At 70.8% G+C, this 52,893-nt stretch carries 47 protein-coding genes; 23 read left to right on the top strand and 24 right to left on the bottom strand.

Annotated elements, in window-relative coordinates; translation table 11 throughout:
* Positions 1-1,801: beta-galactosidase (locus VFB40_RS01915; RefSeq protein WP_414642003.1), on the bottom strand; the 1,801-nt coding region annotated here is incomplete at its 3' end.
* Between the two features lie 268 nt (positions 1,802-2,069).
* On the opposite strand from VFB40_RS01915, the gene VFB40_RS01910 reads away from it, so the two are divergent.
* Positions 2,070-3,218 carry a hypothetical protein gene (locus VFB40_RS01910; RefSeq protein ID WP_324847493.1) on the top strand — a complete coding sequence of 383 codons (1,149 nt, stop codon included), beginning with the start codon at positions 2,070-2,072 and terminating at the stop codon, positions 3,216-3,218.
* On the opposite strand, the gene VFB40_RS01905 is transcribed toward VFB40_RS01910, so the two are convergent.
* From VFB40_RS01905 to VFB40_RS01895, 3 genes are all read right to left on the bottom strand, one after another.
* Positions 3,181-3,612: an ATP-binding protein gene (locus VFB40_RS01905; protein WP_324847492.1), complete on the bottom strand. Its 432-nt coding sequence runs from the start codon at positions 3,610-3,612 to the stop codon at positions 3,181-3,183. The two genes, VFB40_RS01910 and VFB40_RS01905, sit on opposite strands and share 38 nt — an antisense overlap.
* 89 nt (positions 3,613-3,701) lie before the next feature.
* On the bottom strand, positions 3,702-4,850 hold the full coding sequence (locus VFB40_RS01900; protein WP_324847491.1) for a cellulose binding domain-containing protein: 1,149 nt from the start codon (positions 4,848-4,850) through the stop codon (positions 3,702-3,704).
* A 182-nt stretch (positions 4,851-5,032) separates the two neighbouring features.
* A complete protein-coding gene (locus VFB40_RS01895) occupies positions 5,033-6,556 on the bottom strand; it encodes an alpha/beta hydrolase (RefSeq protein ID WP_324847490.1) in 1,524 nt (507 codons plus the stop codon).
* A gap of 92 nt (positions 6,557-6,648) precedes the next feature.
* Between VFB40_RS01895 and VFB40_RS01890 the strand changes: the two genes are divergently transcribed.
* Together VFB40_RS01890 and VFB40_RS01885 are read left to right on the top strand one after the other, a co-directional pair.
* The gene (locus VFB40_RS01890; RefSeq protein ID WP_324847489.1) at positions 6,649-7,140 is read left to right on the top strand and encodes a MarR family winged helix-turn-helix transcriptional regulator; all 492 of its coding nucleotides are present in this window, start codon (positions 6,649-6,651) and stop codon (positions 7,138-7,140) included.
* Between the two features lie 62 nt (positions 7,141-7,202).
* Positions 7,203-8,276, top strand: a complete 1,074-nt coding sequence (locus tag VFB40_RS01885) for a cation diffusion facilitator family transporter (protein WP_324847488.1) — start codon at positions 7,203-7,205, stop codon at positions 8,274-8,276.
* Positions 8,277-8,285: 9 nt separating this feature from the next.
* On the opposite strand, the gene VFB40_RS01880 is transcribed toward VFB40_RS01885, so the two are convergent.
* Positions 8,286-8,723, bottom strand: coding sequence for a hypothetical protein (locus tag VFB40_RS01880; RefSeq protein ID WP_324847487.1), 438 nt, complete (start codon positions 8,721-8,723; stop codon positions 8,286-8,288).
* A 6-nt stretch (positions 8,724-8,729) separates the two neighbouring features.
* Entirely contained in the window at positions 8,730-9,284 is a 555-nt protein-coding gene (locus tag VFB40_RS01875) for a DUF2231 domain-containing protein (RefSeq protein ID WP_324847486.1), read from the bottom strand.
* Between the two features lie 126 nt (positions 9,285-9,410).
* Between VFB40_RS01875 and VFB40_RS01870 the strand changes: the two genes are divergently transcribed.
* Positions 9,411-10,133 (top strand): helix-turn-helix transcriptional regulator, encoded by a 723-nt coding sequence (locus tag VFB40_RS01870; protein WP_324847485.1) that lies wholly within the window; start codon positions 9,411-9,413, stop codon positions 10,131-10,133.
* A gap of 16 nt (positions 10,134-10,149) precedes the next feature.
* Here VFB40_RS01870 and VFB40_RS01865 read toward each other — a convergent pair whose 3' ends face one another.
* Positions 10,150-10,860, bottom strand: a complete 711-nt coding sequence (locus VFB40_RS01865; protein WP_324847484.1) for a response regulator — start codon at positions 10,858-10,860, stop codon at positions 10,150-10,152.
* A complete protein-coding gene (locus VFB40_RS01860) occupies positions 10,857-12,131 on the bottom strand; it encodes a sensor histidine kinase (RefSeq protein ID WP_324847483.1) in 1,275 nt (424 codons plus the stop codon). Before VFB40_RS01860 ends, VFB40_RS01865 begins: the two co-directional genes overlap by 4 nt.
* 193 nt (positions 12,132-12,324) lie before the next feature.
* Between VFB40_RS01860 and VFB40_RS01855 the strand changes: the two genes are divergently transcribed.
* Genes VFB40_RS01855 through VFB40_RS01845 form a run of 3 tightly spaced genes read left to right on the top strand, consistent with a single transcriptional unit; the run spans position 12,325 to position 15,793 of the window.
* Positions 12,325-13,275 (top strand): ABC transporter ATP-binding protein, encoded by a 951-nt coding sequence (locus VFB40_RS01855; RefSeq protein WP_324847482.1) that lies wholly within the window; start codon positions 12,325-12,327, stop codon positions 13,273-13,275.
* Positions 13,272-14,891 (top strand): ABC transporter permease subunit, encoded by a 1,620-nt coding sequence (locus VFB40_RS01850; protein ID WP_324847481.1) that lies wholly within the window; start codon positions 13,272-13,274, stop codon positions 14,889-14,891. The genes VFB40_RS01855 and VFB40_RS01850 overlap by 4 nt, the downstream gene beginning before the upstream one ends.
* On the top strand, positions 14,888-15,793 hold the full coding sequence (locus VFB40_RS01845; RefSeq protein ID WP_324847480.1) for an ABC-2 transporter permease: 906 nt from the start codon (positions 14,888-14,890) through the stop codon (positions 15,791-15,793). The genes VFB40_RS01850 and VFB40_RS01845 overlap by 4 nt, the downstream gene beginning before the upstream one ends.
* Before the next feature lie 20 nt (positions 15,794-15,813).
* Here the strand turns inward: VFB40_RS01845 and VFB40_RS01840 are convergent, their stop codons facing one another.
* The 4 genes from VFB40_RS01840 to VFB40_RS01825 all read right to left on the bottom strand — a co-directional run bounded on the left by VFB40_RS01840 (position 15,814) and on the right by VFB40_RS01825 (position 21,498).
* Positions 15,814-17,001 (bottom strand): FAD-dependent monooxygenase, encoded by a 1,188-nt coding sequence (locus VFB40_RS01840; protein WP_324847479.1) that lies wholly within the window; start codon positions 16,999-17,001, stop codon positions 15,814-15,816.
* A 175-nt stretch (positions 17,002-17,176) separates the two neighbouring features.
* The gene (lipP1, locus tag VFB40_RS01835) at positions 17,177-18,109 is read right to left on the bottom strand and encodes a LipP1 family hormone-sensitive lipase (protein WP_324847478.1); all 933 of its coding nucleotides are present in this window, start codon (positions 18,107-18,109) and stop codon (positions 17,177-17,179) included.
* A gap of 39 nt (positions 18,110-18,148) precedes the next feature.
* Positions 18,149-18,364 carry a hypothetical protein gene (locus VFB40_RS01830; protein WP_324838692.1) on the bottom strand — a complete coding sequence of 72 codons (216 nt, stop codon included), beginning with the start codon at positions 18,362-18,364 and terminating at the stop codon, positions 18,149-18,151.
* A gap of 104 nt (positions 18,365-18,468) precedes the next feature.
* The gene (locus tag VFB40_RS01825; RefSeq protein ID WP_324847477.1) at positions 18,469-21,498 is read right to left on the bottom strand and encodes a S53 family peptidase; all 3,030 of its coding nucleotides are present in this window, start codon (positions 21,496-21,498) and stop codon (positions 18,469-18,471) included.
* Positions 21,499-21,653: 155 nt separating this feature from the next.
* Between VFB40_RS01825 and VFB40_RS01820 the strand changes: the two genes are divergently transcribed.
* Both VFB40_RS01820 and VFB40_RS01815 read left to right on the top strand, forming a co-directional pair.
* Positions 21,654-22,658, top strand: coding sequence for a hypothetical protein (locus tag VFB40_RS01820; RefSeq protein ID WP_324847476.1), 1,005 nt, complete (start codon positions 21,654-21,656; stop codon positions 22,656-22,658).
* Between the two features lie 115 nt (positions 22,659-22,773).
* A complete protein-coding gene (locus VFB40_RS01815) occupies positions 22,774-24,342 on the top strand; it encodes a N,N-dimethylformamidase beta subunit family domain-containing protein (protein ID WP_324847475.1) in 1,569 nt (522 codons plus the stop codon).
* A gap of 31 nt (positions 24,343-24,373) precedes the next feature.
* Here VFB40_RS01815 and VFB40_RS01810 read toward each other — a convergent pair whose 3' ends face one another.
* Positions 24,374-25,090, bottom strand: a complete 717-nt coding sequence (locus tag VFB40_RS01810) for a hypothetical protein (protein ID WP_324847474.1) — start codon at positions 25,088-25,090, stop codon at positions 24,374-24,376.
* Positions 25,091-25,197: 107 nt separating this feature from the next.
* Here VFB40_RS01810 and VFB40_RS01805 point away from each other — a divergent pair, with 107 nt between their 5' ends.
* From VFB40_RS01805 to VFB40_RS01795, 3 genes are read left to right on the top strand one after another with little or no spacing between them, the layout of a single operon-like run.
* Complete coding sequence (locus VFB40_RS01805) at positions 25,198-26,463, top strand: hypothetical protein (RefSeq protein ID WP_324847473.1); 1,266 nt, start codon at positions 25,198-25,200, stop codon at positions 26,461-26,463.
* A 16-nt stretch (positions 26,464-26,479) separates the two neighbouring features.
* The gene (locus VFB40_RS01800; RefSeq protein ID WP_324847472.1) at positions 26,480-27,664 is read left to right on the top strand and encodes a glycosyltransferase; all 1,185 of its coding nucleotides are present in this window, start codon (positions 26,480-26,482) and stop codon (positions 27,662-27,664) included.
* A gap of 35 nt (positions 27,665-27,699) precedes the next feature.
* Positions 27,700-29,217 (top strand): glycosyltransferase, encoded by a 1,518-nt coding sequence (locus tag VFB40_RS01795; RefSeq protein ID WP_324847497.1) that lies wholly within the window; start codon positions 27,700-27,702, stop codon positions 29,215-29,217.
* Here the strand turns inward: VFB40_RS01795 and wecB are convergent.
* A complete protein-coding gene (gene wecB, locus VFB40_RS01790; protein WP_324847471.1) occupies positions 29,189-30,262 on the bottom strand; it encodes a non-hydrolyzing UDP-N-acetylglucosamine 2-epimerase in 1,074 nt (357 codons plus the stop codon). The genes VFB40_RS01795 and wecB overlap by 29 nt on opposite strands.
* A gap of 212 nt (positions 30,263-30,474) precedes the next feature.
* Between wecB and VFB40_RS01785 the strand changes: the two genes are divergently transcribed.
* From VFB40_RS01785 to VFB40_RS01745, 9 genes are read left to right on the top strand one after another with little or no spacing between them, the layout of a single operon-like run.
* Positions 30,475-31,797, top strand: a complete 1,323-nt coding sequence (locus VFB40_RS01785; RefSeq protein ID WP_324847470.1) for a glycosyltransferase — start codon at positions 30,475-30,477, stop codon at positions 31,795-31,797.
* 2 nt (positions 31,798-31,799) lie between these two features.
* Positions 31,800-33,056 (top strand): glycosyltransferase, encoded by a 1,257-nt coding sequence (locus VFB40_RS01780; protein WP_324847469.1) that lies wholly within the window; start codon positions 31,800-31,802, stop codon positions 33,054-33,056.
* Positions 33,053-33,535, top strand: coding sequence for a hypothetical protein (locus VFB40_RS01775; RefSeq protein WP_324847468.1), 483 nt, complete (start codon positions 33,053-33,055; stop codon positions 33,533-33,535). Before VFB40_RS01780 ends, VFB40_RS01775 begins: the two co-directional genes overlap by 4 nt.
* Positions 33,528-34,409: an ABC transporter permease gene (locus VFB40_RS01770; protein WP_324847467.1), complete on the top strand. Its 882-nt coding sequence runs from the start codon at positions 33,528-33,530 to the stop codon at positions 34,407-34,409. The genes VFB40_RS01775 and VFB40_RS01770 overlap by 8 nt, the downstream gene beginning before the upstream one ends.
* A complete protein-coding gene (locus VFB40_RS01765) occupies positions 34,387-35,277 on the top strand; it encodes an ABC transporter ATP-binding protein (RefSeq protein ID WP_324847466.1) in 891 nt (296 codons plus the stop codon). Before VFB40_RS01770 ends, VFB40_RS01765 begins: the two co-directional genes overlap by 23 nt.
* A gap of 1 nt (position 35,278) precedes the next feature.
* Positions 35,279-36,433, top strand: a complete 1,155-nt coding sequence (locus VFB40_RS01760; RefSeq protein WP_324847465.1) for a glycosyltransferase — start codon at positions 35,279-35,281, stop codon at positions 36,431-36,433.
* Between the two features lie 17 nt (positions 36,434-36,450).
* Entirely contained in the window at positions 36,451-37,551 is a 1,101-nt protein-coding gene (locus VFB40_RS01755) for a DegT/DnrJ/EryC1/StrS family aminotransferase (protein ID WP_324847464.1), read from the top strand.
* Positions 37,552-37,561: 10 nt separating this feature from the next.
* The gene (locus VFB40_RS01750) at positions 37,562-38,566 is read left to right on the top strand and encodes a Gfo/Idh/MocA family protein (RefSeq protein ID WP_324847463.1); all 1,005 of its coding nucleotides are present in this window, start codon (positions 37,562-37,564) and stop codon (positions 38,564-38,566) included.
* A gap of 48 nt (positions 38,567-38,614) precedes the next feature.
* Positions 38,615-39,913 (top strand): nucleotide sugar dehydrogenase, encoded by a 1,299-nt coding sequence (locus VFB40_RS01745; RefSeq protein WP_324847462.1) that lies wholly within the window; start codon positions 38,615-38,617, stop codon positions 39,911-39,913.
* On the opposite strand, the gene VFB40_RS01740 is transcribed toward VFB40_RS01745, so the two are convergent.
* The 8 genes from VFB40_RS01740 to VFB40_RS01705 all read right to left on the bottom strand — a co-directional run bounded on the left by VFB40_RS01740 (position 39,910) and on the right by VFB40_RS01705 (position 49,483).
* Positions 39,910-41,109: a mannosyltransferase family protein gene (locus tag VFB40_RS01740; RefSeq protein ID WP_324847461.1), complete on the bottom strand. Its 1,200-nt coding sequence runs from the start codon at positions 41,107-41,109 to the stop codon at positions 39,910-39,912. The genes VFB40_RS01745 and VFB40_RS01740 overlap by 4 nt on opposite strands.
* 75 nt (positions 41,110-41,184) lie before the next feature.
* Entirely contained in the window at positions 41,185-41,598 is a 414-nt protein-coding gene (locus VFB40_RS01735; RefSeq protein ID WP_324847460.1) for a GvpU-like protein, read from the bottom strand.
* 149 nt (positions 41,599-41,747) lie between these two features.
* Positions 41,748-43,865 carry a beta-galactosidase gene (locus VFB40_RS01730; RefSeq protein ID WP_324847459.1) on the bottom strand — a complete coding sequence of 706 codons (2,118 nt, stop codon included), beginning with the start codon at positions 43,863-43,865 and terminating at the stop codon, positions 41,748-41,750.
* A 47-nt stretch (positions 43,866-43,912) separates the two neighbouring features.
* Positions 43,913-44,812 (bottom strand): carbohydrate ABC transporter permease, encoded by a 900-nt coding sequence (locus tag VFB40_RS01725; RefSeq protein WP_324847458.1) that lies wholly within the window; start codon positions 44,810-44,812, stop codon positions 43,913-43,915.
* A complete protein-coding gene (locus VFB40_RS01720) occupies positions 44,809-45,753 on the bottom strand; it encodes a carbohydrate ABC transporter permease (protein ID WP_324847456.1) in 945 nt (314 codons plus the stop codon). The genes VFB40_RS01725 and VFB40_RS01720 overlap by 4 nt, the downstream gene beginning before the upstream one ends.
* A gap of 18 nt (positions 45,754-45,771) precedes the next feature.
* Positions 45,772-47,169 carry an extracellular solute-binding protein gene (locus VFB40_RS01715; RefSeq protein ID WP_324847455.1) on the bottom strand — a complete coding sequence of 466 codons (1,398 nt, stop codon included), beginning with the start codon at positions 47,167-47,169 and terminating at the stop codon, positions 45,772-45,774.
* A 131-nt stretch (positions 47,170-47,300) separates the two neighbouring features.
* Positions 47,301-48,371 (bottom strand): LacI family DNA-binding transcriptional regulator, encoded by a 1,071-nt coding sequence (locus VFB40_RS01710; protein ID WP_324847454.1) that lies wholly within the window; start codon positions 48,369-48,371, stop codon positions 47,301-47,303.
* Positions 48,372-48,760: 389 nt separating this feature from the next.
* On the bottom strand, positions 48,761-49,483 hold the full coding sequence (locus tag VFB40_RS01705; protein ID WP_324847453.1) for a FadR/GntR family transcriptional regulator: 723 nt from the start codon (positions 49,481-49,483) through the stop codon (positions 48,761-48,763).
* A 140-nt stretch (positions 49,484-49,623) separates the two neighbouring features.
* Between VFB40_RS01705 and VFB40_RS01700 the strand changes: the two genes are divergently transcribed.
* A complete protein-coding gene (locus VFB40_RS01700; RefSeq protein WP_324847452.1) occupies positions 49,624-50,631 on the top strand; it encodes a LacI family DNA-binding transcriptional regulator in 1,008 nt (335 codons plus the stop codon).
* Positions 50,632-50,651: 20 nt separating this feature from the next.
* Here VFB40_RS01700 and arfA read toward each other — a convergent pair whose 3' ends face one another.
* Positions 50,652-52,181, bottom strand: a complete 1,530-nt coding sequence (gene arfA, locus VFB40_RS01695; protein WP_324847451.1) for an arabinosylfuranosidase ArfA — start codon at positions 52,179-52,181, stop codon at positions 50,652-50,654.
* 83 nt (positions 52,182-52,264) lie between these two features.
* Between arfA and VFB40_RS01690 the strand changes: the two genes are divergently transcribed.
* A complete protein-coding gene (locus tag VFB40_RS01690; RefSeq protein WP_349261300.1) occupies positions 52,265-52,627 on the top strand; it encodes a DUF1304 domain-containing protein in 363 nt (120 codons plus the stop codon).
* 121 nt (positions 52,628-52,748) lie between these two features.
* Here the strand turns inward: VFB40_RS01690 and VFB40_RS01685 are convergent.
* On the bottom strand, positions 52,749-52,893 hold a 145-nt coding region (locus VFB40_RS01685), incomplete at its 5' end, for an RICIN domain-containing protein (RefSeq protein WP_324847495.1).

Here is a 52,893-nt window from a genome sequence, read left to right as displayed (position 1 = left end):
GCTGCGAGGTGGAGTACTGCAGCTGCGAGTCGCCGAGCTTGGTGTCCGCCGGGAGCAGGAGAGATTCGCGGCCGTTCAGCGTGATCGAGGTGCCGGGCTCCTGCGGGACGCTCGGGTACGTCGGGCCGCCGGCGGCTCCGGCCGGGGGCAGGTCGATGGCGTCGATGGACACGAAGTTGTCGGTCGAGGCGGAGGAGTGGCTGCCGTCGACGACGATCTTGAGCGTGTGCGACCCGGCCGCCAGCCCGCTGGCCGAGTAGACCACGGCCTGGCTCTGGCTGCCCGAGTCGTCGACGGTGGCCTGCTTGACGCCGTCGAGGTAGACGTCGGCGTAGCCGTGGTTGTTGGTCTTGGAGCCGATCCAGCGGATCGCGGTCCCGGTGAACGGAACGGTCAGCGAGTCGCCGGCGGTGTTGGAGAAGGACTCGGTGTTCTTGTAGTCGCTGCCGGTGTAGCTCTGGTTGGCCACGTGCGACCAGGAGCCGGTGTACTGCAGCACCGGATCGGTGTCGTCATACGTGTACTGACCCGCTATCCGCGCGTTGAAGTCGACGCTGATGTGGGTGTTGTCCACCGCGGTCGAGGTCGAGTTCGCGTGCCGCAGGACCAGGAACTGCGAGCCGGTGTCGGGGTTGCGGCGGGCCGTTTCCGTGACCGCGGCGTCGGACGGCGCGGCGCTCTGGACGCGGTCGGTCTTGGTCAGGTCGGGCATCGCGGCCAGCGAGTAGCCGATCAGCTTGTCCTCGTAGTACTTCGGGTCGAGCTGCCGGGTCTCCCGGATCGCCGCGCCGTAGTCGTAGGAGGTGTAGTTCTCCGGCATGCCCAGCCAGCCCCAGTTGGTGCCGCCGTAGGTCATGTAGAAGCTCTGCGCCGTGGCGCCGACCGCGATGTTGTTCTTGTAGAACACGTCGGCGAACTGATCGTTGATCAGCTGCGCGCACTTGTCGTAGCCGGGCCCGCCCCAGGGGTCGAAGGCGCCGCCCTGGAATTCCGGGGCGTACAGCGGCTTTCCGGCCGGGTGGTCGTAGCTGATGTCCGGCACGCCGTTCCACACGGTCGGGTTCGAGCAGTCGAAGCCCTGCGGGTAGGAGTCCGGGCCGTCGACGTCAAGGGCGCCGGTTCCGCTGTTGAACGTGCCGTTGTTGTTTCCGGTCAGCGGCACGGTGATGCCGTCCGCGCGCGCCTTGTCCTCAAGGTGCTGCATGTAGGCGCGTCCGGCGGCGTCGCCGTTGTAGTACTCGTTCTCGACCTGATACGCGATCACGCTTCCGGTGCCGTTGGTCAGCTGGTGCCGGGCGAGGATCGTGTCGATCTGGGTGAGCCACTGGTCGGCGTAGGCCTCGAACGCCGGATCGTCGGTGCGGTTCTTCACGTTCTTGGTGCCGAGCCAGGCCGGCAGGCCGCCGCCGTCGACCTCGGCGTTGATGTACGGCGCGGGCCGCGCGATGACGTAGAGGCCGGCCTGCTGCGCCATGTCGAGCAGCTCGTCGACGTTGCGCACGCCGGTGAAGTCGTAAACGCCCGGCGCCGGCGAGTGGTATCCCCAGTCGAAGTACAGCGAGGTCGCGTTGAACCCGGCCGCCTTCATCTTCTGGAAGATGTCCAGCCACAGGCTGGGGCTGGGCAGCCGGAAGTAGTGGAACTCCCCCGACCACAGGTAGGTGCGCTTGCCGTCGACGAGGAACGAGTAGCCGTCATAGGTGACCGTGTGGGCGGTTGCGGCGGGCGCGGTCGTCGCCGTCGTCCGGCCCGGTGCCGGGCTCGCGTGCGCCCCGCCTACCGAACCGATCATCAGGGCCATGGCCGCGCCGGAGGCGGCCAGTATTCGGTGGCCGCGCCGAGAGCGCAGCGGTCTGTGCAAGCCGAGCACGCCGAGTCTCATCCTTGAGTTCCCGTCCGTGGAGGTGGGTATTGCCGAGAGCGGATCTGACGGGTAGTGGTGAATTGTGTTGTCGCGTGTTCCCTTATGTCGAGACAAGGGTGATGTATAGCCGAGCCTTCACTCCGTGTCCATAGTCCGGGCGGGCCGCGGCGTAGCATGCCGCCAAGCGGGGACAGGGAGGGGCGGCATGGGCGTCAGGGATCGCATCGAGCCGTTCACGCGCGTGACGGGCACGCAGGAGTCGAAGCGGTTTCGGCGGGTGGGGCGGGGGCGGCTGCGCCGCTGGCTCGTTCCGATCACGCTCATCGCGGGCGCGGTCGCAGTCGTCGCGAGCACGCAGTCCAGCGGGGGCGTCGGCCGGAACGTCGAGGTGGAGAACCTCTGGGCGTCGGTCGCCTTCCTGCTCTTCATCGCCGGGGCGACGGCGTGGGTGTGGCGCAAGGCGCGCGGCGAGGGCTTCGAGGCGCTGCGTTGGCGACGACTACACCGGCGGATCTTCTGGCGCGCCGCAGCGCTCTGTCTCATGGGCAGCATGGCCGCGCTGTGGTGGGTCGCGTTCTGGCAGTGGAACGCGGACCACGCGGCGGACGTCTCGAATCTGCCGATGTGGGCGGCCGACGACGGGCACGCGAGGTTCTTCCGCGGCTTGGCAGGCTGGTCGGCCTTCGCCGCACTCCCCCTCGTCGTGGCCGAGCCGTTCGCGTGGCGGTTGTGGCCACGACCGATACGGGCGGCGGTGCGGCGGGCGCGGGTCGCCAAGCTGCTCTCCGAACGCAGCCGGATCACTCCGCTGGACCTTGACCCCGCGCTCGGTGCCGTGGGGCGGCCGCGGGCGTTCGACACCGTGCAACCGCGCGAGCCGAGCCGCGAGGTCCATCGGGTGACGCCCCGCGGTACCCGCATGGCGGGCTGGAGCCGCTTCGCGGTCGACAACTGGCGGCACAACGCCGCGATCGCTTGGGACGGCAGCAGTCTCGTGCTCACCGACGCACGAGGCCGGACCTTCACGTTTCCCGTGGCCGAGGGGTCTGCCGTGGCGGAACTGGTGTGGTTCACCGAGCAGCGCTACTACCGCGCGGGCAGCACCACCCGCGGCGATGGCGTCAAGTCGCGGATCCTCCTGCTCGACGCGGAGGGCCGCAGGGTGGCCGAGATGCCTGCCGCGGGTCTGAGCGCCGGCCGCGTCGCCGACCTGGCCCGAGCCTGCGGTTTGCCGTTCTGCGCATACGACCTCGGCACGGTCGCGCAGGGCGAGCGGATGGCGAACCGGCTGCTCTTCCCCCGCACGCGCCGCACGGTCAGGATTCGGGCGCCGCGATCTCCAAAAGGGCGATGACGCGCTTGCCGCCGCCGGTGCGCTTGCGGATGAAGCAGGCGCGCGTCATCAGATCGACGATGGCGAGGGAGCGGCCGAAGGCCGAGGTGCGGTCCAGGGTGCCGGATCGGATCTCGGCGGTGTCACGGTCGGCGCAGGTGATCGTCAGGAGGTCGTCCTCGACGAGCAGGGTGAGCTCCGCCTCCCCGGGCGCTTCGCGAAGCACGCTGGTGAGCAGCTCGGAGACGATCAGCACGGCGTCGATCACGGCTTCCTCGGGCACGTGCTGGTAGGCGAGTTGTTCGCGCGCCCATTGCCGCGCGTCCCCGATGGTGTGCGGATGCACCGCAGGGGTCTGCCAGACCCACGCGTTCGCGCGCACGTACGTCGCCCAGCGCTCGGATTCCCCGCTCACGATCACAAGTGTGGCGCAAGGCGGTGCGGCCCGACCGCGCACGGGTCGCGCCGCACCGCCTGTTGGCCGGAAATCGACCTGTCAGACCGTCAGGACAGGAAGCCGGCGTACGGGCCGGTGAGTATCTCGTTCTTCTGCGTCTGGTTGAAGGTGCAGTTCGGATAGTCGTACAGCGAGGCGGACATGCAGGTGCCGTCGGTCGAGGTGGCGTCCGGCAGGCCGAAGGCGTGGCCGAGTTCGTGCACCATGCCGCCGTACCAGCGGTCCATCGGGCCGTTCTTGCCGGCCGCGCCGTCCGCGTCGTGCCCGCTGAGCAGCACCCAGCCCGGCGAGCCGCCGCCGCCGCCGGACTTGTTGACCTCCTCGGCGCTGACCTCGCCGACAATCAGCCACCTGCTGTCCGGGTCGTTCAGGCCGAAGCGCTGCTCCAGCTCGGACTGCATGTTGAGGACCACGCACCAGTAGTGGTCGCCGTTCGGGTCGCAGTTGCTGGTGATGTACCAGTTCGTGTCGTGCTGGCCGTCAACGGTTTCGACGACCGGGCTATTGAGCGTGAAGGTCTTGCCGAGCTGCTGCTTGTAAAAGCGCTGCGCCTCCTGCATCACACTCGCGATGCCGTTGGGGTAGGCCGGGTCGTAGGCGACGTCGGTGGGCTTGAGCCAGAAGACGCGCACCGTGTGTGACGGGGGCGGCCCGCTGGTCTGGCCGGACGGCGAAGCGGACGGCGAGGCGCTCGGAGACGCGCTGGCGCTGACACTCGCAACGGCACTGGCACTGGCACTGGCCGACGCGGACGGCGAGGCGCTGGCGGAGCCGGTGACGCTGCCGGTGCACGCGGTGCCGTTGAGGGTGAAGCTGCTCGGCACCGGGTTGCTGGTGCTCCAGGCCCCGTTGAAGCCGAACGAGGTGCTGCCTCCGGTGGCGAGGCTGCCGTTGTAGCCGAGGTTGACGGCGGTCACCGCGGTGCCGCTCTGGGTCACCGTGGCATTCCACGCCTGGGTCACCCTCTGCCCGGCGACGAAGCTCCAGCGCAGAGTCCAGCCGGTGACCGGGCTGCCGAGGTTGGTGACGGCGACGTTGGCGGAGAAGCCGCCGGTCCACTGCGAGCCGACGGTGTAGGCGACCTGGCAGCCGACGGCCGCCGCGTGGCCGGTGACCGCGGTCGCCATGGTGGCGCCGACGAGGCTGACCGCCACGGCTCCAGCGGCGAGGGCCGCGCGTGTTCGCGTTCTGTGCACCTGGTACCTCCATGGGGAGAGGTGGGTTGTGTGAGTGGTGGCTCGTCCAGGTGCCCTTGGAGTTCAACGATGCGGCGCCACCGGCCGCGCACGGGAGCATGCGCGTCGGCGGTCACCGTGTCAATAAACGACGATAGTCGGCCGCGTCACCGCCGCCAGGTGGCGGTGACGTGCGGAAAGTTTCAGCAGGAGGCCGTGGAGACCGGCATTGCGCCGTCGGAGAGATAGCGGTCGATGGCCGCGGCCGCGCAGGCGGAGTTGTCGAAGGCGCCGTGACCGTCGACGGCGGCGGTGAGCAGGCGGCTGCCGGCCAGCCTGCCGGCGATGTCCTGCGACCACTGATACGGGCTGATGGGGTCGCCGGTGGTCGCGGTGATCAGAACGGTGGACGCCGGGGCGATTCGGCCGGGCAGGTCGAGCGCGGGACGCGCGGACGGCCAGCCGACGCATCCGGCCATCGCTTCCCAGGCCATTGACACGCCGCCGGTGTGTGGCGCGGACCGGGACACTTGCCCGCTGAGCCGGCGCAACTGCGGGAAGCCGGCCGGGGCGGGCGAGTCAGCGCAGGTCTGGGCGCGGCTGGCGGCGTAGTCGGGGTCTGAGTAGGTCATCGCCGCGAACACGGTGAGGCCGTAACCGTCACCCGCGGCCGCATCGGCCAGCGCCGTGGCGAGACCGCCCCAGGCGAAGGGGTAGCCGACCATGAACTGGCCGACCGCGATACGGACCTCCGCGCCGGTCAGCGGATTCGGCGGCGTCGAACCGTCGGACACGCCTCCCGCGTCGGCCCTGGCGACGACCTGGTCCAGGACTTTGCGGGCATCCTGTCCGTGCAGTACGCACTCGTTCGGGGTGGCGGCGGCGCACCAGGCGGCGAAGTGGTCGAACGCGGCTTCCTCCGCCGCGGCGGCGTCGCGGGCGCGGTCGGCCGCCGAGCGGTACGGGTCGACGGTCGAGTCGAGCACGACGCGGCCGGTGCGGGCCGGGAAGGCGGCGGCGTATGCGACGCCGAGTTCGCTGCCCGCGACCTGACCCATCCAGTCGAGTCGCGCCTGGCCGAGCGCCGAGCGCAGCGCGTCGATATCCCGGACCTGGTCACGCAGGCCCATGTGCGCAACCAGACCTGGCTTGCCATGACAGCCTACGAATACGGACGCATTGTGCGCGAGCAGGCGGCCGTAGCCGAGCGGCGTCTCCGGGAAACTCGAGACCTGCGAGTCGTGTCCCGGGACCGCGCAGTCGAGCGCGCCGCTGTACCCCAGCCCGCGCGGGTCGAATACGACGATGTCCTTCGTCGCATGGGTGCGCGGCAGGCGGGAGAGGTAGTTCGCGCCGTGGCCGAGGAAGAACGAGATCTGCGATCCCCCGAAGCCGGCGAGGTCTTCGGAGTCGGCGACGACGGTGCCGGTGGACTCCCCCGTTGCGGGAATCCGCAGGAGCGCCAGGTCGATCGACGCGCCTGCCGGAGCCGCCCAGTCCACCGGCACGTTCAAGGTGCCGCACTGCGCCCGGTACGCAGCGGCCTCGGGCTGCGGGCACGCTCCCCAAGCGATCGTCCCGTGCGCGGCGGCGTGCGCTGGTACCGCCATCGCCGGTGCATCCGCCGCGACCAGCGCGGTGCTGCCTGCCGCGGCGACGGCGCAGGTGGCCGCGGCCCAGCGCAAGGTCCGGCCGACCGGCATACGCGGCCCGAAGTGTCCCAGCATCCCCGCTCCCCGTGAGTGTTTGATAGTCAAACAACTGGCAGGCTAGTAGCATCATGTTCGACAGTCAAACAAGGGGCGGGCGGGAGCTTCGGATGGCGCAGCGAGACCGGGCGGCGCTCACCGCCGCGATCGGAGCCGCGCTCGCCGACCTGCAGGCCGCGTACGACGACCGCGACCGGGCGATGGCCGAAGCGCTCGGGATCAACCGGACCGACCTGCGCTGCCTCGACCTGATCGTGCGCGGCGGCCCGCGCACCGCCACCGAGCTGGCCGCGCGGATGCACCTGACCCGCGGCTCGATGACGACGCTGATCGACCGGCTCGAAGCCGTGGGGTACGTTCAGCGGCAGGGCGATCCGCAGCACGGCCGCCGCAAGCTGATCGTCCCGACCGCGGCCCTCATGGCGGCGATCCACCCGCTGCTCAAGCCCGCCATCGAGAACGGCCAGGCCCGGCTGGCGAAGTACACCGACGCCGAACTGCGGCTCATCCTCGGGTTTCTGCGCGAAACCCACGATGGCCAGGGCGCTGTCATCGACGCCATCCGCGGCGCGCGCCGCGCCGATCGCGTCATCAACGGCTGATCGGTCAAAATGACAAGGACGGCGGTCCGCCGCCGCCGTCAGCAACCGGAAGGCCTCCCCCCTTGCCCGACCACCACGCGCATCCCGGCCACGAACACAGCCACGAACAGCACGATCACGCCCACGGCGGCGGTCACTTCTCGCGGCTGCGTCACCAGGTCGCGCACATCTTCACCCCGCACAGCCACGATGCCGCCGACAAGGTGGACACCGCGATGGAGGCTTCGCGGGAAGGTATGCGCACGCTCTGGTCGTCCCTGGCCGTTCTCGGCGCGACGGCCATCATCCAGGCGGTGATCGTCGCGATTTCGGGCTCGGTCGCGCTGCTCGGCGACGCGGTCCACAACGGCACCGACGCGCTGACGGCCGTGCCCCTCGGCGTCGCCTTTCTACTCGGGCGGCGCGCGGCCACGCGGCGCTACACGTATGGGTACGGTCGCGCCGAGGATCTGGCGGGGATCGCCATCGTGCTCATCATCGCCGCGTCCGCCGGTCTCGCGGCATACGAGGCGATCAGCCGGCTGATGCGTCCGCAGGCAGTGACCCATCTCTGGGCAGTCGCGCTCGCGGCCCTGGCCGGCTTCATCGGCAACGAATGGGTTGCCCGCTATCGCATCGCCACCGGGCGCAGGATCGGTTCGGCCGCGCTGGTCGCGGACGGGCTGCACGCGCGCACGGACGGGTTCACCTCGCTCGCGGTATTGCTGGGCGCGGGCGGCGTCGCGCTCGGCTGGAGGCAGGCTGACCCGGTGGTGGGCCTCGTGATCACGGCCGCGATCCTGCTCGTCCTGCGCGACGCCGCTCGGCAGGTGTACCGACGCCTGATGGACGCGGTCGATCCGGGGCTGATCGACCGCGCGGAGGAGACACTGCGGGACGTCGACGGAGTACGCGGCGTCGGCGCGGTGCGGATGCGCTGGATCGGGCACGCGCTGCGGGCCGAAGCCGAGATCGTGGTGGATCCGCAGCTGACGGTGGTTCAGGCGCACGCGCTCGCCGTGGCGGCCGAGCACGCCCTCATCCACGCGTTGCCGCGGTTGACCGCGGCGACGGTGCACACGGATCACACCACGGGCTCGGGCCTCGGCGATCCGCACGCGTCGTTGGCGCACCACGCGCACCGCGCCGCGATCTGACCGGCCGGCCTACTTCTGGACCGCGGAGATCAGCACCAGGATCACGGTGGCCACCGCGAACACGCCGTGAGCCAGCACCACCGGGATCGGGAAGTGGCGCTCCGGCGCCTCGACCGCGGGCGCGGCCGCTCCGGGCGCCCCGACCGGGGTCACCGCGTGGCGGCTGCGGACGGTGGGCAGCCAGCGGGCGAACATGGCGAGGCCGAGCAGCGCGACCGGCACCAGCAGGCCGAACGCCGTCCAGGCCAGGGCCTTGTTGTCCGCGGCCAGGTAGACGATCCAGACCACCAGTCCGGCCGCGGCCAGCAGGAAGTGGCCGAACAGCACCGGGGCGGGCAGCCGGGAGGAGCCGGGGGCGCGCAGCGCGCCCCGGGCGATCCAGGTGCCGAGCAGGTAGAACCCGCCAAGCGCGGTGACCAGCCAGGTGACCAGAGCGGCGATGTGCATGGTGCGCTACTTTCTCGTCGTCGGGAGCGGAATCGAGGGCGTCGCGGAGGTGGGTTCGAGCCCTTCGCGCTGGACGCTCTCCGCGGCCACCCGCACCCCGTAGCGGTAGGCGAGCTTTCCGCCGAGGAAGCCGGAGACCGCGAGCACCGCCAGGCTGACGGCCGACAGCGCCAGCTGCCCGGCGCCGACCGAAGCGCTGTGCCCGTAACCGCCGCGCCGCCAGGCGAAGCCGATCGCATACGCGACGGTCACCGTCAGGTTCAGCGACATGTGCACCAGGCCGGTGCGGAAGGCCCGCGTGCCGGTCGGGATGGCGAACAGGTCCAGGAACCCGACGCCGGCCGCGGCGAGCGCGCCCAGCACGCCGACCGCGATCAACCACAGCGAGCCGTCCGCGAGCACGCTGCCGCGCCCGGCCACGTGCGAGCCGATGTCGAACACCAGGCTGGCCACCCACGCGCCGATCGGGACGGTGACCAGCAACGGGTGCAGCGGATGGCCGTAGGGGCCCGCCAGCAGCGGGGAAACCGGGTGTTTGCCGTCCTGCGATGGAGTGCTCAAGACTGCCTCCTTCGAGCCCTATTTCGCCAAGAAATATTGGTCTTATTCCTGCGGCCGGTCAAGGACTAGGAGGATTCGAGTGACCGTTCTTGCCCTGGATACACCCATAGGCGTTAATCTGGGTGAGTGGATCAGCAGCGGCGGGACCCGGTGACCGCGGTCGGCGCGCTCGGCGACGAGCTGCGCCGCGGCATGTACGCCTTCATCCGCCGCGCCCGGCGCCCGGTCACCCGCGACGAGGCGGCGGCCAGCGTCGGCATCTCCCGAAAGCTCGCGGCCTTCCACCTGGACAAGCTGGTGGACGTCGGCCTGCTGCGCACCCGCGCGGACGCCCCCGGGCGAGTGCGCACCGTGGGGCGCGCACCCAAGCTCTACGAACCGGTCCCCGACCAGATCCAGGTGAGCATCCCCGAGCGCCGGCACGAGCTGCTGGCCGAGATCCTCGCCGACGCGGTCTTGGCCGAGGACGGCGAGCGCACCGCCCGCGAGACCGCGTTCGAGGCGGCCGACCGGCGTGGCACCGCGCTGGGCAACGCCGACCGCGACCGGCATCGCCCCGGCCGCCTGGGCACCGAGCGCACCCTGACGCTCGCGGCCGAGACGCTCGAAGACCTCGGATTCGAACCCGAACGTGCCGCCCCCGCGTTGCTGCTGCTGCGTAACTGCCCGTTCCATCCGCTCGCGGCGAAGGCGCCGGACCTGGTGTGCGGGATCAACCACCGGTTCCTCGGCGGGTACCTGGAGGGGCTGGGCGCGGCCGACGCCGCCACCGCGGTCCTGCAGCCCGAGTCAGGCTCGTGTTGCGTGCGGCTGTGCGCGACGGACCCCTCCGGGGCCGGACCGCAATGACGGCCGCGCGAGCCGGCTAGCGCGCATTGTCGCCGGGGACTACGAGTCCTGACTCATACGCCGCGACGACGGCCTGGGTGCGATCGCGAAGGCCGAGCTTGCCCAGCACCCGGCTCACGTGCGTCTTGACCGTCTCCTCGGTGACGACGAGCCGGGCGGCGATCTCAGGGTTCGACAATCCCTCGGCGACCAGGCGCAGCACTTGGGTCTCGCGCGGCGTGAGCGCGGAGAGCGCCGTCTTGGACGCGGCGTCCTGCTTCGGGCGCAGCTGCGCGAATTCGCTGATGAGGCGGCGGGTGACGGAGGGCGCGAGCAGCGCCTGCCCTGAGGCGACCACGCGCACGGCGTCGAACAGCCGCTCCGCCGTCACGTCCTTGAGCAGGAAGCCGCTCGCACCCGCGCGAAGCGCGTCGTAGACGTATTCGTCGAGGTCGAACGTCGTGAGCACGAGGACGCGCGGAAGCGCGCCGCCGGTGGCGTCGTCGCGGCGGTCGTCTCCGAGCAGCCGCCTTGTCGCCTCGATGCCGTCCATCTCCGGCATCCGCACATCCATCAGGACCACGTCCGGGTGCGACTCGCGGCAGATCCGCACCGCCTCCGCGCCGTCGCTCGCCGTACCGACGACGGTGAAATCGGATTGCGTGTCCAGCAAGGCGGCGTAGCCGGAGCGCACCACCTGGTGGTCGTCCGCGACGACGACGCGGATTGCGGCGGCCCCGGCGGTCATGCGATCACCTCTGCCTTGGCGGGGAGGGTGGCTTCGACGAGGAAGCCGCCGATGGATGCCGGGCCGGCGGTCAGCAGGCCGCCGACGGCGGTGGCTCGCTCCCGCATCCCCAGCAGTCCGTGCCCGGCTCCGGGTTTCGCAGTGCCGGCTCCCACAGCTTCGAATCCTGTTCCTGGCCCGTTGTCGCGTACGCGCAAACGCAGCGTCTCCGCGCTGTAGTGCAGCTCCACGTCGACTGCGGCGCCCGGGGCGTGGCGCCGGGCGTTGGTGAGCGCTTCCTGGATGATGCGGTACGCGGCGAGCTCTACGCCGGGGTCGAGGGTGGCCGGCGATCCGGAGACGATCAGCCGTACGCCGGTCATGGAGGCATTCCTCGCTTCGTCCAGCAGCTCGACGAGCTGTTGGAGGGTCGGCTGCGGCCGCAGCTGCGGATCGGCGTCGCGCGCGTCCTCGCGCAGCACTCCGAGCAGGCGGCGCATCTCGGTCAGCGCGGCCCGCGCGGTGTCGCCGATCTCCAGCAGCCTGCGGGCTCCGGCGGTGGGCATTCCCGGCGTGGCCAGGCGGGCCGTTTCCGCCTGCACGGCGATCACCGAGATGTGGTGGGCGACCACGTCGTGCAGCTCGCGGGCGATGCGGGCCCGTTCGCCGCGCGCCGAGTGCTCCATCAGGGTGCTGGCGATCACCTCCTGCGCCTCGCTGCGGGCCAGCGCCTCGCCGCGTTCGCGCCCGGCCAGACCGGCCAGCGCCGCCGCCGGGGCGAGCGAGGCCAGCAGCACGGTGAGGAAGCCGGTCTCGCGGTCGAGCGGATCGAACCCGGCGAGCGCGAGCGCGACGAAGGGGGCGGCGAGGGCCGGGGCCAGCACCCGCGAGCCGCAGCGCCCGAGCCGATAGCCGACGAGCAGCTGCGCGACCGTGCCCGCGAGGGTCAGCGTGTGGAAGATCCCGAGCATCAGGACGTTCGCGGCGCACACCGATACCGCTGCGGCGGCCGGGCGCAGGAGCGCGGGAGACAGGGTGGACGTCAGCGCGAGCAGGTAGACCACCATCACGGCCTGCCAGCTCAGGTCGGTGTCGCCCAGGTGCAGTACCCGGGTCGGCCCGGCGACGCCCTCGCCGACCCTGACGGTCGCGGTGGCTGTCGTGCGCACGGCCAGTTCGAGCACCGCGGCCAGGCTCAGCAGCGTCGCGGCGAGAGCCGGGATCCGCGCGGCCGCGGCGAACCGCCGCCCGCTGCGCGTCCACCGCTCGCGCCGCTCTCCCGCTGCGGTCACCTGTTCTCCTTCAACCGATCGCCCACGCCGCCATTGTCGCCGCTGGCCGGGTACACCGACGTCCCCGATCGCGGTGACACTCGCATCCCTCGCGCGAGGGATGTCCGGCTGTTGAGCTCCCTCGGGTCAGCTACGACGAGGACTGCTCTGTGGCGTGACGACCCCGGGGCGGCCCGCCCCTAGCCTGCCTGGCATGGAAGCAGCCATCGAAGTGAACGGCCTGCGCAAGCGGTTCGGGCCGACGCAGGCGCTGGACGGATTGACCTTCGCCGTTCAGCCCGGACAGGTGACCGGGTTCGTCGGCCCGAACGGCGCCGGCAAGTCGACCACGATGCGGGTGATCCTCGGTCTCGACGCGCCCGACGCGGGTACCGCCCTGGTCGGCGGGCAGCCGTATCGCAGCCTGCGCCATCCGCTCAGCCATCTGGGTTCGCTGCTGGACGCCGCCGCGCTGCAGCCGAGCCGTTCGGCCCGCAACCACCTGCTGTGGCTGGCGCATTCGCAGGGCCTTGCGGCGCGCCGGGTGGACGAGGTGGTGCAGCAGGCCGGCCTCGGTTCGGCGATCCGCCGCAAGGCCGGCGGCTTCTCGCTCGGCATGCGGCAGCGGCTGGGCATCGCCGCGGCGCTGCTCGGCGATCCGCCGGCGCTCATGCTCGACGAGCCGTTCAACGGCATGGATCCCGAGGGCATCGTGTGGATGCGCGGGTTCCTGCGGTCGCTGGCCGCCCAGGGCCGGGCGATCTTGGTCTCCAGCCATCTGATGAGCGAGCTTGAGGACGCCGCGGACCACCTGGTGGTGGTCGGCCGGGGCAAGGTCATCGCCGACACCAGCGTCGCCGAGCTGATCGCGGCGGCGTCCGGCGACCGGGTGGCGCTGCGCACCGCCGCGCGCACCCACGCGATGACGGTGCTCGCGAACGCGGGGGCCACGGTGGCCGCCACGGGCTTGGAGACGTTGACCATCTCGGGATTGACGGCGGAGCGTGTCGTCACGCTGCTCAACGCGAGCGCCGTGCCGTTCTCCGAGGTCTCGGCGCATCGCGCGTCGCTGGAGGAGGCGTACATGGAGCTGACCCGCGAGGCGGTCGAGTTCCGCGCCGCGCCGGCCGAAGACGGCAACGGCCGCGAGGGGGCGGCGCGATGACGACGACGAGCTCTGTCACGCCGTACCGCACCGAGGTGCACTCAGCGCGCGATGGATTCGCGCAGTCGCTGCGGGCGGAGTGGACCAAGTTCCGCACCGTGCGCGGCTGGATCATCGGCCTGTTCGTCGCGGTGCTGGTGATGGTGGGGCTCGGCCTGCTGACCGCGAGCGCAGGCTCCATCCAGTGCGGCGGCGTCCCCGGTGCCACCAATCAGAAGAGCGGCGCGGCCTGCCGGATCAACCCTCCGGTCGGACCGGACGGCGAGGCGGTGTCCGACATGTTCTACTTCGTGCACCAGCCGCTTGCCGGAAACGGCACCATCACCGTGCGCGTCACCTCGCTCACCGGCCTGTATTCGGCTGAAGGCGCCGTTGAATCCGATTCGGGCACGGCCGGGTTGACATCGGGGACGCAGCCTTGGTCCAAAGCCGGGATCATGATCAAGCAGAGCGACACGGCGGGCGCCGCTTATGCCGCGATGATGGTCACCGGCGGCAACGGCGTGCGGATGCAGTACAACTTCACCCACGATGTGGCTGGCACGCCCGGCGCCGTCAGCGCTTCGGCTCCGCGTTGGCTGCGCTTGGTCCGCATCGGTGACACCATCACGGGCTACGACTCGCTCGACGGCACGCACTGGACCGCTGTCAGCACCGTGACCCTGGCCGGTTTGCCATCAACGGTGCAGTTCGGCCTGTTCGCGGCCTCCCCCGCGTATACGGTGACCAACCAGTCTTTCGGGGGCGCGAGCTCCGTGGGAGGTCCGACCCAGGCGACCGGCACCTTCGACAACGTCACCGTGCAGGGCGCGGCGCAGGGTGCGACGTGGCAGGGCGATTTCATAGGGACCTCGAAGGCGCGGGCCGGCGAACTGCTGCAGCAGGCGAACTACCAGCAGTCCGGCGATGGGTTCACGGTGACCGGCACGGACGACATCGCCCCGGTGGGCGGCGGCATGGGAGACGGGCGGCCGGTCGAGCAAAGCCTGGTCGGCGCCTTCGCCGGGCTGATCGCGATCGCGGTCGTGGCCGCCATGTTCATCACCGCCGAGTACCGTAGAGGCCTGATTCGGCTCACGCTGGCGGCCAGTCCGCGGCGCGGCCGGGTGCTGGCGGCGAAGGCAGTCGTCATCGGCGCTGTGACGTTCCTGGCCGGGCTGATCGCCTCGGTCATCACGCTGCCGCTGAGCGATCACATTGCGTACAGCCACGGCAGGTACGTGCTCCCGGTCTCGTCGCTCACCGAAGTACGCGTCATCGTCGGCACCGCGGCGTTGTTCGCCGGCGTCGCGATCTTCGCGCTCGGCGTGGGCTCCTTGCTGCGGCGCAGCGCCGCCACAGTGACGGTCGTGATCGTGGCGATCGTGTTGCCCTACATCCTGGCGGTCGCTTCCGTGCTGCCCGCGAACGCTGCCGAGTGGCTGATGCGCCTGACTCCGGCCGCCGGGTTTTCAGTGCAGCAGAGCCTGGTGGCTTATCCGCAGGTGACGGCCAATTACACGCCGGCGACCGGATACTTCCCGCTCTCGCCTTGGGCCGGCCTCGCGGTTCTGTGCGGCTACGCGTTGCTTGCCCTGGGCCTGGCCCACCTGCGGCTGAGCCGGAGGGACGCGTGAGCCGGGCGGTGGACCAGGCGTCCCGGGAATCGGGGGCATCGGGGGTCGGGCGGGCGCCTCACCAGGCGCCCGCCCGGCGGGAGCCGGCCGGGGAGGAGCCACGCGGCGGTCATGGGGCGAATCTGGCCGAGGCCCTCCGCGCCGAGTGGACGAAGCTGCGCACGCTTCCGGGCACGTTCTGGCTGCTGCTGGCCATCGCCGCGCTGACGATCGCGGTGAGCGCCGCGTCGGAGGCCGCCGTGCCCTGCTCGGCCGCCGACTGCGGTCAGGACCCTGCCAAGGTCGGCCTGGTCGGGGTCGACTTCGGGCAGGCGGTGGTCGCCATCCTGGCGGTGCTGGCGGTCAGCGGCGAGTACAGCACCGGAATGGTCCGGGTCACCTTCGCCGCCATCCCGCGCCGCATGACCGTGCTGGCCGCGAAAGCGGCGTTGATCAGTGGCCTGACTTTGCTCGCCGGCGCTGTCGCGGTGCTCGGGTCGGTGCTGGTCGGCCGCCTGGTCATGCCCGGCAAGGGGTTCACTGCGGCGCATGGTTATCCGCGGCTGCTGCCGTTGACGGACCCGTCGATCTTGCGAGCGGCCGGCGGATCAGTGCTCTACCTCACGCTCATCGCGCTGCTCAGCCTCGGTATCGCGACCCTGATACGCGATTCGGCCACGTCGATCGGGGTCGTCTTGGCCCTGCTCTATCTCTCGCCGATCATCGCCGGCGTGGTCAGCGACCCGCACTGGCACAATCGCATCGAGCGCTATTCGCCGATGAACGCGGGCTTGTCCATCCAGGCGACCAGGGACCTGGCGGGCATGCCGATCGGGCCGTGGGAGGGGTTGGGGGTGCTCGCCGCCTGGGCCGCCGGTGCACTGCTCGCCGGCGGCTTGGCCCTGCGGCTGCGCGACGCGTGATCAGGTATCCGACGCAGCCGTCACACCCGGCTGAGCGACTGCGGCTCATGCATCCAGGCGAGGAAGTCGTGCAGGTCACTGGCCGTCATCGCGGACATCCGCGCGTTTCGGGCCGCAGCGGCTTGGCCAGCGGGGTGCCACATGCGGATGCTGTCGAGCGCGAGCGCGTGGACCCGCGCGGTGCGGTCGCGGCGCAAGGCGGTGTACTGCTCGAAGCGCTCGGGGAAGTCCTCGGGCGCGGCCCGGTCGAGCAGATCGGCGAGCAGCACCGCGTCCTCGAGCGCCTGGCACGCCCCCTGCGCCGCGTAGTGCAGCGCGGCGTGCGCGGCGTCGCCGAGCAGCACGACCGGGCCGTCGGTCCAGCGGTCGACCGGCGTGCGGTGGATCAGCACCCAGCTTTTCCAGCCCTCGCCGAGTTCGAGCAGCTGCCGCGCAGTATCGCAGAACACGGAGAACTCGGTGCGAATGCGCTCCTTGCTCACCGGCTCGCCGGCCAGCCGCCGGGTTTCGTCGTTCTGCTTGCTCACCGCGAGATTCAGCGTTCGGCCGCCGGCGATCGGATAGTGCACGAGGTGGCAGCTCGGCGCGGCCCACGCGGTCACCTGGGTCTGGAAGCGCAACTGCTGCGGGACCTGGTCCATCGGCACGACGGCGCGGAAGACGGTGATGCCGGAGTTGCACGGTTCGCCGTCCGCGACGAGCTGCCTGCGCACTGCCGAATGGATGCCGTCCGCGCCGATGACCGCGTCTGCGTGCACTGACTCGCCGGACTCCAGCTGTACCGAGGCGCCGCCGTCCGCGCCGATGCGGTATCCGGACACCGCGCTGTTGGCGCGCAGTTCGACCCGTCCGCTGGCGAGCGCGGCTTTCAGCAGCAGGCCGTGCAGGTCGGCGCGGTGGACCACGGCGTAGCGGTAGCCGAATCTGCGCTCGTACTCGCCGGTCAGCGGCACGCTCGCGACCAGTTCGCCGGTCAGCCCGTCCATGAACCGCAGCGCTTCCATGTACTGCGCGATGCCGGGGACGCCCGCCGCGAGCCCGAGCCGGTCCAAGGCGTGCAGGCCGTTCGGCGCGATCTGAATGCCCGCACCGATCTCCGCGAAGCGGCCGGCGCGTTCCAGCACGACGCAGCGGTGGCCGCGGTGCGCCAGCGCCACGGCCGCGGCCAGTCCGCCGATCCCGCCGCCGACCACGATGATTCTCGACACGCCGATTCCTCCGCTTTTCCCGGTGCGTGCATGGCCCGCCCTGAATTGACAGGCACCGGGCGGCGATCGTCAACGGTCGCCGAACGGTTTGTGTCAGGTCACTGCCGGAACCTGACACACCTCCCCCGGCCCGGTTGAAGGCCACGCGCCGACGGAACCAGAATGCGGAATGGTGTTACCTCAGCGCGTGAGCGAGGCGCTCGGCCGCGTACGCGACCGCCTCACGGCCGAGCGTGAACGCGCCGAACATGCCGAAGAAGCCGTGCGCCATGCCCTCGTAGCGGCGCAGTTCGACCTCGGCTCCTTCCTCGAGGAGCCGCTGCGCGTACTGCTCGCCCTGATCGCGCAGGGGGTCGTACTCGGCGGTGATCACGGTCGCGTCCGGGAGTCCGGCGAGGCTGGGCGCGCGCAGCGGTGAGGCCAGCGGGTCGAGCCCGTGCTGCTCATCGGTCAGGTAGTGCTTCCAGTACCACTCGACCGACCACCGGTTGAACAGCAGCGGGTCCTCGTACGCGCGCAGCGCCTCCGGGTCCCAGCCGTAATCAGTGTTCGGATACACCAGGAGCTGGTGGCGCAGCTTCGGCCCGCCGCGCTCGCGGGCCAGCAGGGTGACGGCGGCGGCGAGGTTGCCCCCCGCGCTGTCGCCGCCGACGGCGAGCCGGTCGGCGTCCACTCCGAGCCGCGCGGCGTTGCGCGCCACCCAGTCGAGCCCGGCGTAGCTGTCCTCGACGGCGGCCGGGAACGGGTGCTCCGGGGCCAGCCGGTACTGCACGGAGGCGGTCACGCAGCCGGCCGCGTTGGTCAGCGCCCGGCAGATCGCATCGCAGGTCTCGAGGTTGCCCAGCGTCCATCCGCCGCCGAAGTAGTAGACGAGGGCCGGCCGGTCACTCTCGCCGTCGGGCTCGTACACGCGGATCCGCAGTTCGCCACCGGGTCCGGCAGCGACGTGCTCGGTGACCGCGTGCACCGGCTCGCCGCTGCCGACGGCAGCTTGGATATCGGCCAGGTCCGCGGCCCTGGCCTGCGCGAGCGACAGCGTGTAAAGCGGCGCCGCGCCCTCACGTTCCCGGCGCGCGCGCATCGCCTCGACTTCCGGATGTAGCGGCATCAGGTCCCCTCCATACAGTCGGCGTCGGCCGCGCGGAGCCTACAGGTCCATCGCGCGGACGATGATCTTGGCGGCGATCTCGGTGGTCACATGCCTGCCGACGGTGCCGAGGATCGCCGCCGCGCCGCGCAGCCGCGACTTGATCTCCGGATCCGACTCCCCGTCGGCGGCGCGTTCGAGCCCCAGGATCAGCTCGGCGACGAATTCGTCCGCCTGCACGGTGCCCTCGGTGTCCAGCGCCTCGTTCTCAGTCATGAGCCGACGTTATCTTGTGCCCTCGCCGGCGTCGCGGCCAGTCCGGCAAACCGGTGCCTAAGTACGCCGATCGTTGGCTCGCCCGCCGGTTTCGGTGAGCCGGATCACAGCGCGCCGAGGCCGTTCGGGGTGCCCAGCCCGGTCGGACCGTCGTACCCCTTGACCGCGGTGCACAGGTAGTCGCCGCCGCAGTCCCAGTTGGCGTTCGTGCCCGACACGACGTCGTTGAGGCTTGCCGCGTGACCGTAGATGTACTGCGCGGTGGTGAGCTGGGCCGAGTCACCGGCCAGGGCGATCATCGCGGCGACGATCGGCGATGAGGCGCTGGTGCCGCCGAAGACGCCCCAGGAGCCCTGCACGTAGACCGCGAGTCCGGTATTCGGGTCGGCGACCGCGGAGACGTCCGCGGCGGTTCGCCAGGCGCAGTGCGCGTCATGCTGCCAGGCCGGCTTGGCCACATATGCCGAGCAGCCTGATCCGGCGCCGGTCCAGGCGGTCTCGGTCCAGCCGCGGCTGGTCGAGGAGGCCTTGGTCAGGCTGGTGCCGCCGACCGCGATGACGGTGGAGAGCGAGGCGGGCCAGGCCGCCTCCTGGAAGCCGTTGTCGCCGCTGGAGACGGTCACCGCGACTCCGCTGTGCTGGAAGGCGGAGCTGAGCGCCTGCGTCTCGGTGGACTCGTCGGCGCCCCAACTGTTGGAGACCGCGACGGCTCCCGAACCGATGGCCGCGCGCTCGGCGGTGGCCAGCGCGGCGGCGCTCGCGTCGTCCGCCTCGACCAGCAGGATCCGGCACTCGGGGCAGGTCGCGGAGACCATGTCGAGGTCGAGGGACACCTCGCCGCTCCAGTCGTCGCTGGGGTCGTACGCGGGCAGCGGGGAGGCCTTGCCCTGTCCGTTGACCTTCTTGAAGCAGCCGTTGGCCGTGGTGCACGCGGTTAGGCCGTAGGTCTTGCGGTAGACGGCGAGGTCAGCTTCCGCGGTGGGATCGTCGTGCGCGTCGACGATCGCCACGGTGCGGCCGGAGCCGCCGGTCGCGGGCAGCTTGTACGCCGAGAGCAGATCGGCGCGCGCGAATCCGTTCGGCAGCGCTTTCGCGGTTCTGCTCGTCGCGGTCCGGTTGATCAGCGCCAGGCAGCGGGCGAACCCGGGTTTGGCAGAGGGACACACCGCGCTGATCCCGTTGGTCTTGCCGGTTCCGGGGCTGCTGTTGGAAGGGAGCGCGATGCCGTGCGGGGCGTTGACCAGTGCGGCGTGGTGCACGGTCTCGTCCAGGGTGCTGCCGTCGGCGTCCGCGGCGTGAATCCGAACCGCGAGATACCCGGCCGGAAGGGACGCAGGGATCGACCATGTGCCGTGGACGTGGTGTCCGCCATTCGTGAGCGCGACCCCCACCGGCCGCCACGTCGCGCCGTCGTCGTAGGACACGTCGACGGTCGCGGTTGTCGTGGCCGGATCCGCGGCATAGGCCTGATGCTGCAAGTCGGCATCGAACACCCCTTGGCCGGACACGGATTCGTGCTCGTCCGCGAGGAACCAGGCGTTCGCGTACAGGATCGGCAATGGCGCGCAAGGCGAGCAGCCATAAGAGGAAGGCACGGTCGACTTCGTGACCTGCGACGAGTCGAAGCCCCAAGCGATCTGCGAATGAGTGGACAGCGCTGACTGGGACTCGTCGTGCGTCGTGTCGATCGTGTAGACGTAGCGGTGCGTGGCGGCCGGAAGTGCCTGGTCGAAGACCACGCCCATTGTCGTGTTGCTGTAGATGGTCTTGCCGTCTTCGGTGATCGTGGTCGGGCCGTCGCTCCACTGTCCGACATCGCCCGAGGCGTCGGTGTCCATGGCGTCAATGCCGTGCAGGGTGTTGCTTTGCCGGCAGAGGAAGCAGGGTCCGTCATAGGTCGCGGGCGCCGGCACGATCAGTCCGCCGCGCCACGTGAGCAGGACCTGGTCGCCCGCCCTCGCGTGGACGAGGCGTTCCAGTTCACCGTCCAGCGAGGCGTTCGGCGTGGGCAGCATGAGCCCGTCGTAGACCATGGTCGAGGATGCCGAAACGTAGCGCACGTCGGTGGACGGCGCGTGTCCTGCAGCCCAGGGCAGGTCAGGCAGCACGGGATCGTTCGGACCGTCGCTGGTGAGCAGGAAGCCGTCGGACAGCATCAGGTCTTGCGCCGGGGTGTCCGTGACGTAGGTGTCGTCGAAGGTCGCCAATGACGAGGCCGCGACGGTGTAGGTCTGATTCGCCGAGATCTGCGCGGTCTTCGGGATCGCCGCGACGTAGCTGTACGGCGAGCCGGCCGAGGCGGGCGAGTTCTGCCGCGCCAGCACGGAGAACTGCATCACGCCGTGCTGCGCCTTCGCGGCCGCGCCGACGTAGAGCTTCGTGCCGGCAAGTGCGCCGATATCCAGCGCGTCGAGGTTGCCGGCCACGCCGCGGATCCAGCCGACCGTTCCGACCTCGAACACGCTCGGCCGCGGCGTGACGAACGAGATCGGCTGGGCGCCGCGCCCGTCGAGGCTCACCGTGGCTCCGGCGGCGGTGACGGTCACGTCGGTCGCGGTCAGTAGGTCGGTTTCGGTGGAGTCGCCCTTGGCGTCGGTGTCGAAGACGGCGACCGCGACGCCGTAGTGCCCGGCCGGCACCTGGATCCGGGCGTCGCCGCCGGTCATGACGCCGTCCCAGGTCGCGCGGGCCGGGTCGTCGGCGTTGACGAGCATGACTTCCGCGGCGGCGGCCGGGACGCCCTCGTGGTCGAACGCCTTGATGTCGAGGAGCGACATCGCGTAGTGCGGCTGGACCGCGCCCGCGGCACTCGCGCCGGCCTCACCGACGCGGAAATCGGCCAGGGACGATATGTGGCCGAAGGCGTTGACCGGCACGACGGTGACGTGGCCGCCGACGATCGACGTCACCGCAGCGCCCTGATGTCCCGGCGCCGGTATGAAGTGCACCCGGCTGGCGCTTCCCGATCCGCTCACCTGCACGTGATCGCCGGTCGGCAAGCTGTACAGCCGCGACGAACCAACCACCGCCTTCGCAGCGCCCAAGTGCAGCGGCACGGCGGTGGCCCCACCTGCCAGCAGCCCTATGACGAGTGGCACGGCGGCCACGGCCGCGACGATTCCTTTGCCCCGCACCTGAAGTCTCCGTCCGCCGCGCGGCCCAACCGCTCGCCAATTCTCGTAAAGTTACTTAACTTGCCTGGCAGACTGTAGGGGTTCGACGCCAGGACGTCAACGGCCGCCACAAGCTGTGAGATGCATCGCCCGATCAGGGATCATGCCTGGCCCCGGTGCTGGCCACGGCCGGCGCGGCCCAGGCGCAGACGGCGGTCACCTACGACCTGCAGTCCTCCGCCCTTGGCCGGACCGCGAACTCGACGCTCCCGGTGCTGGTCAGCACGGTCGGCTATCCGACCATCCTCCCGGCGCTGACCAGCACCTCGATCAGCCAGCGGAACACGGCGCGCGCAAGCGCTCGTTCCGGCGGTCCCGGTACTCGCCCGCCGCTGGCGAGTACCGGGACCGCAGGTGCTGAGCGCGGCGTTGAACGGCTGGAGCGGTCCTGCCGTGTGATGGTCGTGACCACTTCAACCCCCACCCGACTCGCCGCGCGGCGCACGCGCCGCCCGGTCGCCGCGGTTCTCGTCGCCGCCGCCACCGTGCTCGTGCTGCTCACCGCGGCCTGCGCATCGTCGAGCACTCCCACCGCGCCGACGGTCTCGGCAGCGGCGGCGGGCGCGCCGGTGTCGAGCGGCGGCGCGACCGCGGTCTGCGCTCACGACACCGTGGTCGCCACGTATCAGACGGCTTATGACGGCGCGCAGCCGCTGTGCCACGGCTTCGCCGGAGACGCCGACCACGCCGGGGAAGGCCTGGCCGGAGCCGAGACCAGGGCCCAGGTCGACACGGTCGTGCAATGGATGCTGCTGCACGCCCGCGCGATCTACAGCTTCCAGCCGACCGCGGCTTGGCTCGCCGCCAACCCTCACCCGCGCGACGTCAACGGTTACTTCCACCGGCAGTCCAACCCGGCGCCCGGGGACACCGCGATGCGGGCCTACAAGGACTTCCTTACCCCTGCGCCCGGACACGCGGGCAACGAGCAGGACTACGCGCTGGTGTCCGTGATCGTCTCGCCGACCGCGAAGGCAGAGCCGACGCACGGGACCGCCGGCGGCGGGGTCTGGCTGGTCGGCTGCCTGGTCTACCACAGCGACAACCACGAGTACCTCGAGACCTGCCCGTCGTGGGTGTGGACCGTGCCGGTGGTCCCCGCAGTCAAACGGCGCCTGTAGCTACTTCTTTCGCCACCGCGGTCGTGGGTTCTCCGCCTGAAATTCAGACGCCGTATACCGCGGCGGCCGGGACTGGTCACCACCGGGCACCGCCGCGCGCCTAGGGTCGGCGCTCATGGCCGAGATCTCCCGACGCTCCGCCCTGACGCTGCTCGGCGCGGGCGCGCTGGCCGCTGGCGCGACGACTGCTGTGCACGCCGCGACGTCGCATCCGGCGTCACCGCGCCTGGCCGAAGGGCCCGACAATCCGGTCCGCGCGGAGAATCGGCACGCAGGAAGCGCCGGCTGGCGGATCGGGTCCGGCGGCACCGTCGGCGCGGATGACCTAGGCCGCCAGATCAAGGGTTATGCCTCCGCCACCAGCGTCAATCTCGGCGAGCCGATCAGCTTTCACGTCTCGACCGATCCCGCGCGTTCCTTCGTCGTCGACGTCTACCGACTCGGCGACTACGGCGGGCTCGGCGCGCGCCGGATGGGCGGGAGTTCCCCGCTGCCCGGCCGCACTCAGCCGCAGCCGGTCACCGACCGCGCGACCGGGATGATCAGCTGCGCATGGGACGCGGACTGGACGCTTACCGTGCCGCGCACGTGGACCGCGGGAAGCTACCTGGCCGCCTTCACCGCCGACAGCGGACACCGCAGCTACGCGCCGTTCGTGGTACGCGATGACGCGCGGCGTGCGGATTTCCTAGTGGTGCTGCCCTTCTCGACGTATCAGGCGTACAACCAGTGGCCGCTCGACGGGAAAGTCGGCAAAAGCCTGTACTACGGCTACGGGCACGACGGGAACCCGGGCGCGGCCGGGAGCGAAGCGGGTTCCTCGCGCACCGACGTCAACGGAGCGCCCATCGCATATGGCACGCGGGCTCGCCAAGTCAGCTTCGCCCGGCCGTACGAGAACGTCGGACTGCCGCAGCGCGCCGATCTCGACTACGAGTTCTTACAGTGGGCCGAACGCAGCGGATACGACCTGAGCTACGCGACCAGCGTGGATTTGCACGACGGCCGCGTCGATACATCGCAGTACTCTGCGCTGGTCTTTTCAGGGCACGACGAATACTGGTCACGTACGATGCGCGACACGGTTTCCGCTGCCGTCGACTCCGGCACGCACGTCGCGTTCATCGCCGCGAACAACGTGTACTGGCACGTGCGCTTCGAGTCGGACGACGAAGGGCGCCACATCATGTCCTGCTGGAAGAGCGATCCAGATCCACAGGCCGACAGCAGCGGCCCGACCTGCCTGTGGCGCACAGTGAATCCGCACGCAGCGCAGGCGGAGCAGAGCCTCATCGGCGTCCAGTACAACGGGATCCCGAAGGCCGAGATGCCGCTCGTGGTCAGCGGCGCGGACCACTGGTTCTGGAGCGGAACCGGCGTCGTGAACGGCGAAAGCATTCCGGGCATCGTCGGCGGCGAGGCGGACGGGTTCGACGCGTCGGCGCCCAAGCCTCAGGCGGCGCGGCACACGATGCTCTCGGCGTCGCACTTCATGGCGCTCGGCGGCAGCGACTGGCCGCGCATCCAGCACACCAGCCTCTACGAGACCGAACGCGGCGCGATCGTGTTCGCCGCCGGCACGTTCAACTGGTCGCTCGGCCTCAATCGGCCCGGTTACGTGGACGCGCGCATCCAGCGGGCCACGGCGAATCTGTTCAACCGGTTGCGGCGGCGTCCGGCTTAGGCCGGACCTCATGTCCCGTTCAACGGGACAACTAGCTGCTGGTCTCGCTGGCTTCCTTTGTGACGCTGGGCGGATCGGTGGTGAGGAAGGCGGGGACCGCGGCGGATGCGGCGAGGATCAGGGCCTTGAGCGCGTCCGGACCGGGCAGCGGAACCAGCAGCAGTGCCGCGAGCAGCACGCCGTAGGCGACCGCCGCGCGCAGCGTCGCGGAGTTGAGTTCCGCGAACGCGACCACCGCGAGCACGGCGACGCAAGACCACCAGGGCGAACACAGGTCGGCCGCGCGCAGCAGGGCCGGGCCGAAGCGGGAGGAGGTCTGCTGCGCGAGCAGGCCGGCGCCGAGAGTCAGCAGTCCGGCGGCGAGCTCGGTGCCCCAGGCCGCGGCGAGCACCTTCAGCCAAAGCCGGCGGCGGGTGGGGACGCGCACCGTGCGGCGGCGGATCCACAACGCCGTGATCAGCCACAGCAAGGCGAGGGCACAGTAACCGACGATCCAGTCGATCCGCCCGGTCAGCCCGCCCTGGAACGCCCAGTCGTTGTGCCCGATGTCGTGCGAGAGCCTGGCCAGGATGTACACCGGCGAGGAGCCGCCGCCGCGTCCGCTGCCGGCCGGCCCGAGCGCGGGTCCCGCGATCGGCGCGACGGCGATCGTCGCCGCGGACACCAGGGCGAGCAGGGCGCGGCTGACCCGCGGGGCGGCCGGGATCGCGGTGATCGCGGCCGGCTTAGTCAGAGCATCGGTAGACATGACGCTGGCACGGTACGCGGCCCAGGGAAACAGCAGCCTTCCGTCCGGTCACCAGCCGGTCATGCTCGCATCACCCGGGGTTGGCCCTCGGTCGCTAACGTCCGCGCGTGGCAAGAGTCGAGGAGGCGCCGACCAAGGCGCGCGGCCGCAGGATCATCGCCGGAGCGCTGCTGATCGCCGCGCTCTTCGCCGTGATCCAGGCGGTCGATTACCGGCAGGACGTCCCGTCGAACGACACGTACCAGTACGCGCGGCAGACGTTGCGGATACTCGGCGACAGCCAGGAGCAGGCCGTGCACGGCGCGGTGGTGATGTTCTGTCAGGACAGCGGCCAGTCGGCGGCGCGCAGCGCGACGCTGGACTACGGCTCCTCGGGATCGGGAAGCGCATACGCCAGCGGATATGCCCGCTGCCTGCAGACCTACCGCAACGGCCTGACGCCGAGTTCTCCGCGCTACATCGCCATCTTCACCTCCCGGCCCGGCTATCCGCTGCTGGCCGCGCCGTTCGCGGCGGCCTTCGGGCTGCGCTTCGGGTTGTGGGCCGTGGCGATGCTCTGCACACTCGGCGCGAGCTTCCTGGTTCTGCTGTTACTGCGGGCGGCTGGATGCGGCGTGGGGGCGGCGCTGTGCGGTCAGGCGCTCTATCTCGCGGCACCGACCGGCTATTGGGGCAGCCGCATGCTCACCGACGGCCCTTCCCTCGCCACGACGCTGCTCGCGCTGCTCGGGGCGTGGTGGCTGATGCAGCGCAGGCTCAGAGCCGGGACGGCCGTGCTCGTCGCCGGGCTGGCGACCGGTTTCGTCGTGCGCTACTCCTCCGAGCAGCTGGTCGGGCTCGCGCTCGCGCTCGGCGCGCTGATCTGCCTGAAGTGGGTGCCCTCGGCGCGGCATCGCGGGGCGGTGCTGCTCGCCGCGGTTTCCGGCGGCGGGTTCGTGCTCTCCGAGCTTCTCAGCACCCTGCTCGACTGGCCTGGAATCTCCGAATCGCTGCAGGACACCTTCACCCGACATTTCATCCGGCCGGACGTGTCCGATCCGATCGGTCGGCTGGTGTGGCTCAACCTGCACTTCTGGGGCTACTTCCCGGTCTCTGAGCCCACGGCGCTGCTCGCCGGGGGTGGCCTGATCGCGGTCGCGGTGCTGCTGGTGCGCCGCGACCCGGCGTACGGGGTGCTGGTCGTCGCGGTGGCGGCGACCGGGATCGCCACGGTGGCCGCGCATCCGCTGGCTTCTCAAGCCGACCGGCTGATGGTGGCGGTCTGGCTGCTGCTCGCGCTCGGACTGCCGCGGCTGCTGCCCAGCCGGGCGAAGCCCCGAGCCGAGGAGCCGGTCCGCGAGCAAGAGCCCGCATATAGCGCGGGCACCGCATAAGGAGGCGAGGGCTGCGATGGACGTCTTGATGCTGGTCATCTCCGACGTGGCGCATGACGCGCGGGTTCTGCGCGAGGCGGGCTGCCTGGCCGGGATCGGGCATTCGGTGCACGTGGTCGGCAAAGACGTCCCGACCGACTGGACGCCGCCGATCGGGGTCACCGTGCAGTCCGTTTCCGGGGGGAGTGGGTTGAGGCCGTCGGGGACGGTGCTTGGCGCAAGCGCGGTATCGCGCGGGGTGGTGCGGCGGATCGCGCGCTGGGCGCTGCTGCCCAGGCATCGGCAGCGGGTGTGGCGGACCTGGTGCGACGGGGCGCGCGCCGGAGTCTCGGGGCGCAGGTTCGACGTCGTACACGCTCACGACTTCAACGTGCTGCGGCTGGCGGCGGATCTCGCCGAGTCCGCGAAGGCGGATCTGGTGTACGACGCGCACGAGTGGTGGTCGGGCCGGGAGCGGCACGGCCGGCCCACGCCGCTGGAACGCGCGCGCGAGCGGCGCGTCGAACGCCGGATCGTGGGGCGCGCGGCCGGGGTGCTGACGGTGAGTCCGGGGATCGCGGATCGGCTGGCGCGGTGGCGGGGAGCGCCGGTGGTCCTCGTGCGCAACACCTTTCCGGTCCAGGACCGGCCGCTCTCGGCGGATCTCCCCGAGCGGCCGCGCGGCGCCGTGTACGCCGGACGCATCGGGCCCGCGCGCGACATCGAGACGCTGCTCGCCGCGGCGGCCGATCTGCGGCTGGACACGGTGCTGCTGGGCAAGACGGACCGCGCGTTCCTGCCTCGGCTGCGCTTCTCCAAGGGCTCGGTGCGGATCGAGCCGGCCCGACCGGTGGACGAGGTCGACGAGGTGCTGCGGCGCGTCGGCATATCGGTGGTCACGCTGACCGACACCTGCGAGAACCATCGGCTCGCGCTGCCGAACAAGGTGTTCCACGCGGTGCGCGCGGGCGTCCCGGTCGTGGCGGCCGACCTGCCCGAGCTGCGCCGCCTGGTCACGGACTACGGGATCGGCGCGCTGTACCGGCCTGGGGACGCGGCTTCGCTGCGAGCCGCGCTGGAGCGGGTGATCTGGGACTACCCAGGGTTCTGCGACAGGGTCGCGCAGGCGCGCACCGAGCTGAATTGGGAGCAGGATGCGAAGGCGTTGATCGGCGTGTATGACGCTCTGGCGCGTGACGCGGTTTCGGCGGGCGTGCGATGACCGCCGTGAGGACGGACGCCGGGGCGCGTGTCGTGATGCTGGTCGCCAACGGTGTGGCTGGGGATTCGCGCGTGCAGAAGATCGCCTGGTCGATGGCGGCGGCCGGTTGGGAGGTCACGCTGCTGGGCCGGGCGCCGGGCGCGGAGATCGTCCGCTATCGGCTGGGTGCGGCGGACGTGACGCTGGTTCCGGTGCCGAGGCATGTGTCCGGCTACGAACGCGCGCGGCTGCGCGGAGGGCGCAAGGCCGTGCGGCTTCGGTCCGAGTATCGCCGGGCTCGCGCGGAGCTCGCCGCGCGGGATGCCGCGGCCGGCGGTCACGCGAGCGCTGCGCTGACGGCGGCGCTGCGGCGCTGGCTCGCGGCGCATCCGGGCGTGGACAGCTTTCTGGCACGTTGTGGTCGGGGTCTGCTGGGATGGGCGGCTCGGCGGACGGTCGCGACGATGGCTGGTGTCGCCAGTCGCTACGGCGGCTGGCGCTGGTTCAACCCGTGGTTCGCCGACTTGGAGCTCGCGCTGGCACCTGTGGTGCGCGACCTTGAACCGGATTTGATCCACGCGCACGACTTCCACATGGTCGGGATCGGGGCGCGGCTCGCCGCGACGCTGAGCACGCCGCAGCGGCGCGTGCGGTGGATCTATGACGCTCACGAGTACCTGCGTGGCATCGAAGTGTTGTCGCCAGCTGATATACGAGCTCGTATGCGCAGGCGGATGCTCGTCGGGGTGGAACGCGAGTACATCCGTCGCGCGGATGCGGTCGTGACCGTGTCCGACGGGATCGCGGACCGCCTGGCCGCGGACCATCGCTTGACCGCCACTCCGGCGGTGATCCTCAACGCGCCGGTGATCACGGTTGCGAACACACGGTCCGCGGAACGCAATTTGCGCGAGGACTGCGGTGTGAGCGAGGAGGCGCCGCTGCTGCTGTACAGCGGCGGCATGTCGCCGCGCCGGGGAGTCGCGACCGCGATCGACGCATTGTCACAGCTGCCGGGCGTGCACCTGGCTCTGATCTCGCGAGACGGAGACCCCGACCTGCCCGGGCTGTTGCTCCGGGCGGCGGACCGCGGCGCCGCGGACCGGCTGCACGTGGTCCCATACGTGCCGGTCGACCAGGTCGTTTCGTATATCGGTGCCGCGACGATCGGGCTGGTGCCGATCCTGCATCTGCCGAATCACGAGCTTTCGCTGATCACGAAGTACTTCGAGTACCTGCACGCCGCGCTGCCGATCGTAACCAGCGACGTGCGCGAAATGGCGCGGCAGACTCGGCTCCTCGGGGTCGGCGAGGTGTTTCGCGCAGGCGACGCAGCCTCGCTCGCCGATGCGGTGCGGCGCGTTCTGGCCGATCCGGAACGCTATCGCGCCGTTTATCAGGGGCCGGATGATCCGCGCGCAGAGACGACGTGGGCGGGACAAGCGGCACGGCTCGACGCGCTGTACCGCCGGGTCCTCGGCACGCAGCCGGGCCCGCCGCGGGCGGCCGGCGGCTTGCGCCTGACACCGGCCGCCGAGGCGGCGATCAGCGAGCCGCTCGCTCGAGTTCCTTGACCACGCGCGCTGCCGCGTGCCCGTCGCCGAACGGCTCGCCGCGCGGGGAGGTGGGCGCAGGGCGGAGGGCGGCGTCGGCGAAGGCTGGGTCGTCGGACTGGACGAGCGTGTTCCAGCCCCCGGTGAGCGTTTCGGGCCACTCGGTTTCGGAGCGGACCGTGGTGCAGGGCCGGCCGAGGAGGTACGCCTCCTTCTGCAGCCCGCCGGAATCCGTGACCACGCCGGCTGATCCGGTCACCGCCGCGATCAGTTGCGCGTAGGGCAGGGGCGGGCCGGGACGGATGGCGCCCTGCGCGAGTTCGAGCCCGTATTCGGCGGCGCGGGCTCGCAGGCGCGGGTGCGCGAGGAGGGCGACGGGGAGGGGAAGCGCGGCGAGAGCGGCCACGATCGCGGCCAGGCGTTCGGGATCGTCGGTGTTCTCGGCACGGTGGATCGTCGCGAGCAGGTACGGCTGCTGCGGATCGATCCCGGGCGCGGGGGGCGTGGGCTCGGTTCGGGTGAGGGCCTGCTCCCGGGCGTGCAGGCAGGCGTCCACCATCACATCGCCGACGAGCGTGGTGCGGTCGGCAAGACCTTCGCGTTCGAGGTTGAGCACCGCTTGCGGGGTGGGCGCGAGCAAGAGGTCGGCGGCGTGGTCTGTCAGGACCCTGTTGTGCTCTTCCGGCATCCGGCGGTTGCCCGAGCGCAGCCCGGCCTCCAGATGGGCGACCGGAAGGTGCAGCTTCACCGCGCTGAGCGCTCCGGCGATCGTCGAATTGGTGTCGCCGTAGACCAGCACCCAGTCAGGCGTGTGCCGGGAGAGCACCGGATCCAGCGCGGTGAGCATCGCCCCGGTCTGCGCGCCGTGGCCGCCGGAGCCGACCGCGAGACGCTCATCCGGCGGCGCGATACCGAGACCGCTGAAGAAGACCTCGGAGAGTTCCGGATCGTAGTGCTGCCCGGTGTGCACGATCACGTGCTCGTGCCCTGCCTCGGTCAGCGCCGCGGCCACCGGGGCGAGCTTGACGAACTGGGGGCGCGCGCCGACGACGCTCAATATCCTCACCCGGCGATCATAGATTTGGATCACGCGGATCGGCTCCGGCGGCACCGGCAATCCGGCGATTATTCATATCCAATTAACGAGCTCGCAGGTCGCGGTGACTATTCGTCGGACAGACGACAGACGCGAATTCATTTGCGTGCACCTCGCGTTAACACGGCGCTTGTCTAGTTGCACCGGTCACTTACCGCCCCGCGATCACGAAACGCAGCGAGATGAGCCCGCGCCCGAGCCCACGCCCCCGGATCCTCTACCTGGCGTTCTTCTTCCCGCCGAGTCGGTCCAGCGGGGTGTACCGAGCGCGTGCGACCGCCGCGCACCTGGCCGAGGCCGGCTGGGACGTGACCGTGTACACCGCTCCGCGCGAATTCTTCACCCGCTACATCGGCACCGTGGATCCGACGCTCGAAGCAGGGCTCGACGAACGGATAACGGTGCGCCGCCCCGGCATGGGCTATTTCCGCTGGGAGCGCGATATCCGCCGCTACGGCCGGCTGCGCGCGAATATGCCGGTGCTGGCGAATGCGGCCTACAACTGGATGCAGCGCCGCTTCTTCCCCGAGCACTACGCCTCGTGGATTCCGCGCGTGGTGGCGCAGGCGTTGCGGGATCACGCGCGCCGGCGCTTCGATCTGGTGCTGGCCACGGGCAATCCGTTCGCCTCCTTCGCGGCGGCCTGGTGGCTGCACAGGCTGACCGGGCTGCCGTACGCGCTGGACTACCGGGACGCCTGGACGTTCAACCAGTTCACCGAGGAGCACAAGTACCCTGACGGGCATCCCGCGTGGGCCTGGGAGCGGCGGACGGTGGAAGGGGCCGCGCTCACGGCGTTCGTGAACGAGGGCCTGCGCACCTGGCACGCCGATCGCTATCCCGCCGCGGCCGGCAGGATGACCGTGGTGCCCAACGGGTGGGAGCCCGAGCTGCTGGGGCGAGCCGCATATCCGGGTGCTGCGACCGGACGGCCACTGCGGTTCGGCTACGTCGGCACGATCACCGAGCCGATGCCGCTGTCCGTGCTCTTCGAGGGCTGGCGGCGGGCCCGCGAGCACCCGGAACTGGCCGACGCGACCCTGGACCTGTACGGCCACCTCGGCTTTTTCAAGCAGTCCGCTGACACGCTGCTCGACCGCATCCCGGTGGCGGAGCGGATCGGGGTCAGCTACCACGGGCCGCTCGGCAAGGCGGAGGTCGGGCAGGCGTACCAGAACCTTGACGCGCTGGTCTTCTGCGTGCCGGGCGCGCGGTATGTGACGTCGGGGAAGGTCTTCGAGTACATGGCTACGGGCAAGCCGATCGTGTCCGTGCACTCCCCCGGTATCGCGGCAGAGGATGTTCTGAACGGGCATCCGCTGTGGTTCGGTATCGACCGGCTCGACGCGGCGGCGGTCGGCAACGCGTTCGTGGCGGCCGGGAAAGCCGCGCGGGATCTGACCGAGTCGGACTTCACGGCGGCGCTTGCGCATGCCGAGCGCTACACGCGTGCGAACACGCTCGCGCCTTTCGAGGCGCGGCTGCGCGAGTTGGCGGGGCGGTGAGCGTGGCCGGTTCGATGGAGCGCGCCGGCAGCGGTCGGAGCCTCGCCGTCGCGACGCCCTGGCATCCGACCGCGCAACGGCCGTTCGCGGGGTCGTTCGTGCAGGCGACGACGGCGGCTGTCTCAGGGTTCTTCGACAGTGTTCGGCTGTACCACACCGAGGACTGGCCGGGACCGGCGGACCCGGTGCAGGCTCGGCTGGTCGAGCGCGCTTATCGGGCGTTGACTTCGGGGCCTCGGGCGCGCGTCGCTTTCGAGCCGCGGTGGACGCGTGAGGGCTATTGGGTCACCGATATCGCGACGCCCGTCACGCCGAAGCGTGATTACGCGGCCTGGGCTCGCAGCCACGAATCCGCGCTGCGGCAGGCGCTGCCGAGCGGCCGCTTCGACGCAGACGTCGTACACGGGCACGTCGGCATCTACGGAGGCTGGCTCGCGCACCGCTTCGCGCGACCCGGCGCGCGCATCGTGGTCACCGAGCACGCCTCCTTCCTCGGCCGGATCCTCGGGCAACCGCGGTCTCGCGCGCTCTACGCCGAGGTGGTGGACCGCGCCGACGCCTTCGTGTGCGTCAGCGAGAAGCTGCGCGGTCAGCTGGTCGACGCGTTCCCGCAGCACGCCGCGAAGATCCAGGTGGTGCCGAACGTGGTGGCGATCGAGCAGCTGCCGCAGCGTCCGGAAGCGGTCACCGGGCTGAACCGGTGGATCTACGTCGGGAAGGTGGCGGCCGGCAAGGGGGTGCCCGAGCTCGTCGAGGCGTTCGCCGCCGTAGCGAAGGAGGAGCCCGCGCTCCGGCTGACGATTCTGGGCTCCGGTCCGCTGCTCGAACCGCTGCGCGAGCGCGCCGCGCAGCTCGGCCGCGCCGACCGGATCGCCTTTCCCGGAGCGGTCCCGCCGCAGCGCGTCTTCGAGTTCTTGCACGCTCACGATCTGCTGGTGCATCCGAGCAAGTCGGAGACCTTCGGCATGACCGTGGTCGAGGCGGTCGGCTCCGGGATGCCGGTGCTGGTGACCAGATGCGGCGGTCCGCAGGAGACGCTGGCCGGCCTCGAGGGCGTCGCGGGCCTGCTCATCGACGTGAGCGATGACCCCGAGGTGATCGTCGAGGGATACCGGCGGCTGGCCGGCCAGGTGACGCGACTTGATCCGGCGCGGGCTCGGTCGGTGCTGATCGAGCGTTACGGCACGCGCGCGGTCGCGGCGCGCCTGGCCGCGGTGTACGGCGTCGAGCAATCGGTTCAGGCGGAGGAGCGCGTATGAGTGTCCTGCTTTTGGCGATCAGCACGACGCGCGCGACCGCGGTGCGCTCCGCCGCGGATTTCCTGCTGGAGCACGGTGAGGACGTCGCTCTGCTCACGGTCGAGTCCGAACCCTGGCAGCGTGAGGGCATCGATCCGCGGGTGCGGATCTATCCGCTCCAGGCGGCCGAGAAGAGGCACCTGTTCGCGCGGATCGGCAACGCCGTGCGCCGCCTCTCCCCTGCCGCGTACGCCAAGGGCTACCTCAAGATCTATCGGCTGCTGCGGCCGTACGTGCTGTGGCGGGTCACCCGCGCCGGGGTGGGGCGCGAACTGGACTGGACGGCGATACAGCAGGTCGTCGTCTGCGACTCGCACGCCATACCGATCGGCTGGCACCTGGCCAAGCGGCATCCGAACTTGACCGTCGGCTTCGAACTCGACCGCACCTCGTACCGAGAGTCCGTCCCTTCTGCCCTTCCGGAAACGGCCGATGCTTGATACTCAATCCCCGCTGCGGAGCGGCGCGGCGAACGCGTCGCTTGAGCACCACGTGTTCCGCTCCCGCCGCTCCGGGGTGCCGCGCCTGCGCGCTTACCTGCCCGAACTGTGGGCGCGGCGCGAATTCGTCTACGAACTCGCCCGCTGCACGCTGCGGGCGCAGAACTACCTCAACGCCTTCGGGCAGCTGTGGCTGATCCTCAATCCACTGCTGCTCGGCTGCGTCTACTACGTGCTCGTCGACATCCTCAGCAACGGCAAGCACGCCCACAACTTCTTCTCGGTACTGCTGGCCGGGCTGTTCCTGTACAACTTCTTCTCCGGCATCCTGAGCCAGTCCGCGGGCTCGATCATCGGCAGCAGCAGGCTGATCCTCAACAGCAGGCTGCCGCGGCTCGTGCTGCCGATCACGCAGATCGTCATCGCGTTCATGCGCTTCCTGCCCTGCATGATCGTGTTCCTGGCGGTGCACACCATCCAGCGGCTGCCCTGGGGCCTGGACGCGTTCTACGCCCTGCCGGCCTTCATCGAGGTGACGCTGTTCGGCGCCGGGCTCGGCTTCATCTGCGCCACGCTGCAGGTCTACTTCCGCGACTTCTCCAACTTCCTGCCGTACGTCACCCGGATCTGGCTGTTCCTGTCCCCGGTGCTCTGGGAGTTGCAGGCCCAGCTGGCCAAGCACGACCTGAAGTCGCACGTCATCGCCCTCAACCCGCTCTCGCCCATGATCGGGGCCTGGGGCGACGCCCTGGTCTACAACACCGCGCCGCCGCTCACCTGGCTCGCGGAGGGCGCCGGCTGGGCCGTGGCCGCGTTCGTCCTCGGCTGCCTCGTCTTCATCAGGAGGGAACGTGAGTTCTCTGTCCGTCTCTAAGAGCCCTGAGTCCGCAGTGGACGAGCGGGACGCCGACCAGCGCCTGGCCATCCGGGTCAAGGACGTGCACGTCGACTACCGCACGATCGTCGACCCGCGCGCCAACACGCTGCGGCACGCGGCCACCCGGCTGGGCCGCCGCGGCGGCGGTGGACGCGCCGTGCGGATGATCCACGCGGTGCGGGGCGTGTCCTTCGACGTCGAACACGGCTCGGTGCTCGGCATCATCGGCGCGAACGGCGCCGGCAAGTCCACCGTCATGCGCGCGATCGCCGGAATCCTGCCGCCCAGCAGCGGCGAGATCGTGGTCAACGGCCGCATCAGCACCCTGCTGGCGCTCGGCGTCGGGTTCAACGGGCAGCTGTCCGGCCGGGACAACGTGGTGCTCGGCGGCCTGGCCGCGGGCCTGAGCCGCCGGCAGGTCAACGAGCGCTTCGAGCAGATCACCGCGTGGGCCGAGCTGGAGGAGTTCATCGACATGCCGATGAAGTCCTACTCCTCCGGCATGTACGGCCGGCTCGCCTTCGCCGTCTCCACCCACCTGGAGCCGGACGTGCTGCTCATCGACGAGGCGCTGTCCACCGGGGACGCGCATTTCCGGCGCAAGTCCTACGACAAGATGCAGGAGCTCGTCGCCCAGGCGCGCACGATCGTCATCGTCAGCCACGGGATCGGCGCGATCCGCGAGATGTGCGACGACTGCATCTGGCTGCACAAGGGAGAGATCGTGCGGCGCGGCGACCCGGACTCGGTCAGCGCCGAATACCTCGAGTTCCAGGGGGTTCCGCCCGAGCCCGCCAAGGGCTCCGTCGAGGCCGCGGACGACCTGGGCGGCCTCGACGACGCCATGGTGATGGAGGACGTCTGAGATGTCACACACCGAAGCGAGCGGGCTCAGGCCCGACGTCACGATCCTCAGCAGCGGGCACGACGTGGCCGACGCCCGGCTGCACCGGCACTGCGCCGCGCTGCACCGGGCCGGGCTGCGGGTCGAGGTGATCGCGAAGGGACGCCCCGGCGACGCCCCGGCCGGCACCGAGTTCCGGCCGACCAGGACGCGCGGCATGACCGGCCGCGGGATGCAGGCGCTGCTGCTGCCGGCGAAGGCGCGCGGCCGCGTCGTGGTCACGCTCGATCCGGATCTCATCCCGGCGGCCCGGCTGCACCGCGCCCTCACGCACGGCCGCCGCCTCGCGGTGGACCTGCACGAGGACTACGTGGCGCTGCTGGGCGACCGGGCCTGGGCCCGCGGCGCCCGCGGCGCGATCGCCAAGACCTGGGCGCGCACCGCGATCTCGCTCAGCCGCCGCGCGGACCTGACCGTGGTCGCGGACCAGCACGTCCCGCCGGGCGAGGCGGCGCGGCGGCTGGTCGTGCGCAACCTGCCGGACCTCTCGCTGCTGCCGGAGCGCGGCGAACCGGACCAGCGGCCGCGCGCGCTTTACGTCGGCGACGTGCGCGAGAGCCGCGGCCTGTTCACCATGCTGCGGGCGATCGAGCTGGCGCCGGACTGGGAGCTTGACGTGGTCGGGCCGGTCGCCGCGCGGGACCGGGCCCGGCTGGACGCGTGGCGCGCCGAGTCCCCGGCCGCGGCGCGGGTGCGGATGCACGGCCGGATGCCGCCGGCCGCGGCCTGGCAGCTGGCCCGAGGCGCGTGGGCGGGCATGTCGCTGCTGCACAGCACTCCGGCCTTCGAGGACGCCGTGCCCTCGAAGATCTACGAGTACCTCGCCTGCGGGCTGCCGGTGCTCAGCAGCCCGATCCGGCGCGCCGCGCAGCTGGTGCAGCAGGCCGGGGCGGGCGTGGTCGTCGCCGACGCCGAGGAGGCAGCGACGGCGCTGCGCGGCTGGTCGGGGCCGGCCGCCGACGAGTTCCTGTCCCTGCGTCAGGCGGCGCTGCAGTGGGCCGAGCGGGACCTGGCCGCGGACAACCCCCACGATCTGCTCGCCGCGGCGGTCGCGGAACTGGTCGCACAGACCCACCGCAACCGCACGCCGGTCGCCATCGCAGCGAGGACGCCATGAACAGTCAAGTGGTTAACATGTCTCCGATCCCCGCGGCGAAGCCGGTCATCGGGGAGGAGGAGATCGAAGCCGCGGTGCGCGTACTGCGCAGCGGCAACGTGGTGCAGGGCCCTGAGGTCGCCGCGTTCGAGGAGGAGTTCGGCGCGCTGGTCGGCGGGCGGCACTGCGTGGCGGTCAACTCCGGGACCTCCGCGCTGCTGCTGGCCTTGGCCGGCCTCGGGATCGGCGCGGGCGACGAGGTGATCGTGCCTTCCTTCACCTTCGCGGCGACCGCGAACGCGGTGCGGTTGACCGGGGCCACGCCGGTCTTCGCGGACATCGACCCGGAGACCTTCTGCCTGGATCCGGCCTCGGTCAGCGCGCTGATCGGCCCTCGCACCGCGGCGATCATGCCGGTGCACCTCTACGGCCACCCCGCGCCGATGCGCGCGCTCGGCTGGCTGGCCGAGCGGCACGGTCTGTCCATCGTCGAAGACGCGGCCCAGGCGCACGGCGCGTCGCTCGACGGCACGCCGGTCGGCGCGTTCGGCGAGGCGGCCTGCTTCAGCTTCTATCCGACCAAGAACATGCACGCCCTGGAGGGCGGCATGGTGGTCGCGCCGGACGCCGGGCTCGCGCGCACTATCAGGCTGCTGCGTAACCAGGGCATGGAGCGGCGCTACGCCAACGAACTGGTTGGCTACAACCTGCGGCTGACCGACGTGGCCGCGGCGATCGGCCGCGAGCAGCTGCGCAAGCTGCCGGGCTGGAACGAGCGGCGGCGGGCGAATGCCGCGAAGCTTGATGCCGGGCTGGTCGGAGCCGACACGGTCAGCACGCCGGCCGTCGCGGACGGGGTGACGCACGTCTACCACCAGTACACGGTCCGGGTTTCCGGCGGCCGGCGAGACGCGCTGCAGGAGCACCTGACTCGGTACGGCATCGGCAGCGCCGTGTACTACCCGACGCCGGTGCACCGGCTGCCGCCGTTCGCCGAAAGCGAGAGCCCCGAGCTGCCGCGGACGGATGCGGCGGCGGCCGAAGTGCTCTCGCTGCCCGTCCACCCTTCCCTTTCCGACGCGGACGTCGAGCGGATCGCCGCGGCCGTGCGCGCCTTCGACGCGGAGCCACAACCATGAGGGATCTGTCATGACCAAGCGGCTGTTGCGCGCCGGACTCGTCGGCCTCGGCGCGATGGGACGGCACCACGCGCGGGTGCTGCGGGCACTGGACGGCGTCGAGCTGGTCGGCGGCGCCGACCCGATCGGCGACGCACACGGCGCGCTCGGCGGCGCGCCGCTGGTCCCCGACGTGGAACGGCTGCTCGCGCTGCGGCCAGACTACGTCGTGGTCGCCTGCCCCACCGCCGAGCACGAGCGGGTCGGGCTGATGCTGGCCGAGGCCGGCGTGCCCGCGCTGATCGAGAAGCCGCTGGCGCACGACGTGCCGGCCGCGCTGCGCGTCGTCGAGGCCTTCGAAAGCCGGGGCCTGCTGGCCGCGGTCGGCCACATCGAGCGCTACAACCCGGCGCTGCGCAGCATGCGCACACGGCTGGAGGCCGGTGAACTCGGCGAGGTGTTCCAGGTCGCCACCCGGCGTCAGGGCCCGTTCCCCAACCGGATCGCGGACGTCGGCGTGGTCAAGGACCTGGCGACGCACGACCTGGACCTCACCGGCTGGGTCACCGGCGCGACGTACCGCAGCGTCGCGGCCAAGACGGCGCACCGCAGCGGCCGCCCGCACGAGGACCTGGTGACCGTGCTCGGCGACCTGGACTCCGGCGTGATCGCCAACCACCTGGTCAACTGGCTCTCCCCGCTCAAGGAGCGGGTGTCCATCGTGACCGGGGAGCGCGGCTGCTTCGTCGCGGACACGCTCACCGCCGACCTGACGTTCTTCGCCAACGGCTCCACGGTCACCGAATGGGACGCCGTCTCGGTCTTCCGCGGCGTCTCCGAGGGCGACATGACCCGGTACGCGATCCCGAAGCGCGAACCGCTGACCGTCGAGCACGAGACCTTCCGCGACGCGGTCGACGGCAAGCGCGACGCCGGGATCGTCACGCTGCGCCAAGGTCTGCGCGCGGTGATGGTCGCCGAAGCAGTGCTCGAATCCGCGCGTTCCGGCGCCACAGTGCCGACGGGCTGCGCCTGACCGCGCCGCTCTTTCCTCCAGCCACTCGACCCCTGATCGGATTTCCCCGTGCGGATCTGCGTCTTCGCCCTCGGTAAGATCGGCCTCCCGCTCGCCGTGCAGTACGCCGGCCGCGGTCACCAGGTTGTCGGAGTCGACATCGCCGAGCGCGTCGTCGACCTGGTCAACGCGGGCGCCGCTCCCTTCCCCGGCGAGGCCGGGCTGGACGAAGCGCTCAAGCAGGTGGTCGCGGACGGGCTGCTGACCGCGACCACGGACGGAACCGCGGCGGTCGCCGCAGCGGACGCCGTGGTGGTGGTCGTGCCGCTGGTGGTGGACCGGGACGGCACGCCGGACTTCCGCCCGCTCGACGCGGCGACCAGCGCGATCGCGGCCGGGCTGCGCCCCGGGACGCTGGTGAGCTACGAGACCACGCTGCCGGTCGGCACCACGCGCGAGCGGTTCGCGCCGATGCTGGAGGCCGGCTCCGCACTGGTCGCGGGAGCGGACTTCGCGCTGGTCTTCAGCCCGGAGCGGGTCTCCTCCGGGCGGATCTTCGACGACCTGCGCCGGTACCCGAAGCTGGTCGGCGGCATCGACGCGGCGTCCGCGCGGCGCGGCGTCGAGTTCTACGAGCAGGTCCTCGAATTCGACCACCGCCGCGACCTGGCCCGGCCGAACGGGGTCTGGAACCTGGGCGGCGCGGAGGCCGCGGAACTGGCCAAGCTGGCCGAGACCACGTACCGGGACGTGAACATCGGCCTGGCCAACACGTTCGCGAGGTACGCGGACCGGATCGGCGTGGACGTCGCGGCGGTCATCGAGGCCTGCAACAGTCAGCCGTTCAGCCACATCCACCAGCCCGGCATCGCGGTCGGCGGCCACTGCATCCCGGTCTATCCGCGCATGTACCTGTGGAACGACCCTGACGCCGAGGTCGTGCGCTCCGCGCGCGCGGTGAACACTTCGATGCCCGAGTACGCCGTGTCGTTGCTGGCCGAGCAGCACGGCGAGCTGGACGGCGCTCGTGTCGTCGTCCTGGGGATCGCGTACCGGGGCGGGGTGAAGGAGACGGCCTTTTCAGGGGTGTTCCCCACGGTCGAGGCGCTGGCGGCACGGGGCGCCCTGGTGACCGTCGCCGACCCGATGTACGACGACGAGGAGATCCGCGCCCTCGGCTTCGAGCCCTACTCCCCCGGCACGACCGTGGACGCCGCGATCGTGCAGACGGATCACCGCGAGTACCGCACATTGAGTCCGCGGGATCTGCCGGGTATCCGAACCCTGCTGGACGGTCGGGGGATTACGGACGCGGAACTGTGGGCCTCGGTGCGGCGGCGGCTGATCGGAGCCCGCCAGGCGGGCTAGCCGGCCCAGCGACCGGTCAGGAACAGGTACGCGACCGTGAACATGACCGGTGCCGAGACGGTCAGATAGACCGTCTTGACCCACGGCCGCCGCACACACCACACCGCCAGCGCGGCCCACAACGGCCACCAGGTCAGCATTTCGCGCGGCACGGACAGGTAGACGTGCGAGGTGGCCAGGGTGCCCACGGACAGCAGGGCGTAGACGAACTCGGCCCACCGGCGCTTGACCGCCAGCCACACCACCAGGCCGATGCCGAGCAGCGTTACGGCTATTTCGAGCTGGTACTCCCAGGACTCGTGGGCGGTCAGGTAGCGCCCGAACGCGTAGTGCCAGGTGTTCGCGAAGGTGTGCCAGGGGTAGGACAGGTGCCGGTTCCAGCCGACCCGCTCGGCGTGCTCCCAGGCGTTCCAGTTGCCCGTCAGCGAGTGCAGGTACGCCATGTACCCGGCGACCGGCAGCAGTGGAACGAGCAGCCATCCGCCGCGCAGCCAGGCGCGCGGGGTGCGCGGCCGGCTTTGCAGGAACAGCACGCCGACCGCGGCGAGCACGAACAGCCCGTTGACGCGGATCGTCGCCGCGCCGGCCAGCAGCAGCCCCGCGGCCATCCACCGTTCGCGGCGAGCCGCCAGCCAGGCCCAGAGCGTGAACGCGAGGAACGGCGCCTCGCTGTAGCCGGCCGCGAGGAAGACCGCCGCGGGAGCCCAGACGAACAGAGTCAGGCCGTCGCGCACGGCGGAGCGGGCTTGCGAGTCGCCGAGGTGCGCCGCTTCCAGCGCGATGATCCGGGCCAGGGCGACCGCCGCGATCGCGCCCGCGACCAGCGAGATGAGCAGGCCCGAATACACCCAGGAGCGGAAGATCAGGTGCACCGCGTAGAGCAGGCCCGGATAGCCGGGGAAGAAGGCGATCGAGGCGCCGTGCCGGGCGCGCAGTGAATATCCGTGCGCTGCGATGTCGTAGAAGCGCAGCCAGTCCCAGCGCTGCCACATCGAGGCCCAGCCGCGCGGCTGCTTGGCCGCCGCGCCCCAGCCGGTCCAGATGACGGCCCAGGTGATCAGCACCATCCCGAGACGCGAGATCAGCCACACCCGCAGCGCGTCGCCGTCCATCGGGCCGAGGCGGAACCGCGTCAGCCGTCGGCGAGGGGCGGCTGACGCTTCCGCCGGTCCTGCGTCGAGCTCGAGAACACGCACGTCGGAATCCACGGCCGCGAAGGTATGCGGTGCGGGTGTACTGCACCCGAAATGCGCGTGACGGGCCGGGGCCGATCAGCGCTCCGGGTCGCGTCCGAAGATGGATCCGATTCCGCCGCCCTTGTCCTCGTGCTCGCGCGCCAGGTCTTCCCGTCCGGCCAGCAGGCTCCAGGCGTCCACCGCGCCCACGGCGATCCGCCACACCGCACCGGGCGCACCTTCCGCCGTCGCGGCGCCGCGCAGGTGCACGAACCCGTCGGAGGACTTCTTGTCGAAGTCCTTGTCGGAACCGCCCACGGCCTCCGCGCCCAGAGCGCCGAGCAGCGCGCCGCCCGAAGCCAGCTCGGCGAAATAGGCGTCTTGAGATATGAGCTCGCCGCGCAGTCGCGTGCCCCGCACGCTGACCGCGACCGGCACCGCCGCCGCCGGCGACTGCTCCACCGCGTGCACCAGACGCTCCAGAACCGGATCCCCATGTCGCTTAGCCATGTCGCAACACCTCACAGACTCCCGCAGTCGGCACCGGCTGTTCGCTCCGGTGACCAAGAACGGATGTCCGTTCAGATCGGCACCAAACCGGGTGGAAGCCGAACCGCACCGCGACCGGATGGGTACATCCGGCCTCTGCGCCGGACGAATCAACCGGTGAAGAGCACGCGCACGTCCCAGGCGCCGAGGTTCAGCGCCGCGCCCGCGGGAATCGAGGCGCCGTCGAGAGCGTCGGACAGCCGGGCGGGCACTTTCGCGGTGGTCGGCAGCCAGCTCCAGTTGTGCACGATGTGCACGCGGCGCCCGTCCGGCGCGGTGCCGGTCGTGGCGGTGACCGTGGCGGGCAGGCCCTTCCATCCGCTGCGCGGATTGGGAGCCAGCCACGCGGCGAGCGCCTGAGCCAGCCCGCGCCCGGGCACGGTGCCCACGTAGGTGACCCGGCCTGCGCCGTGCCGGCGCGTGGTGACCGCGGGCCAGCGGCCGAAGTGCGGATGGTCGTATTCGGCGAGCACGTCCGCGTCGATGACGTTCAGGGCCTCCACCCAGCGCGTCGCGGTCGCGTTCGCCGGCAGACTCAGCGGGCTGCCGACGGACGTGTGCACGGGTATGTCGCGCGAGAGGTTGCTGAACTCGTCGTAGGTGACGCCCGCGGCCGTCACGAGGCGTCCGGGAGCCGGTTCGTGCCGCGCGCGGGCTTCCTGGTCGGCGTATCCGGTACGCGGTCCGAGCACGAGGTGGCCGCCTGCCTGCGCGTACTGCGCGAGCCAGTCGAGCGTCGTGTCGTCGGCGAGGTAGAACCCTGGCACGACGAGCACGGGATGGCGCTGCGCCGCGGCCTCGGGCGCGACGCCCTCGCGTTCGCCGCGCGGATCGTGCAGCTGCCGGGCGTGCACGATCCGCGCCTGCCGGCCGGAATCGAACGCGCCTCGGTAGAAGGGGTCGAAGATGCGGTGGTACGCGGCGGGGTCGGGGCCGCCGTCCGGGGCGGCGATCGGCGGGTACTTCTGCATCAGCCACTTGCTCGGGGTCGAGTACAGCAGGGTGAGGTCCGCGTCCGGCTCGAGCCCGGCGACCAGCTCCCCGGCGGCGTCGAACTCCGCGCCGAGCCTGGCCAGCTCGCGATAGGTGCGGCCGGGGCGTCCGCTGTGCGGCAGGATCCCGCCCCAGTACGTCTCCGCGCCGAAGTGCAGCGTGTGCCAGTGCCAGTACTCGATCATGCGAGCGCCGCGGGCCACCAGCGCCCAGGCGGCCTGGCGCCACTGCCCGTCGAAGGCCGGCCGGTTGTCCCAGTGCGTGCCGATGCTGCTCGCGTTGGTCTCGGTGACCAGGAACGGAGCCTGGCGCGAGGAGAACATCCAGTCAGCGGTCTGATACAGCGCCCACACGCCGCTGGTCTTCCACTTCTGCTCCACCTGGTCGCCGTGGGTGTCGGGCAGCGCGAGGCCGTCCTGCATGTCGTAGTACGGGTTGCCCGTGGCGACGTCGAGCGCGTCGGTCAGCTCGTCGTCCTCCACGGCCGGGCGGGTGTACGAGATGCAGGTGGTGACGAACTGGTCGGGCCGGGCGAATTCGCGCACGATGTCGGCCTGCCAGGCGATGAACTCCGTGGTCTGCTTCGCCTGGAACGCCCGCCAGGCCACATCGTACTGCGGCTGCGCGTTGCCGTCCGGGGTCCACAGGTCGGCCCAGGTGGAGAGTCGGTGCGACCAGTAGACCAGGCCCCAGGCCCGGTTGAGGTTCTCCACCTCGCCGTACTCGGCGCGCAGGTGGTCCACGAAGCGCTGGAAGACGCCGTGGTTGTGCAGCAGTTCGAGCCCTGGTTCGTTGTCCACCTGGAAGCCGATGACCGCGGGGTGCGTGGCGTACTTGGCCAGGATCTTGCGGATGATCCGTTCGGCGTGGAAGCGGAAGGCCGGGTGGGTGAAGTCGACCTCCTGGCGCGCGCCCCAGCCGATGCGCTGTCCGGTGCAGCGCTCGCCGGTTATCTCAGGGTACTGCCGCGCCAGCCACGGGGGCACCGCGTAGGTCGGGGTGCCCAGGATGACCGAGATCCCGCGTTCGTGCGCGCCGTCCAGCACCGGCTGGAGCCAGTCCAGGTCGAACCGCCCGTTCTCCGGCTCCCAGGTCGACCAGACCGACTCGCCGACCCGGATCACGGTGAACCCGGCGTCCGCCATCAGGTCCAGGTCGGTCTTGAGTCGCTCATAGGGCTGGTACTCGTGATAGTAGGCGGCGCCGAACAGGACGCGGGCGGGCAGGACCGCCATGCGGGACCTCCGAACGGGATCGTGGTGCGGGTGGGACTGAGGGTCCGTCACTGCTTGACGGCGCCGGTGGCCAGGCCGCTCTGCCAGTAGCGCTGCAGCAGCAGGAAGGCCACGACCAGCGGGATGATCGAGAGCAGCGAGCCGGTGACCACCAGCGGGAGCATGGTGCTGCTCGATCCGGCCCCGCCGTTCTGCGCCTGCGCCGCCCAGGAGGACAGGCCGACGGTGACCGGGTACAGCCGCGGGTTGTTGAGCATGATCAGCGGCAGGAAGTAGTTGTTCCAGGTGGACACCAGCGTGAACAGCAGCACGGTGACCAGGCCGGGGCCGAGCAGCCGCAGCGCGATGGTGAAGAAGATCCGCGCCTCCCCCGCCCCGTCGATGCGGGCCGCCTCGATCAGGCTGTCCGGCACGGCGTCCTGGGTGTAGATGCGCATCAGGTACAGCCCGAACGGATTGATCAGCGAGGGCAGGATCACCGCCCACGGCGTGTCGACCAGGTGCACCTGCGCGAACAGCAGGTAGGTCGGGATCGCCAGCGCGGTCGCCGGGACCATGATGGTTCCGACCACCAGGCCGAACGCGGCTCCGTGGCCGCGGAAGCGGTACTTGGCGAATCCGTACCCTGCGGCGGCGGCGAGGAAGGCGGCGCCGACGGCGCTGACCCCGGCGTACAGGACCGTGTTGAGCAGCCATCGCACGAAAACGCCGTTGTCTTGGGTCAGCGTGTCGTGGATGTTGCCGAACAGCTGCGGGGCGCGGGCGAACCAGAGCCCGAAGGTGTTGATCAGGTCCGAGGTGCTCTTGGTGGAGGAGACCACCAGCCAGAGGAGCGGGACGAGGAAGTAGGCGAGTGCGGCGAGCATCGCGATGGTCAGCGGGGTGCTGCGACGGGAGAGCCGGTTGCGGCGGCGCTGCTTGCCCGGCCAGGTGTTGATGGCCGTCATGCGTTCCTCCTGCGGTTCGCGACGTACAGGAACACATCGGAGACGATCACGATGACCAGCCCGAGGAGGAACGAGACCGCGGCCGCGTAGTTGACCTGCTGTCCGGTGAAGGCGAGCGAGTACGCGTACAGATTCGCCGTGTATCCGCTGTCGATGACGTCCGGGGCGATCTGCTGGAGCAGCTTCGGCTCGTTGAACAGCTGGAAGCTGCCGATCACCGAGAACAGCAGGGTGAGGGTGAGCGCGGGCCGCAGCGCCGGCAGCTTGATCGCGCGGGCGATCCGCCAGGCGCCGGCGCCGTCCACGGCCGCCGCCTCGTAGAGCTCCCGCGGGATGGTCTGCAGCGCGGCGTACAGGATGATCATGTTGTAGCCGACGAACTCCCAGGTCACGATGTTCGCGAGGCTGCCGAGCATCCAGGAGTTGCCGAGGAAGTTCGGCGTCGAGAGGTGGAAGTGCCGGCCCAGCTGTGCGATCGGGCCGAAGTTGGGCCCGTACAGGTACCCCCACATCAGCGCCGCCACCACGCTCGGCACCGCGTACGGGACGAAGATGCCGAGCCGGATCACCCTGGCCAGCCGCAGCAGGCCGCTGTCGAGCGCGAGCGCGAACAGCAGGGCGAGCAGCAGCATGACCGGCACCTGGATCAGGAAGAACAGCGCCACGCGTCCGACCCCGTGCAGCAGCAGCGGGTCCTTCAGCGCGTTGATGTAGTTCTGCAGGCCCACGAAGGTGGTGCCGCCGATCAGCTTGTGCTGGAACAGGCTCAGGTACGCGGCGTAGCCGAGTGGAGTGAGGAAGAGCAGCAGGAAGAGCACCAGGAACGGCGCGACGAACAGCGGTCCCGCGGCACCGGCGCGCACACCGCCGATCCGGTGCCGCCGGCCCGCCGCCGACCGGTCTCGCGCGGTCTGCTGCACCTGCGTGGTCGTGGCAGTCATCGTCGGATCCTTATTCGCTCACGAACCCCGGACCGTGAAGCCCTGGCCCTTGGCGTAGCTGACGATGCGCGACTGCCACTGCGCGAGCGACGCGACCACGTCGCCCTTGCCGGAGAGCGCCTTGCTGACCGTGTCGGTGAAGTCGGTGACCACCTGGTCGAGGAACGGCGGCCACTGGAACGAGGTGTTGACCGTCTGGCTGACGTCCGCGAAGACCTGGTTGACCTGCTGGCCGCCGTAGAAGGCCGGGGTGGCGCCGACGAAGCTCTGGTCGGCCAGCAGCGCCTTGGTGGCCGGGAAGAAGAACTGCTTGGTGGCGAACAGCTTCGCGCTGTCCGGGTCGCTGTTGAGGAACTGCGCGAACTGCGCCGCGGCGATCGGGTTCTCGGTCGACTTGATCACCGCGGTGGTCGAGCCGCCCCAGTTGCCGGAGGCGGGCGCGGAGGCGTCCCACTGCGGCAGCGGGGCCGCGCGCCACTTGCCGGAGGTCGACGCGGCCGAGCCGGAGAGGAACGCGGGGCCCCAGGCGGCCGTGAGCCAGGTGGCGTACGTGCCCTTGTTCAGTCCGGCGTACCAGGAGTCGGTGAAGTCGGTCTCGACGCCGATGACGCCTTCCTTGGCGAGACCGCCCCAGTACGCGCCGAGCTTCTGCGAGACCGGGTCGTCCACGTTGATGGCGACGGTGCTCTTGCCGGAGACCGTGTACGGCTTGGCGTTGGCCTGCCAGAGCAGCCCGTGCCAGGCCGCGGCCTGGTTGGCGGCGAAGTTCGTCAGGTAGACGTTCGGGTCGGCGGCGTGCAGCTTGCGGGCCGCGGCGGCGAAGTCGTCCCAGGTGTTGGGGACTGTGATGCCGTACTGGTCGAAGATGTCCTTGCGGTAGAGCATGCCCATCGGGCCGGTGTCCTGCGGGATCGCGAACACCTCGCCGTTGGGGCCGCTGACCTGGCTCCAGGTCCAGTCCACGAACTTGGCCTTGAGCGCGGAGGCGCCGTACGGCCGCAGGTCCAGCAGGCTGTCGGTGATGGTGAAGGTGGGAACGTACTGATACTCGATCTGGCACAGGTCCGGCGCGCCGCTGCCGGCCTGCAGCGCGGTGCGCAGCTTCGTGTACTGCGGCGTGCCCTGGCCCGCGTTGACGACGTTCACCTTGATCGCGGGGTACTTCGCCTCGAACAGCGCGACCTCGGCGGCGATGTTCGGCACCCACGTCCAGAAGGTGAGCGTGGTGGGCGTGGCCATCGCCTTGTCGATGTCGGCCTGGCTGACCGGCGCGCCGCCGGCCGCGCCGGAACCGCCGCTGCCGCTGCCGTTGCTGCATGCGGCCAGCGCTGCGCTGAGCGAGACCGCGCCGGTGACGCCGAGGAAGCGGCGCCGGCTCATCGGTGACTGGATGCCGAAGGGGGTGGATTTGGGCATGGCTGGACTCCCGCCGTTGGGAAGGTGAGGGTGACGCGCGCCGAGCTGGGCGCGCGGGGACACGTGTGTGGGGTCTGAGAGGGCACGCGCGGGCGATCTGGAGCCGCGGGAGGGCTAACCCGCGAGCGTCGTCAGCGCTGGCTGATGCGGCGAGACCGGGTTCCGGGGTTTCCGGGCGGCCGGCTCGTCGAGGCGCGCACGATGAGCTCGACCGGCGGGTCGGCCGCCGGGGAGGATTCCGCGCGCGGGTGCTCGATGGCGTGCACGAGCATTTCGAGTCCTTCCCTGGCCACGGCATCGAACGGCTGGCGCACCGTGGTCAGGGGTGGGGTGATGTACGCGGCGACCGGGACATCGTCGAACCCGACCACGCTCACGTCGTCGGGCACCCGGCGTCCGGCGTCTATCAATGCTCTGATCAGGCCGATCGCCATGTCGTCGTTCGCGGCGAACACCGCGGTGACCGAGGGGTCGGCGGCGAGTGCGCGGCCCGCGGCGTAACCGGAGGCGGCGGACCAGTCGCCTTCGACCACCGCGGGCTGGTGCCTGCCGCGGGCCGCCAGCGCCGCGCGCCAGCCCGCGAGACGGTCGCGTGCGGCGTACCAGCGCTGTGGCCCGGCCAGGTGGTGCACGGTCTGGTGGCCGAGGTCGAGCAGGTGCTCGGTGGCCGCGCCGGCCAGCAGGCCGGCGCCGACGCCCGCGGTCACGACGCGCGGAGCCGCGAACGGCGCCGGCGCACCGATGACGAGCACGGGCACGTCGACGCGGACGGGAACTTCGCCCTCGTCGATCGGCTCGGAGATGACGATGCCGTCCACGCCCTGCTCGAGCAGGGACTCGACGGCGCCGGCGATCCCGGCCGGGTCGCCTTCCATGGTGTTGACCACGCGTAGCGCGTAGCCGGTGTCCCGTACGGCCCGCTCGACTCCCATGAGCAGCGAGGCGGGGCCGAACAGTGCGGTGCCGAGGGTGACCACGCCGATCGAGCGCGTCCGCCCCGAGGCCAGCGCCCGCGCGGCGCCGTTGAGCCGGTAGCCGAGCTGTTCAGCCGCTTCGAGCACGCGCCTGCGCACCTCGTCGGAGACGTACGGTTCGTCGTTGAGCACGCGCGAGACCGTCTTCTGCGACACGCCGGCGACTCGGGCCACGTCCACGCTGCGCGGCAGCGCGGAGCTCGCGCCCTGGCGCGCCGCACCGTTCATGGCGTCCCCTTCGTCGATCGCTCGCTGCATGGTAGCGAGCCCGGTCTCTGACTACGCAGTCAGACTACGCAGTCATACAAAGGCCGTCAAGACCTTGGAACGCCGCTGAAATCTGGGTGGCCGCGCGGCGACGGCTCCGCCTTCCGCCGCCGCAAGGTGGGATGTCTGACTACTCCGAGATCGCCCGTGACGGGGCTGCCTGGATGAAAGTTTCGCCGCCTACTACCGCTCAGAGCGCGGTTTGGTGTCGTAGAAGCCTGTCAAAGCCGCGCCGCCAGCTAGCCTCGATCCAGCCCCGTACACATCCCATGGATGCTGTCCGGCCATGGTCCTGTCTGGATGCGGTGGGGCACCGACGCATCCAGACAGCTCGGCCGGCGCCCTTTACCTCACGCGTCGTCGTCTTCGTCGCCGTGGGCGTCCGCGTCGGCGTCCTCGGCCAGGTGCCTGCGGAGCCACTTCTCCGTCGTGCTCACGTGCATCAGCGCCGCGGCTTCGGCCAACGCGGCGTCGCCGGCCGCGAGCGCCTGGTAGATCGCCTCGTGCTCCGCAAGGGTGCGCTCCGCCGCGTTGCCGTCCACCATGCCGCGCCAGACCCGCGCCCGCACGGTCCTGCTGGAGATGCCTTCCAACAGGCTCGCCAGCGTGGCGTTACCGGTCGCGGCCATGACGGCGCGGTGGAACGCGGCATCGTGCTTGTTGAGCAGCTCGACGTCGTCGCGCGCTTCGCGCATCGCCGCCAGGTGGCCTTCCACCGCGGCCAGTTCGGCGGCGGAGATGCGGCTCGCGGCCAGGCCGGTGGCCACCGGTTCGAACAGCCGGCGCACCTCGGTCAGCTCCAGCAGGGTGTCGCCGCGCAGCAGCTCGATCGCGGATCCGAGCCCTTCGAGCAGCACGCCGGGTTCCAGGCTGGTCACGTAGGTGCCGTCGCCGCGCCGGATCTCCAGCACCCGGGCGAGCACCAGCGCCTTGACCGCCTCACGGGTCAGGTTCCTGGAGATGCCGAGCTGCGCCGAGAGCCGCGGCTCCGACGGCAGCCGGGAGCCGGCCGGAAGCTCGCCCGACTGGATCAGCTCTCGGATGCGGTCGATCGCCTTGTCGGTCAGTGACATGTCTCGACCTCACTCGGTGGCCTGACGCTGCGGCGGGCGGAAAACATCCTACGTCCAATCCCGCGCTCGCCGGCCGAGCGTTGTCAGCCGGACATGGGATGGCTACACTTCGGCGCGCCGGTCTGCTGCGAGGGAGCCCGATGAACATCGGCGAGGTCGCCCGCTATTGCGGGGTGTCGCGCAGCACCGTGTCGTACGCCCTCAGCGGCAAACGCACGATCTCCGCCGGCACCAGGGAGCTCATCCTCGCGGCCATCGACGAGCTCGGATACCGTCCGGCCGTCCCGGCGCAGTCGAACAAGCGGCCGCGCACAGGCGCGGTGGGCCTGGTCATGCCGCCGGCCGCCGAGCAGCTGACCGCGATGCAACTGGAGTTCGTCGGCGCGGTCATGGGCGCCGCCGCGAAGGCGGATCTGGACGTGCTGCTCTCCCCCTCCGGGGACGACCAGGACAGCTCGTTCGAGCGGATCATGACCGGCCGGCACGTGGACGGGGTCATCCTGACCGAGGTCCGGCTCGACGATCCGCGGGCCGAGCGGCTGCGCCGCGCGCGCATTCCGTTCGTGCTGATCGGCCGGCCCACCCGGCCGAACGCGATGTCCTGGGTGGATCTGGACACCGCGGCGCTGGTCGGCCGATGCGTCGATCACCTGGTCGGGCTCGGGCACCGGCACATCGCGCTGATCAACCGCTCGACCAGCCTGGTGATGTCAGGGTACGGACCGGCGCACCGGGCACGCGAGGGCTTCGCCCGGGCCACTTCGCGCCACGACGCCGAGGGCGTCGAGTTCTGCTGCGCCGACAACGCCAGGGCCGGCGAGAGCTGCATCGAGGCGATTCTCGACGCCTACCCGCGGGTCACCGCGATCGTGACGATCAACGAGGCTGCGCTGCCCGGGATGGAGCGGGCGCTGGAGCGGATCGGGCTCGAGGTGCCTGGCCGCCTGTCGATCACGGGGATCGTGGCCCGCAAGTGGGCGGAGCAGTTCCACCCCAACCTGACCGCGATCGATGTGCCGGCCGCCGCCCTGGGCGCGACCGCGCTCGACTTCCTGCGCGAGCGCATCGCGAAGCCGGAGAGCGCACCGGCCCATGTGCTGCTGACGCCGCCGATCGATCTGCGCAGCAGCACCGGCCCGGTCTCATAGCGCTCTTGGCGCGCGGCGCGTCAGGCGCCTGAGATCGACTTCGGCGAACCCAGCCGGATCACGTTCCAGGACAACGGGGGCAGGGTCGCGTCCAGCACGCCGCCGACGATCTCAGAACCCTTAGCCGCCTGTGGCGTGACGCGCTCCGGTTCGGCGAGGGTGTTCTTCGCGTCCGCGTCGGCGTCCGTCAGCACCGAGTGCTCAAGCACCGCGCTCGCTTCGAGTCCGCGCAGCTCGACCCGCAGCGCGAGCGGCTCGCTCTGGCTGCGATTGACCGCGAAGATCGTGACGGCGCCGCTCTCCTCGTCGAGCACCGCGGTCGCATGCAGGATCGGCGCGGTCCCGTGGACGGCGGTGGAGTAAGCAGGACTGTCGGCGTGGACTTGCAGCACGCGCCCTCGGCCGTAGCGGGAGGCCTGGGCGAAGGGGAAGAACGTGGTCTGCCGCCAGGCCGGGCCGCCCGGCTCGGTCATGATCGGCGCGATGACGTTGACCAGCTGCGCCAAGCACCCGATCGCCACGCGGTCGGCGTGGCGCAGCAGTGAGATCAGCATCGAGCCGACGACCACGGCGTCGGTGACCGAGTACACGTCCTCCAGCAACCGCGGCGCCTCCGACCAGTCGCGCGGTCCCTCCGGCGACTGCTTCGACATGTACCAGACGTTCCACTCGTCGAAGGAGAGCCTGATCCGCTTCGCGGACTTCAACTTCGCGCCGACGTAGTCGCACGTCGCCACCACGCCCTCGATCAGCGCGTCCATGTCGACGGCTGACGCGAGGAAGGAGTCGCGGTCCCCTTCCCGCTCCTCGTAATAGGCGTGTACGGACACGTAGTCCGCGAGGTCGTAGGTGTGCTCGAGCACCTCGGCTTCCCAGGCCCCGAAGGTCGGCATGCCGCGGCCGGAGCTGCCGCAGACCACGAACTCGGCCTGCGGGTCGATCAGGCGCATGGCGTGCGCGGTGGCCGCCGCCAGCCGCCCGTATTCGGTCGCGGTCTTGTGGCCGATCTGCCAGGGCCCGTCCAGCTCGTTTCCCAGCGCCCACAGCCGCACGCCGAACGGCGCGGTGTCGCCGTGTGCGACGCGCAGGTCGGAGAGGGCGGTGCCGGAGGGGTGGTTGGCGTATTCCAAGAGTTCGAGGGCCTCGGCGACGCCGCGCGTGCCCAGGTTCACCGCCAGCATCGGCGCGCCGCCGGTCTTGCGCAGGCTGCGCATGAACTCCGCGAGGCCGAACCGGTTGGTCTCGATCGAGCGCCAGGCCGGATCCAGCCGGCGCGGCCGCTGCCGCGCCGGGCCGACGCCGTCCTCCCACCTGTATGCGGATACGAAGTTGCCGCCCGGATAGCGCACGACGCTCACGCCCAGCTGCCGGATCAGCTCCAGGACGTCGGTGCGCAGGCCGTCCTCGTCCGCGGTCGGATGCTCGGGCTCGTAGAGGCCGGTGTACACGCAGCGGCCGAGATGCTCGACGAACGCGCCGAACAAGCGGGGATCGACCACTGCGACGTCGAACGCGGGATCGAGCACGAAGCGTGCGGTTGAGGGCTGCATGCTGCTCCAATCGGCTGCGGGGACAGGTGAACAACAGGTGGATAACCACGGCACCGGTGCCACAAGCGGCTACGCTACGCGTCGTGATGATCGCCGCGGATATTCTGGTCGCCCTGATGGCCGCCCTGCACGTCTACATCCTGGTCCTCGAGATGTTTCTGTGGACGACGGGCCGGGCGCGCAGAGCCTTCGGCACCACGCCCGAGTTCGCCGCGCAGACGCGCACCTTGGCCGCGAACCAGGGCCTGTACAACGGCTTCCTGGCGGCCGGACTGGTCTGGGGCCTGATCGCGTCCGATCCGACCGGCTTCGCGGCCAAGGTCTTCTTCCTCGGCTGCGTCGCGGTGGCCGGCGGGTACGGCGCGCTGACCGCGTCGCGTCGCATCCTGTTCGTGCAGACGGTACCCGCGCTGGTGACGCTCGTGGCGGTCCTGCTCGCGCGGTAGCGAGGCCGAGGAGAAGTCCGCCGGATCAGATGGCTGATCCACCCTGCCCATGTCGACATGGGCAGGGTGGATCAGCCCTATTCATTCCCCGGGCTTTCGCTCCCCGGGCGTTCCCGGGACGTCAGCGCAGGTTGAAGTCCTGGTTGGTGCCGGGGGCGTTCTTGCAGGGCCACTGGTCCAGCTGCTGGCCCTGGTTGCTGCCGGCGCCGTACACGTCCAGGCACAGTCCGCTGTTCTGGTTCTTGAACTGCCAGGAGCCGTCGGAC

This window comes from Actinocrinis sp., assembly GCF_035650855.1.
Taxonomy (GTDB): Bacteria; Actinomycetota; Actinomycetes; order Streptomycetales; family Catenulisporaceae; genus Actinocrinis.
This window is presented reverse-complemented; position numbering and strand designations above follow the sequence as displayed.

Bases quoted from the DNA above. Each gene is read 5' to 3' on its own strand.
- VFB40_RS01910 (WP_324847493.1), top strand. From the start codon at position 2,070: ATGGGCGTCAGGGATCGCATCGAGCCGTTCACGCGCGTGACGGGCACG.
- VFB40_RS01895 (WP_324847490.1), bottom strand. From the start codon at position 6,556: ATGCTGGGACACTTCGGGCCGCGTATGCCGGTCGGCCGGACCTTGCGC.
- VFB40_RS01890 (WP_324847489.1), top strand. From the start codon at position 6,649: ATGGCGCAGCGAGACCGGGCGGCGCTCACCGCCGCGATCGGAGCCGCG.
- VFB40_RS01880 (WP_324847487.1), bottom strand. From the start codon at position 8,723: ATGCACATCGCCGCTCTGGTCACCTGGCTGGTCACCGCGCTTGGCGGG.
- VFB40_RS01865 (WP_324847484.1), bottom strand. From the start codon at position 10,860: ATGACCGCCGGGGCCGCCGCAATCCGCGTCGTCGTCGCGGACGACCAC.
- VFB40_RS01855 (WP_324847482.1), top strand. From the start codon at position 12,325: ATGGAAGCAGCCATCGAAGTGAACGGCCTGCGCAAGCGGTTCGGGCCG.
- VFB40_RS01850 (WP_324847481.1), top strand. From the start codon at position 13,272: ATGACGACGACGAGCTCTGTCACGCCGTACCGCACCGAGGTGCACTCA.
- lipP1 (WP_324847478.1), bottom strand. From the start codon at position 18,109: ATGCCGCTACATCCGGAAGTCGAGGCGATGCGCGCGCGCCGGGAACGT.
- VFB40_RS01830 (WP_324838692.1), bottom strand. From the start codon at position 18,364: ATGACTGAGAACGAGGCGCTGGACACCGAGGGCACCGTGCAGGCGGAC.
- VFB40_RS01815 (WP_324847475.1), top strand. From the start codon at position 22,774: ATGGCCGAGATCTCCCGACGCTCCGCCCTGACGCTGCTCGGCGCGGGC.
- VFB40_RS01810 (WP_324847474.1), bottom strand. From the start codon at position 25,090: ATGTCTACCGATGCTCTGACTAAGCCGGCCGCGATCACCGCGATCCCG.
- VFB40_RS01800 (WP_324847472.1), top strand. From the start codon at position 26,480: ATGGACGTCTTGATGCTGGTCATCTCCGACGTGGCGCATGACGCGCGG.
- VFB40_RS01795 (WP_324847497.1), top strand. From the start codon at position 27,700: ATGCTGGTCGCCAACGGTGTGGCTGGGGATTCGCGCGTGCAGAAGATC.
- VFB40_RS01785 (WP_324847470.1), top strand. From the start codon at position 30,475: ATGAGCCCGCGCCCGAGCCCACGCCCCCGGATCCTCTACCTGGCGTTC.
- VFB40_RS01775 (WP_324847468.1), top strand. From the start codon at position 33,053: ATGAGTGTCCTGCTTTTGGCGATCAGCACGACGCGCGCGACCGCGGTG.
- VFB40_RS01770 (WP_324847467.1), top strand. From the start codon at position 33,528: ATGCTTGATACTCAATCCCCGCTGCGGAGCGGCGCGGCGAACGCGTCG.
- VFB40_RS01760 (WP_324847465.1), top strand. From the start codon at position 35,279: ATGTCACACACCGAAGCGAGCGGGCTCAGGCCCGACGTCACGATCCTC.
- VFB40_RS01755 (WP_324847464.1), top strand. From the start codon at position 36,451: ATGTCTCCGATCCCCGCGGCGAAGCCGGTCATCGGGGAGGAGGAGATC.
- VFB40_RS01750 (WP_324847463.1), top strand. From the start codon at position 37,562: ATGACCAAGCGGCTGTTGCGCGCCGGACTCGTCGGCCTCGGCGCGATG.
- VFB40_RS01735 (WP_324847460.1), bottom strand. From the start codon at position 41,598: ATGGCTAAGCGACATGGGGATCCGGTTCTGGAGCGTCTGGTGCACGCG.
- VFB40_RS01730 (WP_324847459.1), bottom strand. From the start codon at position 43,865: ATGGCGGTCCTGCCCGCCCGCGTCCTGTTCGGCGCCGCCTACTATCAC.
- VFB40_RS01725 (WP_324847458.1), bottom strand. From the start codon at position 44,812: ATGACGGCCATCAACACCTGGCCGGGCAAGCAGCGCCGCCGCAACCGG.
- VFB40_RS01720 (WP_324847456.1), bottom strand. From the start codon at position 45,753: ATGACTGCCACGACCACGCAGGTGCAGCAGACCGCGCGAGACCGGTCG.
- VFB40_RS01715 (WP_324847455.1), bottom strand. From the start codon at position 47,169: ATGCCCAAATCCACCCCCTTCGGCATCCAGTCACCGATGAGCCGGCGC.
- VFB40_RS01710 (WP_324847454.1), bottom strand. From the start codon at position 48,371: ATGAACGGTGCGGCGCGCCAGGGCGCGAGCTCCGCGCTGCCGCGCAGC.
- VFB40_RS01705 (WP_324847453.1), bottom strand. From the start codon at position 49,483: ATGTCACTGACCGACAAGGCGATCGACCGCATCCGAGAGCTGATCCAG.
- VFB40_RS01700 (WP_324847452.1), top strand. From the start codon at position 49,624: ATGAACATCGGCGAGGTCGCCCGCTATTGCGGGGTGTCGCGCAGCACC.
- arfA (WP_324847451.1), bottom strand. From the start codon at position 52,181: ATGCAGCCCTCAACCGCACGCTTCGTGCTCGATCCCGCGTTCGACGTC.